Annotated in this window: 39 protein-coding genes (1 of these 39 only partly in view); 20 read left to right on the top strand and 19 right to left on the bottom strand. The window is 69.4% G+C overall.

What is annotated here, in order from left to right; translation table 11 throughout:
- Positions 1-927, bottom strand: the 5' portion of a protein-coding gene (locus tag A9Z05_RS17225) for an aldose epimerase family protein (RefSeq protein WP_069619214.1). 237 nt of this gene lie to the left of the window's left edge; only the first 927 of its 1164 coding nucleotides appear in the window; the start codon lies at positions 925-927; its stop codon lies off the left edge, out of view.
- A 106-nt stretch (positions 928-1033) separates the two neighbouring features.
- Between A9Z05_RS17225 and A9Z05_RS17230 the strand changes: the two genes are divergently transcribed.
- Positions 1034-1711, top strand: coding sequence for a hypothetical protein (locus A9Z05_RS17230; protein WP_069619174.1), 678 nt, complete (start codon positions 1034-1036; stop codon positions 1709-1711).
- Positions 1712-1763: 52 nt separating this feature from the next.
- On the opposite strand, the gene A9Z05_RS17235 is transcribed toward A9Z05_RS17230, so the two are convergent.
- Positions 1764-2669, bottom strand: a complete 906-nt coding sequence (locus tag A9Z05_RS17235; protein ID WP_069619175.1) for an AraC family transcriptional regulator — start codon at positions 2667-2669, stop codon at positions 1764-1766.
- Between the two features lie 119 nt (positions 2670-2788).
- Between A9Z05_RS17235 and A9Z05_RS17240 the strand changes: the two genes are divergently transcribed.
- Positions 2789-3697 (top strand): LysR family transcriptional regulator, encoded by a 909-nt coding sequence (locus tag A9Z05_RS17240; RefSeq protein WP_069619176.1) that lies wholly within the window; start codon positions 2789-2791, stop codon positions 3695-3697.
- A gap of 42 nt (positions 3698-3739) precedes the next feature.
- On the opposite strand, the gene A9Z05_RS17245 is transcribed toward A9Z05_RS17240, so the two are convergent.
- The 6 genes from A9Z05_RS17245 to A9Z05_RS37835 all read right to left on the bottom strand — a co-directional run bounded on the left by A9Z05_RS17245 (position 3740) and on the right by A9Z05_RS37835 (position 10059).
- The gene (locus A9Z05_RS17245; protein WP_069619177.1) at positions 3740-5227 is read right to left on the bottom strand and encodes a mechanosensitive ion channel family protein; all 1488 of its coding nucleotides are present in this window, start codon (positions 5225-5227) and stop codon (positions 3740-3742) included.
- A gap of 111 nt (positions 5228-5338) precedes the next feature.
- On the bottom strand, positions 5339-5758 hold the full coding sequence (locus tag A9Z05_RS17250) for a DoxX family protein (RefSeq protein WP_069619215.1): 420 nt from the start codon (positions 5756-5758) through the stop codon (positions 5339-5341).
- Between the two features lie 232 nt (positions 5759-5990).
- Positions 5991-7796, bottom strand: a complete 1806-nt coding sequence (locus tag A9Z05_RS17255; protein ID WP_069619178.1) for a winged helix-turn-helix domain-containing protein — start codon at positions 7794-7796, stop codon at positions 5991-5993.
- Positions 7797-8196: 400 nt separating this feature from the next.
- A complete protein-coding gene (locus A9Z05_RS17260) occupies positions 8197-9018 on the bottom strand; it encodes an alpha/beta fold hydrolase (protein ID WP_069619179.1) in 822 nt (273 codons plus the stop codon).
- A 64-nt stretch (positions 9019-9082) separates the two neighbouring features.
- A complete protein-coding gene (locus A9Z05_RS17265) occupies positions 9083-9514 on the bottom strand; it encodes a DUF3331 domain-containing protein (RefSeq protein WP_069619180.1) in 432 nt (143 codons plus the stop codon).
- 125 nt (positions 9515-9639) lie between these two features.
- Positions 9640-10059, bottom strand: coding sequence for a hypothetical protein (locus A9Z05_RS37835; protein WP_256122015.1), 420 nt, complete (start codon positions 10057-10059; stop codon positions 9640-9642).
- Here A9Z05_RS37835 and A9Z05_RS17270 point away from each other — a divergent pair.
- The gene (locus A9Z05_RS17270) at positions 10040-10861 is read left to right on the top strand and encodes an alpha/beta fold hydrolase (protein ID WP_256122016.1); all 822 of its coding nucleotides are present in this window, start codon (positions 10040-10042) and stop codon (positions 10859-10861) included. The genes A9Z05_RS37835 and A9Z05_RS17270 overlap by 20 nt on opposite strands.
- A gap of 100 nt (positions 10862-10961) precedes the next feature.
- Here A9Z05_RS17270 and A9Z05_RS17275 read toward each other — a convergent pair whose 3' ends face one another.
- The gene (locus A9Z05_RS17275; protein WP_069619182.1) at positions 10962-12542 is read right to left on the bottom strand and encodes an MFS transporter; all 1581 of its coding nucleotides are present in this window, start codon (positions 12540-12542) and stop codon (positions 10962-10964) included.
- Between the two features lie 83 nt (positions 12543-12625).
- Here A9Z05_RS17275 and A9Z05_RS17280 point away from each other — a divergent pair, with 83 nt between their 5' ends.
- Positions 12626-13654 carry an HlyD family secretion protein gene (locus A9Z05_RS17280; protein ID WP_069619183.1) on the top strand — a complete coding sequence of 343 codons (1029 nt, stop codon included), beginning with the start codon at positions 12626-12628 and terminating at the stop codon, positions 13652-13654.
- A complete protein-coding gene (locus A9Z05_RS17285) occupies positions 13651-15087 on the top strand; it encodes an efflux transporter outer membrane subunit (protein ID WP_069619184.1) in 1437 nt (478 codons plus the stop codon). Before A9Z05_RS17280 ends, A9Z05_RS17285 begins: the two co-directional genes overlap by 4 nt.
- 25 nt (positions 15088-15112) lie before the next feature.
- Here the strand turns inward: A9Z05_RS17285 and A9Z05_RS17290 are convergent, their stop codons facing one another.
- Entirely contained in the window at positions 15113-16384 is a 1272-nt protein-coding gene (locus A9Z05_RS17290; protein ID WP_069619185.1) for an NAD(P)/FAD-dependent oxidoreductase, read from the bottom strand.
- A gap of 220 nt (positions 16385-16604) precedes the next feature.
- Here A9Z05_RS17290 and A9Z05_RS17295 point away from each other — a divergent pair, with 220 nt between their 5' ends.
- The 12 genes from A9Z05_RS17295 (at position 16605) to A9Z05_RS17350 (ending at position 29904) form a co-directional block, all read left to right on the top strand.
- The gene (locus A9Z05_RS17295) at positions 16605-16877 is read left to right on the top strand and encodes a UBP-type zinc finger domain-containing protein (protein WP_069619186.1); all 273 of its coding nucleotides are present in this window, start codon (positions 16605-16607) and stop codon (positions 16875-16877) included.
- Between the two features lie 156 nt (positions 16878-17033).
- Entirely contained in the window at positions 17034-17513 is a 480-nt protein-coding gene (locus tag A9Z05_RS17300; RefSeq protein ID WP_069619187.1) for a VOC family protein, read from the top strand.
- Position 17514: 1 nt separating this feature from the next.
- A complete protein-coding gene (locus A9Z05_RS17305) occupies positions 17515-18738 on the top strand; it encodes an FAD binding domain-containing protein (protein WP_069619188.1) in 1224 nt (407 codons plus the stop codon).
- 73 nt (positions 18739-18811) lie between these two features.
- Positions 18812-19171 carry a DUF485 domain-containing protein gene (locus A9Z05_RS17310; protein ID WP_069619189.1) on the top strand — a complete coding sequence of 120 codons (360 nt, stop codon included), beginning with the start codon at positions 18812-18814 and terminating at the stop codon, positions 19169-19171.
- Positions 19168-20853, top strand: coding sequence for a cation/acetate symporter ActP (actP, locus tag A9Z05_RS17315; protein ID WP_069619190.1), 1686 nt, complete (start codon positions 19168-19170; stop codon positions 20851-20853). The genes A9Z05_RS17310 and actP overlap by 4 nt, the downstream gene beginning before the upstream one ends.
- A complete protein-coding gene (locus A9Z05_RS17320; RefSeq protein ID WP_069619191.1) occupies positions 20850-21980 on the top strand; it encodes an amidohydrolase family protein in 1131 nt (376 codons plus the stop codon). Before actP ends, A9Z05_RS17320 begins: the two co-directional genes overlap by 4 nt.
- Positions 21981-22254: 274 nt before the next feature.
- Positions 22255-23535 (top strand): cytochrome c, encoded by a 1281-nt coding sequence (locus A9Z05_RS17325; protein ID WP_069619192.1) that lies wholly within the window; start codon positions 22255-22257, stop codon positions 23533-23535.
- Entirely contained in the window at positions 23532-24032 is a 501-nt protein-coding gene (locus tag A9Z05_RS17330; protein ID WP_069619193.1) for a (2Fe-2S)-binding protein, read from the top strand. Before A9Z05_RS17325 ends, A9Z05_RS17330 begins: the two co-directional genes overlap by 4 nt.
- Positions 24032-26293: a molybdopterin cofactor-binding domain-containing protein gene (locus A9Z05_RS17335; protein WP_069619194.1), complete on the top strand. Its 2262-nt coding sequence runs from the start codon at positions 24032-24034 to the stop codon at positions 26291-26293. The genes A9Z05_RS17330 and A9Z05_RS17335 overlap by 1 nt, the downstream gene beginning before the upstream one ends.
- Positions 26294-26396: 103 nt before the next feature.
- On the top strand, positions 26397-27314 hold the full coding sequence (locus A9Z05_RS17340; protein WP_069619195.1) for a LysR family transcriptional regulator: 918 nt from the start codon (positions 26397-26399) through the stop codon (positions 27312-27314).
- 181 nt (positions 27315-27495) lie between these two features.
- On the top strand, positions 27496-28713 hold the full coding sequence (locus A9Z05_RS17345) for an MFS transporter (RefSeq protein ID WP_069619196.1): 1218 nt from the start codon (positions 27496-27498) through the stop codon (positions 28711-28713).
- Positions 28714-28791: 78 nt separating this feature from the next.
- Positions 28792-29904, top strand: coding sequence for an alkene reductase (locus A9Z05_RS17350; protein ID WP_069619197.1), 1113 nt, complete (start codon positions 28792-28794; stop codon positions 29902-29904).
- Between the two features lie 94 nt (positions 29905-29998).
- On the opposite strand, the gene A9Z05_RS17355 is transcribed toward A9Z05_RS17350, so the two are convergent.
- The 3 genes from A9Z05_RS17355 to A9Z05_RS17365 all read right to left on the bottom strand — a co-directional run bounded on the left by A9Z05_RS17355 (position 29999) and on the right by A9Z05_RS17365 (position 35653).
- Positions 29999-30673 carry a phosphohydrolase gene (locus A9Z05_RS17355; protein ID WP_069619198.1) on the bottom strand — a complete coding sequence of 225 codons (675 nt, stop codon included), beginning with the start codon at positions 30671-30673 and terminating at the stop codon, positions 29999-30001.
- Between the two features lie 81 nt (positions 30674-30754).
- Positions 30755-32653: an amidohydrolase gene (locus A9Z05_RS17360; protein WP_069619216.1), complete on the bottom strand. Its 1899-nt coding sequence runs from the start codon at positions 32651-32653 to the stop codon at positions 30755-30757.
- A gap of 87 nt (positions 32654-32740) precedes the next feature.
- Complete coding sequence (locus A9Z05_RS17365) at positions 32741-35653, bottom strand: winged helix-turn-helix domain-containing protein (RefSeq protein ID WP_069619199.1); 2913 nt, start codon at positions 35651-35653, stop codon at positions 32741-32743.
- Between the two features lie 401 nt (positions 35654-36054).
- Here A9Z05_RS17365 and A9Z05_RS17370 point away from each other — a divergent pair, with 401 nt between their 5' ends.
- Positions 36055-36975, top strand: coding sequence for an AraC family transcriptional regulator (locus A9Z05_RS17370; RefSeq protein ID WP_069619200.1), 921 nt, complete (start codon positions 36055-36057; stop codon positions 36973-36975).
- A gap of 65 nt (positions 36976-37040) precedes the next feature.
- Here the strand turns inward: A9Z05_RS17370 and A9Z05_RS17375 are convergent, their stop codons facing one another.
- Positions 37041-38030 carry an alpha/beta hydrolase fold domain-containing protein gene (locus A9Z05_RS17375; protein WP_256122018.1) on the bottom strand — a complete coding sequence of 330 codons (990 nt, stop codon included), beginning with the start codon at positions 38028-38030 and terminating at the stop codon, positions 37041-37043.
- A gap of 178 nt (positions 38031-38208) precedes the next feature.
- Entirely contained in the window at positions 38209-40767 is a 2559-nt protein-coding gene (locus A9Z05_RS17380; protein WP_069619217.1) for a winged helix-turn-helix domain-containing protein, read from the bottom strand.
- Between the two features lie 261 nt (positions 40768-41028).
- On the opposite strand from A9Z05_RS17380, the gene A9Z05_RS17385 reads away from it, so the two are divergent.
- Positions 41029-42000, top strand: a complete 972-nt coding sequence (locus A9Z05_RS17385; protein WP_069619202.1) for a LysR family transcriptional regulator — start codon at positions 41029-41031, stop codon at positions 41998-42000.
- 248 nt (positions 42001-42248) lie between these two features.
- Here the strand turns inward: A9Z05_RS17385 and A9Z05_RS17390 are convergent, their stop codons facing one another.
- Positions 42249-43295 (bottom strand): MBL fold metallo-hydrolase, encoded by a 1047-nt coding sequence (locus tag A9Z05_RS17390; protein ID WP_069619203.1) that lies wholly within the window; start codon positions 43293-43295, stop codon positions 42249-42251.
- Between the two features lie 216 nt (positions 43296-43511).
- Between A9Z05_RS17390 and A9Z05_RS17395 the strand changes: the two genes are divergently transcribed.
- Positions 43512-44417, top strand: coding sequence for a LysR family transcriptional regulator (locus A9Z05_RS17395; RefSeq protein ID WP_069619204.1), 906 nt, complete (start codon positions 43512-43514; stop codon positions 44415-44417).
- Positions 44418-44440: 23 nt separating this feature from the next.
- Here the strand turns inward: A9Z05_RS17395 and A9Z05_RS17400 are convergent, their stop codons facing one another.
- From A9Z05_RS17400 to A9Z05_RS17410, 3 genes are all read right to left on the bottom strand, one after another.
- Positions 44441-45892: an alginate export family protein gene (locus A9Z05_RS17400; RefSeq protein WP_069619218.1), complete on the bottom strand. Its 1452-nt coding sequence runs from the start codon at positions 45890-45892 to the stop codon at positions 44441-44443.
- A 14-nt stretch (positions 45893-45906) separates the two neighbouring features.
- Positions 45907-46860: a VOC family protein gene (locus A9Z05_RS17405; RefSeq protein ID WP_069619205.1), complete on the bottom strand. Its 954-nt coding sequence runs from the start codon at positions 46858-46860 to the stop codon at positions 45907-45909.
- Between the two features lie 171 nt (positions 46861-47031).
- Positions 47032-47448 (bottom strand): amidohydrolase family protein (locus A9Z05_RS17410; RefSeq protein ID WP_141723426.1); only part of this gene is annotated, 417 nt, incomplete at its 5' end.

Genomic DNA, 47448 nt, shown 5'->3' on the forward strand with positions numbered 1-47448 from the left:
CGCCGGGTCGTAAGCGCGCGCGGCAAACGCGGGCGCCGACTGGCCGCCCTGGTCCAGCACCCAGTTCTGGTCGTAGCCGTGCGCGATCGCGAGCTGCGGATACGCGTCGCGCAAATGCGCGCCGATCGGCGTCAACTGGCGCAGATCCATCGGCGTGCCCGCGACGCTCGCCAGTTGCCCGGTCGGAATCGACGTATTGTCGGTCGGCGTGAAACGCGATGCGGCGATCTCGATCAGTTGCCGTTCGACGCTGCCGCCGGCCTGCCCCGCCAGATTGAAGTAGCTGTGATTGGTCAGGTTCACGACCGTGTTCTTGTCGGTCGTCGCGCGGTAGTCGATGCGGATCTCGTCGTCGCGGGTCAGCGTGTAGGTCACGTCCGTCGTCAACGTGCCGGGGAAGCCGTTCTCGCCGTCGGGGCTCACGTAGCGCAGCGTGACGCTCGAACCGGTCGCATCGCTGTGCGTGCCGGTGACCTTCCATACCTTCGCGTCGAAACTGTCGGGGCCGCCGTGCAGCGTGTTCGGCCCGTCGTTGACCGGCAGCGTCCACGTCCTGCCGTCGAGCGCGAAACGCCCGCCCGCGATGCGGTTCGCATACCGGCCGATCAGCGCGCCGAAATGGATGTTGCCGTTGTGCGCTTCGTAGTCGCGCAGCGAATCGAAGCCGAGCACGATGTCGGCAACGTGGCCGGTGCGGTCCGGCACGTCGAGCGCCGTCACGATGCCGCCGTACGTGATCACTTTCAGCGTCACGCCGTGCCGGTTCGCGAGCGTGTACTGGCTCACCGCCTGCCCGCTCGCGGTCGTCCCGTAATCCGAGCGGCTGATCGACACGTCGGCCGCCGCCGATGCGATGGCGGCATGAAAGCCGAACGTTGCGAACACACCTATCGCGAGCATCGATTGTCGCGGCCAGCGTCGTTTCATGAAAACCTCCAAAGTGATGCGGCCCGTGCCGGCGTGCAAGTTGCATGCCTGCACGTCGCCGCGTTTGCTATGCTGCGCGCATCGTCCACCCGAGCCGATCGCCGCCATGAACGCCGTCACCCCCGATATCGAGCGCACGCTGCGCGCCGCCTGTGATGTGTGCTTCGGCACGGCGGCCGTGTGGCCGCTCATCGAGCGCGCATACAGCGAGCCGCAGCGCTTCTATCACACGCTCGCCCATCTGGCGGAACTGTTCGCGCACCTCGCGCCGTATCGCGCGGAACCGCTATGGCCGGCCATCGAACTCGCGGCATGGGCCCACGATGCCGTCTATGCGACGACGCTGCCGGACTACGCGGACAACGAACCGCGCAGTGCGCAATGGCTCGTGCAGGTCACGAACGCGCACTGTACCGCGTCATGGTTGCACGCGCACGCATCGCATGTGTCCGTTGCGTCCGATCTCGTCCTCGCGACGCAGTCGCACCGGCTGCCTGAAACGTTCGCCGCCGATCCGACATTGCAGCGCGCGGGGCAGATTTTTCTCGACGCCGATCTCGCGATCCTCGCGGCCGCGCCGGACCGGCTTCGCGAATACGACCGCGCAATTGCACGCGAGTGGGCGCAGGATCCCGATGCGCCGTCGACAAGCTTCCGCATCGGCCGCAAGCAGGCGCTCGAACATCTGCGCGAGCAGGTTCCCCTGTTTCGCTCGGCGGAATTCGCGCCGCTCGAGCCGCGCGCGCAACGCAATCTCGACACGCTGATCGACTTCTACGCGTAGGCGCCGCGCACGTCGCGACGGACCGGCGCGCCCCGCCTCCGCGTCGCGACGATCACGTATGGTCCGCGCGCCACCGGCGTGGCGTGACACCGGTCAACCGCATGAAGGTTCGCGAGAAATGGCTCTGATCGGCGAAGCCGCACGCAACGGCGATCATGCTCAACGGCACGTTCGGATTGCGCATCCATTCCTTCGCCCGTTCGACGCGCTGCACGATGAGCCAGCGATGCGGCGGCAGCCCGGTCGTTCGATGAAACGCCTTGACGAAATGGCTGCGGGACAGCCCGCACGCGCTCGCGACGTCGGCCAGCCCGATGTTGCCGTCGAGGTGCTCGAGCAACAGCTCCTGCGCACGGCGCGCCTGCGACGGCGTGAGCTTGCCGTCCGACCTTTCCCGCCGTTCGCCGACGCCGCCGTAACGGTGAGCGACGTGTGCCTGAAACGCCAGCCCCACATGATCGATGAAGATCTGCGATGCCTCGCCCGGCCGAGCCAGCGCCGGCAGTAGCGACTGGCCGAGCGCATGGACGATCGAGTCGTGGGTGCTCAGATGCGGCGGCAGGTAAAGCTGCGGCCGCCGCCGGCCGCCGAGGTCGTCGACCGTTTCCTCGAGCGTGTGGCGCGGCAGATGGAAATGCAGGCAATCGAACGCGCCCTGGAGGTCGGCCACCCAGCGACGATCGAGATCGTAGATCGACACGGTTCCCGCGTCATACGGAACGAACGGTGCGGGGCGGCCATCGAGCCACAGATCCTGTTCGCCGAACGGACGCAGCTGCAATACGATGAGATCCGTATTCTCGAGTTCGTAGGGTGCGGTCAGCCCCGAGTTCCTGCGCAAGCTCTGGAGTCGGACGATACCGATTTGCCCGTGCGGCAACGCTTGCGTGACGACGGTCTGCCTGACGTCGGCCGGGATGAAATCGGACGATGCGGTATCCGGCTGAGGGGCGCTCATGGGGCGATGCGGGGTGGCGAATGACGATACCCGCCACTCTAGCAAATCGCGGCGACGCACGCTGCTCGCGCCGTAGCGGCACTGGTATGATGCGCCAGCCACCTCTACGGGAATTCGCAATGAAGCTGTCATTCGAAGCGCTCGAAGCCCTGGACGCGATCGACCGCACCGGAACCTTTGCCGAAGCAGCGGAACTGCTGCATCGCGTGCCGTCGGCGCTGACCTACCTGGTGCAGAAACTCGAAAGCGATCTCGGCGTGGCGCTGTTCGACCGCAGCGGACGGCGCGCGAAGCTCACGCATGCGGGACGCATCGTCGTCGAGGAAGGCCGGCGCCTGCTGCGCGCGGCCGAACAACTCGAAATGAAGGCACTGCGGGCGCAACAAGGCTGGGAAACGGAAGTCCGCGTCTGTATCGATGAAATTCTGCCGTTCGACGCGCTGTGGCCGTACGTGCACCGGTTCTACGCGCTCGGGATGGACACGCGGCTGCGTTTGTCGACCGAAGTGCTCGGCGGTGCGTGGGATGCGCTGATTTCGCGCCGGGCCGATCTCGTCGTCGGCGCGGCGGGCGAACCGCCGGAATTGCCGGGCATCGTCGCGCGGCCGATCGGCTCGCTGAAACACGTGTTCGCGGTCGCGCCGTCCCATCCGCTCGCGTCGATGCCCGAACCGCTGGCGATGGCGTCGGTCGTCCAGTATCGCGGCGCGGTGATCAGCGATACGTCGCGCGAATTGCAGCCGCAGTCGGTCGCGATCGATGCGGGCCAGCCGACCCTCGCGGTACCGACGCTGGCCGCGAAGCTCGAAGCGCAATGCGAAGGGCTCGCGGTCGGCACCCTGCCGGAATGCATCGCGGCGCGTGCGATCGCCGACGGCAAGCTGGTCGCGCGCCAGGTGACGGGCATGCGCGACACCACGCACTGCTATCTCGCGTGGCGCGGCGACGAGGCGGGCCGCGCGCTGCACTGGTGGGTCGAGCAACTCGACCAGCCCGATCTCGTCGAGCGTTTCACGACGCCGGACTGACGCGCCCGTTCACGGGCGCCGGCCGCCGGAGCCGCACGCGCGTCAGCCGAGCGAATCGTGCAGCCGCTTCATTTCCTTCTCGAGCCAGCCGATCAGGCTGAACCCCGCGTGCGCCTTCTCGACCGGCGGAATCATCATCCTCTCCTCCGTCGCGATATGGTCGGTGAGCGACTCGCACATCAGCCTGCCGAGCGCCGGCTTCCTGCCGATCAGCGCCGACAGATCCTCGCTGCGAAGCTGATGCACGGTCATCGCGGTCACTGCATGGACGGTCGCGTGAAGCCGCGTGCCGGCGAGCACGACCGACTGCCCGATCGCATCGCCCGGCGCCATCCGCCGGACTTCGACGTCGCCGGACGCGCCCGGCACGAACACCGCCGCGACGCCCGATTCGACGATCGTCAGCACGCGCGACTCCGAATTCGACGCATAGATCACGTCGCCCTTGCCGAACGAACGCGATATCAGCGCATCGGCCAGCACGGCCAGATCGTCGTCGTCGACGCACGCGAACAATTCGACCGCACGCAACAGCAGCAGCCGACGCGATACCGGATGCCCTTGCGATGGCGATGGCGATGCGAACGCCGGCGCCGGCCCGCCAAGCGGCCGCCACGCAACGCCCGCCGCGGCCAGATGCCGATGCGCGAGATCGTAGAGCGCGTTGCGCACGGTCGTCTTCTTCTGTAGCGCATCGACGTAGCAGACGAGTTCGTACTGGATCGCGTTCGCGCGGAACGCCTTCACGACCGCGATCGGCGCCGGGCGCGCGAGCACGTCGAGCGAACTCGCCGCGGCCCGTTCCAGCGCGCCGACGGCGACGGCCGGCCGCACCGCGGGATCGAGGTCGAGCGCGAGCGTGACGCCGTGCAGGCCGGCCGGCTCGCTGAGGTTCACGATGGTGGCGCGCGCCGCCGCGCTGTTCGGCACGACGACCAGGTTGCCGAGGCTGTCGATCAGCTTCGTCGAACGCCAGTTGCTCTCGACGATCCGCCCTTCGAGCTCGCCGATCGACACCGTGTCGTCGAGCCGGAACGGTTGCGTGGTGTTCAGCACGAGCCCCGAGAACACGTCATTCAGCGTGTTCTGGAGCGCGAGACCGAGAATCACCGCGACGGCGCCGGAGGTCGCGACCAGGCCGCTCAACGGCAGGCCGAGCACATAGCCGAGCGCGGCTACCGCGGCCGCGCCGAACACGATGCCCGCGGCGATATCGTGAAAGAGCCGCTGGCTGTGCCACGCACGCGGCAGCAGCAGATGATTGAGCAGCAGGCTGAACACGATCGCGCACTGGAGCCACCACGCGATGCAGACGGCCTGGACCACGATCCGGTCGAACCCGCCGAGCGACGCGGGAACGGCGAGCGGGCTGACGCCGGTCGCGAACAGCACGGCGCTCAACGCGGCGAACGCCGCGCAGCGCCGGATGGCGCGAACCACGGGGCGATCGCGCGCGAACAGCCGCCACGCGGCGAGATCGGCGAGCACGATCGGCGCGCCGTAGATCGCCGTATCGGAGAAATTCAACATGTCGGATCGCAAGCGCGGCGCGCGAAAAGGGGGAAGCGGCAGCACGTCGGTCGCCGCGGGAACGGAATCGTCAGGCACATCGCGTGCTGCCCGCCGACGCGCGGGCTGCGGCTAGTCACGCCGACGCACGACGCCCGGCAACGGCAACACATAGCGGCCGGCGCCCGCGATCGCGATCGTGCCGAACAGGATCAGCAGCATCCACGCGAACTGCGCATCGCGCAGCGGCCAGTCCGGGTGGACGAACACCAGCGCGACGAGCGTGACGATCATCACCGGCAGCGCCGCCAGCCTCGGGTACAGACCGACGATCATGAAGATCGGGCACACGACCTCCGCGAAGATCGCGAACAGGATCGACAGCGTGCGGCCGAGATGGAACGGATCTTCGATGGCCGCGGCTTCGGCCGTGTAATGGACGATCTTCGGCAAGCCGTGCACCACGAGCAGCAGCACGCTGGCGGCGACACGCAGGAACAGCAGGCCGAGGTCGGTCGCGCGACGGGAAAGGTCCGGTTGGTCAGGTTTCATGCGGCGGTTCGTCGATTGAGCGGGATGCGCGGCCGCGCGCACGCCGGGCGTTTCGCCCGCGCCGGCGTTCATTGGGGTCGCGCGATGTCGGCGAGCGCACGGGGTCGGCGCGCACGCGTGCCGACGAAGTGCGGGGCGCCCTCCGTTCAGGCAATCTACGCGTGCCGCCCGCCGCCGTCCTGTAACCGGGCTGAATCGTTCTGAAACACGGCAGACACGCGCGAACCCGGCGTCACGACTCGCGCGACGGCAGCTCGGCCTCGGCCGCATCGAGTCCGAGCGCATGCACCTCCGACCACGCATCGTGCGCAACCTGTGTCGACCCCGCGGTATGCGCGAGCGCGGCCGCATACGCGGCCAGCAACCGCACGCGCGCATCGTCGGACACCGGGGTCGCGTCCGCGTCGCGCATCGCATCGAGCGCGACGCGCGCCCGCTCGCGGCATTCGTCGACGAGCGACAGGTCGAACAGGCAAGGCACCGCGACGGCCGCGAGCGCGATGCCGAGCGCCGCGTCGCCCTGCGCCGAAAACGCCCAGTCGAGCGCGGCCCGCAGATTGCCGAGTTCGCGCCGCACCGCATCGAGCCGGGTCGTGCCGTTCGCGTCGCTGCGCGGCTCGTCGCCACCGTGGGCCGCGCGCCGGAACAACGCGAGGAAGTAGGTCGCATGCGCGCGCGCGGCAGCCGCCCCCTCGCCGTGACTGTCGAGCTGCTGTTGCGCGTAGGCCCGCGTGGTCGTCAGCAGCCGGTAGCGCGGCGCGCCGTGTGCGGTCTCGAGGATCAGCAGCGACTTCGACACGAGGCCGGCGATCGTATCGAGCAGGTCGGCGCCGGCCAGCCCGTTGGCGCCGACGACCTCGCGCACGGCCTCGATCGAGAAGCCGTCGCGAAACACGCCGAGCCATCGGAGCAGCAGGCGCTCGGCCTCCCCGAGCAGCCGGTAGCTCCAGTCGTACATCGCCTGCAGCGTCTGATGACGCGGCAACGCGGTGCGAAAACCGCCGGTCAGCAGCCGAAAGTGATCGTCGAGATGGGCGGCCAGCACGTCGATGCCCAGCACGGCGGCGCGTGCCGCGGCCAGCTCGATCGCGAGCGGCAGGCCGTCGAGGCGGCGGCAGACCGACGCCATCAACGACAGGCTGCGCGCATCGAGCGGAAAACGCGGATCGGCCGCGCGCGCACGCGCCGCGAACAACTGCACCGCGCTCGCGCGCATCGCCTCGTGATCGCCGGCCCCTTCGTCGGGCACGTCGAGCGGCGGCACCGGGCACACGCGCTCGCCGTGGATGCGCAGCGATTCCCGGCTCGTCGCGAGCACGCACAGCCCGTCGTCGGCATCGGTGAGCGCGCTCGCGATCTGTGCGGCGGCGTCGAGCAGATGCTCGCAATTGTCGAGCACGAGCAGCATCCGCCGACGCGCGACGCTGGCGAGCACCGCTTCGAGGGTCAGCGACCCGATCGGCTGCGTGATGCCGAATGCGCCGGCGAGCGCATCCGGCACGAAGCGCGGACACGCGACGGTGGCGAGCGAAACGAACACGGTGCCTTCCGGAAAGCGCGCGTCGGCGCGCGCCGCCGCTTCGATCGCGACCCGTGTCTTGCCGATGCCGCCCGCGCCGACCAGCGTCACGACGCGCGCGCCCTGCAGGGCGGCCAGCACGTCGGCGACCGTCTGTTCGCGGCCGAACAACGCGCTCGGCGCAGCGGACGGCCGCCACATCGCGGGACGCACGGGCGCGTCGCCGTCGTCCTGCCCGACGACCAGACGATAGCCGCGGCCGGGCACCGTCACGATCAGGTTCCGGTCGCCGGCCAGCGCCTTGCGCAGCGAGGCGATGTGCACCTGCAGGTTGTTTTCCTCCACCACGGTGTGCGGCCATACGCGCTGCATGATGTCGTCTTTCGATACCAGCGCGCCGTTCGCCCGAATCAACAGCTCGAGAATTTCGAATGCGCGGCTGCCGATGCGCAGCAGCTTGCCGTTCGAACGAATTTCACGTCTGTCGAGAAAAACGTGAAGTGTTCCAATCCGGATCATGAGAATTTCTTGAGGGTGACATTCAACGGCGCCCCGCTGAAATCGGGGGCCGGTTCGGTATCAATGCTACGGTATTTGCATGGTCGAATGATTCAAATTATCAGAATGAACGGCACGATTTTTTTGAAATGACGAAAAATGCCGGCCCGAAGCGCTGCCTTGCGCCCCCGCACCGAAATGCGGCAGGGCCGCGCACGTTTCATGTGCAAATCGTGGATGCGCCGATAAATACGATTTCGTTATATCAGACGAAATGTTTTTTGATCGGAGCAATGCGCCGCATTGTTCGTTTTGATTGACCGGCCGGTTTATTTTCAGGCGCCTTTATTGTGCCGGCCGACTATCTGTCCGTCGGCGCGTTTGCCCGCGTTTGCGGCGCGATTCGCCGCGCGGCGCGGGCTCAGGCCCGCGCGAACGCCAGCAGTTCGTCGTTCAGCCTGGCCGCGTGCGTCAGGTAGAGCGCGTGCGGGCCGCCTTCGTAGACGCTCAGCGTCGCATGCGGGACCCGTTTCGCGGTGGCGGCGCCGGTCAATGCGAGCGGCGCCGTCTGGTCGTCGTCGCCATGAATCACCCGCGTCGGCACGTCGAATCGTTGCAGGTCGGCACGGAAATCGGTCTCGGAAAACGCGCGTACGCAATCGAGCGTGCCCTTCAGTCCGCCCTGCAGCGCCATGACCGACGTCCAGCCGAGCGCCGCGCGCGACACCGTCGAGCCGTCGCGGTTCGAACCGGTAAAGAGCGGCCAGAAACCGTCGAAAAACGCCGCGCGATCGGCCACGATGCCCGCGCGAATGCCGTCGAATACCGCGACGTCCACACCTTCCGGATGATCGTCGCGGCGGACGACGAGCGGCGTCACCGAGCCGATCAGCACCGCCTTCGCGATGCGGCGCGTGCCGTGCCGGCCGATGTAGCGGGCCACCTCGCCGCCGCCCATCGAAAAGCCGACGAGCGTCACGTCGTGCAGGTCGAGCGTCTCGAGCAGCGTCGCGAGATCGTCGGCCAGCGTGTCGTAGTCGTATCCGCTCCACGGTTGGCCGGACCGCCCGAAGCCGCGCCGGTCGTATGCGATGCAGCGCAGGCCGTGCGACGCGAGATGATGCATCTGCACGTCCCACATGTCGGCGTTCAGCGGCCAGCCGTGAATGAACACGACCGGGCGGCCGCTGCCCCAGTCCTTGTAGTGAATCGACACGCCGTCGCGGGTGGTGAACGTGCTCATGAGGGTTCCTTTCAGGTAGGAAAGTCGCGGCCGCGCACGCGGCCGAAGCGTGCGGCGCGGTGCGTCATGCCCGGGACTGCCGGGCGACGAACTGCTCGAGCGCCGTCGCGAGGACCATCTCGCGGCAGTTCGCGGGGCGTTTCTCGCCGCGCCACTGGGGTTTGTAGATCGCGTCGCCGATCCGGATCGGCTGCCCGGTGAGCGCGCAGCGCGCCAGCCTGCGCGCCTTCGCGCAGATCCAGCGTTGTTCGTCGTAGCGGCAGCGCGTCGGATCGCTCCACGACACCAGCATCGACGAATCGGTCTGCCGCTCGACGGCGACGATCGCGCTGCGGCGGCGCACGTCGCCGCTCGACGGCACCGGCGCATCGTCCCGATGCGGGCGACGCGAGCCGTCCGTCTCCCGCGCGCGCGGCATCGGCAGCATCCGGACGCCCGCGACGGGCAGCGGTCCGAGCGACGTGATCATGTGCTCCCAGCGATTGAAGGCGTCCATGGCGGCATATCCAGGCAGGTGACGGGCGGAGCGGGCCCGCCGGCCCGTTCGCGTGGCGCGCAACGTGTGCCGGTGACCCGATGCTGACGATAGTCGCCGTGCGCTGAAGAGTCCCTGTCCCGCGCTTAATTTTTCTGCAGCGCGGCAAATCCGCGCGCGGCGCCGCGGCGTTCAAGAAAATTCAGCCGGATTTCAGTACGGCGCGCATCGCGCCGGGATACGCTCCCGACGGCATTCGTTCGTCCGCGCGCGCCAGTCGACGCGCGGCAGCGCACGCCGGACGGCTGCCGGGCGGGATGGCCGCGGCCGGCCGCCACCGATCCACCATCCCGTGCGGCCTCGCCGCCGCCTACCTCAGGAGTCCAGATGCATCCCGAACAGACCGATGCCGTTGCGTCGGCCCGCCGCCGCGACATGCTGCTCGCCGGCGCGACGGCCGTTGCCGCGGCCGCGCTGCCCGCGATGGCGGCCGCCGCCGGCACGCCGTCCCCAAGCCCCTCTTCAGTCCATGCAGGAGCGCAGACGATGAACACGATCACGACCAAGGACGGCACGCAGATCTACTTCAAGGACTGGGGTAGCGGCCGCCCGGTCGTGTTCTCGCACGGCTGGCCGCTGTGCGCGGACGCGTGGGATGCGCAGATGCTGTTCCTCGTCCAGCGCGGCTATCGCGTGATCGCGCACGACCGCCGCGGTCACGGCCGCTCCAGCCAGCCGTCGCGCGGCAACGACATGAACACGTACGCGGACGATCTCGCCGCGCTGCTCGACGCGCTCGACGTGCGCGAAGCCATGCTCGTCGGCCACTCCACCGGCGGCGGCGAAGTCGCGCGCTATATCGGCCGCCACGGCACGAAGCGCGTGGCGAAGGCCGTGCTGATCGGCGCGGTGCCGCCGCAGATGGTGAAGTCGCCGACCAATCCGGGCGGCCTGCCGATGGAAGTGTTCGACGGCATCCGCAAGAACGTCGCGGAGAACCGTTCGCAGTTCTACAAGGATCTCGCCGTGCCGTTCTTCGGCTTCAATCGCCCGAACGCGAAGGTCTCGCAGGGCACGATCGACGCGTTCTGGTCGCAGGGGATGATGGGTGGCATCCACGGCCAGTACCTGTGCGTGAAGGAGTTCTCGGAAGTCGACTACACCGACGACCTGAAGAAATTCGACGTGCCGACGCTCGTGCTGCACGGCGACGACGACCAGATCGTGCCGATCGACGATTCGGCCCGGCTGTCGTCGAAGATCGTCAAGCACGCGGTGTTGAAGGTGATCGAGGGCGGCTCGCACGGCATGTGCGTCGTGAGCGCCGACCGCATCAACGCCGAGTTGCTCGCGTTCCTGCAGGCGTAAGCACGCCGTCTGCCGCGGCGGCGCACATGTCGCCGCGACGGACGCTGCACACACGCCGTTCAGGAATTTTCAGGAAATTTCAGATCGCCCGGTGCGACGCTCACGGCGCCCGCACCGGGCGCAGCAGGATGCCGAGCAGCGCGCCGGCGAGCGCGAACGCCATCGCCACGCGGAAATTGTCGGCCAGCGCGAGCGTGGTAGCCTGCACGCGCACCGCGCGGTCGACGAGCGCATAGGTCGCCTGGTTGCCCGTCGCGAACGTGGCGCCGTGCGCGACCAGCGACGCCGCGCCGGCCCGCAGCCGTTCGAGCGTTTCCGGATCCGACAGCGACACATGCAGACCGACCAGATTCGAATGGGTAGCCTCCCTGATCCGCTGAATCACCGCGATCGACGTCGTGCCGAGCTGTCCGCTCAGCAGGCGCGTCGCCTGCACGACCGCGCCGAACGTCAACGCATGCTCGGCCGTCACGTGCTTGCCGAAGAAGAAGATGACCGACGTGAGCGCCATCGTCTGGCCGAGCGCCTGCAGCAGTTGCGACGGAATGAAGTCGGGCTCGGCCCAGACCGGCGTGAGCCGCGACCCGAGCGCGAACGCGATCGCCACCATCGCGAAGCCGGCGACGATCAGCCGGCGGGGGTCGACACGCTGCAGCAACAGCGCGACGCACGGCGCGAACAGCAGCTGCGGCATCGCGATCCAGCGCAGCGTATCGCCGATCTGCAGCGGGCGCAGCCCGTACGTGCTGGCGAGGAACAGCGACGGGATGAAGCTCGTGTTGAGCACGGTGAAGCGCACGAGGCCGACGAGCAGGATCAACAGCGCGATGTTGGGCCGCGCCAGATAGCCGAGATCGATGCCCGCGCGCGGCGACGCGAGTTCGTGGATCAGGAATGCGGCGATCATCAGGATGCCGACGGCCAGCAGCGCGACGATCAGCGGCGACTGCAGCCAGAACAGCCGCTCGCCCTGGTCGAGCGCGATGCACAGGCACGCGAACCCGCCCGCGCCGAGCAGCATCCCGCGCGCGTCGATGCCGGACGCGAAGCGCTTGATCGGCTCGTCGGCGAGCGACAGCATCAGGCACGCGATGAACGGCACGGTCAGCGCCGCGTTCTGCCAGAACAGCCAGCGCCAGCTCAGGTGTTCGCTGTACCAGCCTTCGAGCGTGGCAGACAGGTTCAGCGACATCTCCAGATTCATCGCATACGCGGCGATGCCGAATGGAATCAGGCGCGGCGGCAGCGTGCGCACGACGAAGCCGACCGTCAGCGGCACGAACACGCCGGACGCGAGCCCCGCGATCGCCTGGCACACGATGAACGCGCCGAATTGCGTGCAGAGGGGCAGCACGGTTTCCGCGCCGAGAAACACCACGGCGCCCGCGACCAGCACGCGGCGCGTGCCGAACATGAAGGCCGCCGCGATCGCGAGCGGCCCGACGAACATCTGCGATGCGGTGAACGCGGTGTTGATCCACGCGCCTTCGTCGAAGCCGATGCCCAGCGCGCCGCGCACGTCGGCCAACCCGAGCGACGTGATGCGCGACGTCAGCGTCGCGATGATCGCGCCGAGCAGCACGGCCGCGATCGCGGCGATCGACCGAAACGTCGGAATGTCGGAGGCCGGCCCTGCGGCCGGCGCCGGCACGGCACTGCCGGTGGCGAACGTCGTGTTCATCGTCGAGCGGCTCCCGCCTGTCAAGCTGGCGCAAGCATAACGCGGTGCGTCGAATCCTGCCCGTACGTTGGAGTTTGCCGATCATGACCCCACCCTCCTCCGCGCCGTCGCCCGCCGTGCCCCCGCGTTCCCGCAAGCCGGCCATCGTCGCGATCGCCGCGATCGCGCTGCTGCTCGTCGCATTGCTCGTGTACGAGTTCGACGCACGCGATCGCGGCACCGACGACGCGTACGTGACCGGCCACCTGCACGTGATCTCGCCGCGCGTCGCCGGCACGGTCGAACGTGTGCTCGTCGACGACAACCAGTTCGTGCACGCGGGCGACGCGCTCGTGCAGATCGATCGGCGCGACTTCGACGTGCGCGTCGCGGCGCAGCGCGCACGCGTCGCCCAGGCGCATGCCGATGCGAGCCGCGCCCGCGCGCTGATCGAGCAGGCGGACGCGGCGCTCGTGTCGGCGCACGCCGATGCCGAAAAGGCCGAACTCGATTACACGCGTGCACGCGAACTGACCCGCGAGACGCCGCGCGGCTTGTCGAAGCAGGAGTTCGATGCGGCCGATGCCGCACGCAAGTCCGCCCGCGCGCGCGTCGCGGCGGCCGATGCGCAACGGCGCAGCGCCATCGCCGCCGCTCAGGCCGCCGACGCCGCGTCGAGCCAGAACGATGCCGAGTTGCGCGACGCACTGCTGCAGCTCGGCTACACGGCGGTCGTCGCGCCGTCGGACGGCTATGTCGGCAAGAAGACCGTCGAGACCGGCGAGCATGTCGCGCCCGGCCAGGCGCTGCTCACGCTGGTCGAGCCGCATCCGTGGATCGTCGCCAATTTCCGCGAGACGCAGCTGCGTCACGTGCGCGCCGGCGACGCCGTGCAACTGCGCTTCGATGCGTTGCCGGAGCGCGCGTTCAGCGGCCGCATCGACAGCCTGTCGCCCGCGACCGGCGCGCAGTTCGCGCTGCTGCCGCCCGACAACGCGACCGGCAATTTCACGAAGGTCACGCAGCGCGTACCCGTGAAGATCCTGCTCGACGGTCCGGCCGCGACGGAGCCGCGCATCCGGCCCGGGCTGTCGGTCGTCGTCACGCTGCAGCACAGCGGCGCAGCGCAATGAAGCGCGCCTTCGCCGTGCTCGCCGCGAGCCTGCTGGCCGCATGCTCGATCGCGCCGCAGCCGCTCGCGCCCGTTCCGGTCGGACACGACGGGTTCCGCCATGCCGATCCGTCGACCGATGCGCGCGCGCCGTCGCTCGCCGCGTGGCCCGCCGGGTTCGGCGACCCGCAGCTCGGCCGCCTCGTCGACGCCGCGCTCGCGCACAACCTCGATATCCGCGCGGCGGCCGCGCGCGTCGACCAGGCGCAGGCGCTGCTCGGCGTGCGCGAGGCCGCGCTGGCGCCGACCGTGCGCGTCGACCCGTCGTTCAGCCGTACGCGCGTATCCGGCACGGTCGACAACGCGCTGCCGAAGCGCACGATGCACAACTGGTCGGTTCCCGTCGCCGCGAGCTACGAAGTCGATCTATGGGGGCGCTTGCGCGGCGATGCCGACGTCGGCGAACAGAACGTGCTGCAGGCGGCGGCCGACCGCGATGCGGTGCGTCTGCGGGTGGCGACCGAAGTCGCGATCGACTACCTGACGCTGCGCTACGTCGACGACGATCTCGTGACGCTCACGCGCGCGATCGGGCTGCGGCGCACCGCGCTCGACGTGATCGCCGCGCGCGTGCGGGCCGGCGCGGCGAGCGATCTCGACGGGCTGCGCGCGTCGGCCGATCTCGATACCGCGCAGGCCGATCTCGCGGAGAGCCGCCGGCTGCGCGAGAACCTCGTCGACGCGATCGCGGTGCTGACCGGCGTGTCGCCGACCGCGTTCGACGTCGACACGGGCGCCGTGCCCGTGCAGGTGCCGGATGTGCCGGCCGGGCTGCCGTCCGCGCTGCTCGCCCGACGCCCGGACGTATTCGCGGCGGCACGGCGCGCCGACGCGGCGTCGCTCGAGCTCGGCATCGCGCGCACCGCGTGGCTGCCGACGCTGACGCTGACCGCCGACGGCGGTTTCGCCACCCGCGACCTGCGGTCGTTTCTCGACCGCAACAGCTCGCTATGGAGTCTCGGCGCGAACGTCGCGCTGACGCTGTTCGACGGCGGCAAGCGCGACGCGGCGGTGGCCGCCGCGCGGGCCGGCACGGACGTCGCCGACGCCAACTATCGCGCGACCGCGATCGGCGCATTGCGCGACGTGCAGGATGCGCTCAACGACATCGCCGCGCAAAAGGAGCGGATCGTGCGCTACGACCATGCGGCGCGCGCGACGGACGCGGCGGCGCGGCTGTCGCTGAGCCGCTACGCGCACGGTTACGTCAGCTACCTGGAAGTGATCGACGCCGATCGCGATGCGCTGAATGCGCGGCGCCAGCTGATTCACAGCCGGCAGGCGCTGGCCGTCGCGACGGTGAGCCTCGTGCGCGCGTTGGGCGGCGGATGGACGCCGCCGGCGCGCGCCGGCCGGGACGGGTTACGCGGCGCGACGCAGGCCGACGCGCGATGAATGGATCGAACGGCCCGCGAGCGCGTCACGCGCCCGCGAGCCGATGGGCATCCTCGCCGAGAAACCGGTGCACGAAGGTCACGGCCATCGCGCCTTCGCCGACCGCCGACGCGACGCGCTTGACCGATCCCGATCGCACGTCGCCGGCCGCGAACGATCCCGGCACGCTGGTTTCCAGATGGTACGGCCGGCGTTCGAGCGGCCATACGCGCTCGAACGCCGGACAGTCGTACAGGTCGCCGCCGGTCACGAGATAACCGCCCGGATTGCGGATGATGTCGGTGTCCTTCGCCCAGTCGGTATTCGGCGCGCCGCCGATGCACACGAACAGGCGCGTGGCCGGCAGCCGTTCGAGCGTGCCGTCCGCCGAGCGAAGCTCGATCGCGTCGAGCCAGCCGTCGCCGTGCAGCGCGGCGACGCTCGACCGGTAGCGCACCTCGATGTTCGGCGTCCGCTCGATCCGGTCGATCAGGTAGCGCGACAGCGTGTCGGCAAGCGACGCACCGCGCACGAGCATCGTCACCTGACGCGCATGCCGCGCGAAATTCATCGCGGCCTGGCCGGCCGAATTGCCGCCGCCGACGATGAACACCTGCTCGCCCGCGCACATCGGCGCTTCGCTCGACCCGGCGCCGTAGAACAGCCCCGCATTGAGAAACGCCGGCTCCTCCGGCAGCCCGAGGCTGCGATATTCGATGCCGGTCGCGCAGATGTTCGCGCGCGCGACCAGGATCGACCCGTCGGCGAGCTCGACGCGGATCTTGCCGTCGACGAACGTCGCATGCACGCCCTCGCGCATCGTCAGCAGCTCGACGCCGAACTTCACCGCCTGCTCGCGCGCGCGTTCCGCGAGCTCCGCACCCGGGATGCCGTCGGGAAAGCCCATGTAGTTCTCGATCAGCGAACTCGTGCCGGCCTGCCCGCCTATCGCGCCGCGCTCGATCACGACCGCACGCAGCCCCTCGGACGCCGCGTAGACCGCCGCCGACAGCCCGGCCGGCCCCGCGCCGTAGATCGACACGTCGTATTCGACGAAGCGCGGGCGCGCGATCCAGCCGAGCCGCGCGGCGATCTCGGCCAGGGTCGGCTGGTACAGGCGCGAGCCGTCCGGAAAGATCACGACCGGCAGCCGGATGTCGCGCAGCGGCGCGATGCCGAGCACCTGCGCGCAGTCCGCGTCGGATGTCAGCTCGCACCAGTCGTACGCAATCATGCGCCGCTGCAGGAAATCGCGAATCGCGTACGCATCCCTGCTGTGCGGCAGGCCGACGATCCGCAGGTGTTGCGGTTGATCCATGAGCGCCTCCCGATGATGTCGATGTCGAATGCGGTCCGACCAGTGCCCCGCCGGACGCATCCGCGACTGTACGCCGCCGCCGCGCGCCGCGCGGGCCGCTTCATGACAATTAAGGTGCGGCCGCGACGCGACGCTGCACAATGCCGCGTACCCCTCCCGCTTGCGGCTTCGCGCCGGCCGTGCCGCAAGCGTCGCTCCCGCGCCGGCACCGGAGCGCAAGATGGCCAACGCCTGTACGCATCTCGACGAAGCACGCGTGTTCGACACCGACAAGGACTACTGTGAGGCATGCATCCGATCGGGCAGCCGCTGGGTGCATTTGCGGATGTGCCTGATCTGCGGGCACGTCGGCTGCTGCGACTCGTCGCCGAATCGCCACGCGAGCCGGCATTTCCACGAAACCGGCCACCGGCTCGTCCGCTCGATCGAGCCCGGCGAGCGCTGGATCTGGTGCTACGCGGACGAAGTCGTCGCCGGCGAAGTTCCGTCGTAACGCGACACGCGGCGCCATCGGCGCCCGTTCATCCCCGATTCGCCCCCGATTCCGGGCCAAGGGTTAACACGACTCGATCACGGCTTTGCGCTACGCCGTTTTCGGCCTAGAATTTATCGAACGATAACTTATCCTTCGATAAACAAGAGGTTCGTCATGCCCGTATCCCGACTCGCGCATTACTCGATCCGCACGCCCGATCTCGACGCATCGTGCCGCTTCTACGAACGCGTGCTCGGCTTCAGACGCGGCTACCGCCCGCCGTTCGACTTTCCGGGCGCGTGGCTCTACCTCGGTGACGACGAAGCCGATTACGGGACGGTCCACCTGATCGGCATCGATCCGGCCAACCCGAACGGGCTCGCCGCGTATCTCGGCGACAAGCCCGTGCCGGCCGCGGGCACCGGCACCGTCGACCACATCGCGTTCGTCGCGACCGGCGTCGAGGCGATGTGGCGCACGCTGCGTGCCGAGCACGTCGCATGGCGCGACCGCACCGTGCCGAGCCTCGGATTGCATCAGGTCTTCATCGAGGATCCGTCCGGTGTGACGATCGAACTGAACTACCCGGCCGCCGAAGTCGCCGGCCTCGACATGCGCGGCGCAGCAGCGGCCGCCGCTACCCGTGGAGACTGACATGCGCACCCATTCGACGCATCGCAAGGCCGCCATCGTCGGCGGCTCGCTGGGCGGGCTGTTCGCCGCGAACCTGTTGCTGCGCAACGGCTGGGACGTGGACGTGTTCGAACGCGTGCCCGACGCGCTGTCCGGCCGCGGCGCCGGCATCGTCACGCATCCGGAGCTGTTCGACGTGCTGCGCGCGGCCGGCGTGCGCATCGACGCATCGATCGGCGTGAACGTCGAATCGCGCGTCACGCTCGCGCGGGACGGCTCGCTCGCATCCGAGCGGCAACTGCCGCAGACGCTGACCGCATGGAGCAAGATGTACCACGTCCTGCGCGCCGCGCTGCCCGACCAGCACCATCACGCGGGGGCCGTCGTCGCCGACGTCGCGGACGGGCCCGAGCACGCCACCCTCACGCTGGCCGACGGGTCGGTCGTGCATGCCGACCTCGTCGTCGCGGCCGACGGCTTCCGTTCGGCGATCCGTGAACGATTCCTGCCGGACGCGCGCCTGCAGTACGCGGGCTACGTCGCGTGGCGCGGCCTCGTCGACGAGCGCGAACTGTCCGGGCGCACGCACGCGGCGCTGTTCGACAAGTTCGCGTTCGGCCTGCCGCCGCGCGAGCAGATCCTCGGCTACCCGGTCGCCGGCCAGCACAACAGCACGCGGCCCGGCGAGCGCCGCTACAACTTCGTGTGGTATCGCGCGACCCGCGAGGACACCGACCTGCCGAACCTGCTCACCGACGCGACGGGCAAGCTGTGGGCGACCGGCATTCCGCCGACGCTGATCCGCCGCGACGTGCTCGCCGACATGGAAGACGCCGCGCATGCATTGCTCGCGCCGCAGTTCGCGGAAGTCGTGTCGCGTGCCGCACAGCCGCTGTTCCAGCCGATCTACGACCTCGAGGTGCGGCGCATGGCGTTCGGCCGCATCGCGCTGCTCGGCGATGCGGCATTCGTCGCGCGGCCGCACTGCGGGATGGGCGTCACGAAGGCCGCGGGCGATGCGCTTGCGCTGGTCGGCGCGCTGGCCGCGCATGCCGATCCGCTGGACGCACTGCACGCGTACAGCGAAACGCGCACGGCGTTCGGCGCCGCGATCGTGGAACACGCGCGCCATCTCGGCGCATACATGCAGGCGCAACTGAAGAACGACACCGAACGCGAGATGGCCGAGCGCTACCGCACCGCGGAAGTCGTGATGCGCGAAACGGCCGTGCCGCCGCGGTTCTGACCACCGGCGGGCGCATGCACGACATCTCGCGTCCGCCGCATCGCGCCCCGCCCCATACCGACAAGGAGACACCGTGAACCGCTCGATTCCGGCTGCCGCCGGCCCCGCACCCGATCAGGACGTGCCCGCCGCGGCCACGCATCCGCTGCTGCGCGATGCCCGCTTCCGCCATCTCGTCACGCGAAGGAGGCGCTTCGCGTGGTCGCTGACCGCCGTCATGCTCGCGCTTTACTTCGCGTTCATCCTGTCGCTGGCGTTCTCGCCGGCATGGCTCGGCCGGCCGATCGTGCCGGGCCGCCCGACCACGTGGGGCATCCCGGTCGGCTTCGGCATGTTCGTCGCGACGTTCGCGCTCGTCGCGCTGTACGTGCGGCGTGCGAATGCGGTGCACGACGCGCTCGTCGCGTCGATCCGCGACGGAGGCGCCCAATGAAACGCACCTTCGCCATCCTCCTCGCTGCAACTGCGAGCGCAGCCGCGGCGCCGGCGTTCGCGGCGGGCTCCGCCCCGCTCGCGCACCCGCACAATCCGGTCGCCATCGGCATGTTCGTGCTGTTCGTCGCGTCGACGCTCGTCATCACGCGCTGGGCCGCCCGCCAGAACCGCAGCGTCGCCGATCATTACGCGGCCGGCGGCCGCATCACCGCGCTGCAGAACGGCTGGGCGATCGCCGGCGACTACATGTCGGCCGCATCGCTGCTCGGCATCTCCGCGCTCGTGTTCACGAGCGGTTACGACGGGCTGATCTATTCGGTCGGCTTTCTCGCGAGCTGGCCGATCATCCTGTTCCTGATCGCGGAGCCGTTGCGCAACCTCGGCAAGTACACGCTCGCCGACGTCGTGTCGTACCGGCTGCAGCCACGGCCGATCCGCGCGTTCGCCGCGTCGAGCTCGATCGTCATCGTCCTGCTGTATCTCGTGTCCCAGATGGTCGGCGCCGGCAAGCTCGTCGAGCTGCTGTTCGGGCTCGACTACACGGCCGCGGTGGTGATCGTCGGCGTGCTGATGGTCGTCTACGTGTTCTTCGGCGGCATGCTCGCCACCACGTGGATCCAGATCGTCAAGGCCGTGCTGCTGCTCGCCGGCGCGGCCTTCATGGCGTTCATGGTGCTGAGCCGCTTCGGCTTCAGCCTCGACGCGCTGTTCGCGCAGGCGCTGCGCGTCCATCCGAAGCACGCGGCCATCATGCGGCCGGGCGGCCTCGTGTCCGACCCGGTGTCCGCGGTGTCGCTTGGCCTCGCGCTCATCTTCGGCACGGCCGGCCTGCCGCACATCCTGATGCGCTTCTTCACGGTCGGCGACGTCGGCGCGGCGCGCAAGAGCATCCTCCATGCAACCGGCATCGTCGGGGCCGGCTATGCATTGATCATCGTGATCGGCTTCGGCACGATCGCGCTCGTCGCGGCGGACCCGCGGTATCACGATGCGTCCGGCGCGGTGGCCGGCGGCGCGAACATGGTGGCGATCCATCTCGCGCATGCGGTCGGCGGCAACTTTTTCCTCGGTTTCATCTGCGCGGTCGCGTTCTCGACGATTCTCGCCGTGGTCGCCGGGCTGACGCTCGCCGGCTCGTCGGCGATCTCGCACGACCTCTATGCGAACGTGCTGCGCCGCGGCCAGGCGACCGACCGCGAAGAAATGCGCGTCGCACGCGCGACGACGCTGGTGCTCGGCGTGCTCGCGATCGTGCTGGGCATCGCATTCGAGAAGCAGAACATCGCGTTCATCGTCAGCCTCACGTTCTCGATCGCCGCCAGCTCGAATTTTCCGGTGCTGCTGCTCTCGATCTACTGGCGCGGCCTGACCACGCGCGGCGCGGTGATCGGCGGCACGATCGGGCTCGTCACGGCGGTCACGCTCACCGTGCTGAGCCCGACCGTCTGGGTCCAGGTGCTCGGCCACGCGCACGCGCCCTACCCGTACGAATATCCGGCGCTGTTCTCGATGGCCGCCGCGTTCGTCGCGATCGTCGCGGTGTCGGCCACCGACGGCTCGGCCCGCGCGCGACGCGAACGCGCGCGGTTCGACGCGCAGCTCGTCGCATGCGAACTCGGCGCCCAGCCGCGCCGCGGCGCGCCACAACACGACAATCACGACCTGGAGACGATCCGATGACCTGCCCCTGCTGTCTGCCCACCGGCCGGCGCCGCATGCTCGGCACATTCGCCGCGCTTGCCGTCGCGGCCCTTGCCGGACGCCCGGCCGCGGCCGCGCAACCGGCGCCCGCGTCGTCCGCGGCAGCCACGCTGCCGGCCCGGCGGCCGCGCGCGATCGACATCCACGCGCACTATTACCCGGAAAGCTTCTGCGACCTCGTCGGCGGCGAAGGCAAGCGGTTCGGCGGCGCATTCGCGTGCGACGACACGACGTTCACGTTCCGCACGCCAGCCGGCGGCCTCGGGCCGCTGCCGATGAAATTCATCGACGTCGACGCGCGGCTCAAGGACATGGACGCGTCGGGCGTCGACGTGCAGGCGCTGTCGCTGAGCGTGCCGATGGCGTACTGGGGCGACCGGCCGTTCAACGCGAAACTGGCGCGCACATGGAACACCGCCGCGTCGCGCGTGCACCAGCGGCATCCGGCGCGCTTCGTCGTCCTCGCGACGCTGCCGATGCTCGACGCGACCGATGCGATCGACGAGCTCGAGCGCGCGTCGTCGCTGCCTGGCGTGCGCGGCGTGTACATGGGCACGAACATCGACAACCGCGACCTCGACGATCCGCGGTTCGCGCCGGTGTTCGCGCGCATCGAGCAGCTCGGGCTGCCGGTGTTCCTGCACCCGCAGCAAACCGTCGGCGGCGCGCGCCTCGGCGATTTCTACCTGAGCAACCTGCTCGGCAATCCGTTCGATACGGCAATCGCCGCTTCGCACCTGATACTCGGCGGCGTGCTCGACCGCCATCCGGCGCTGCACGTCACGCTGCCGCATGCGGGCGGCGCGCTGCCGATCCTCGTCGGCCGGCTCGACGCCGGGTGGAGCGTCCGGCCGGAAACGCGCCGGCTCGCGCAACAGCCGAGCCGCTATCTGCGGCGCTTCAGCTACGACACGGTGTCCCACTCGGGGCCGGTGCTGAACTTTCTGATCGAGAACGTCGGCATCGACCGGCTGGTGCTCGGCAGCGACTATTGCTTCGACATGGGCTACGCGCAACCGGTGCGTTTTCTCGACCGGCTGGACCTGCCCGACGACCAGCGCGCGCTGGTGCTCGGCGGCAATGCGGGCCGGCTGCTGCGGATCTAGCGCGGGCGTGCCGGGCGCCGCCGAACCGGGCCGGACCCCGTTCAGAACGTTTCAGCCCGGCTTCAGGAAATGACGCGGGCGTCTGCGTAGACTGGGTGCAAGAGCGACCGCGCAGGCCAGCGCCTGCGCGCCTTTTCGATTGATGGAGTGACAACGTGAATCCAGTTGCCAATCACCGCCGCGCTGCCACGCGTTCGCGGCCCGGCCGGCCGACGCACGACGCCGCGGGCGCGCCGCGCACGACGTGCGGCGCACCGCTTCGCGCGGAGCGCGCATGAAGCACAAACGACTCTGGTTCGGCGCGGCCGGCATCGCGGTCGCGGGCATCGCGGTCGCGATCGGCATCATGGTGCGGCCGTCGATCGCGCCGATCGATCCGCCCGCCCCTGCTTCGTTCGATCCGCAACTGGTGCGCGCCGGCGCGCGCGTCGTCGCGCTCGGCGACTGCATCGTGTGCCACACCGCGAAGGACGGCAAGCCGTTCGCGGGCGGCTTGCCGCTCGCGACGCCGTTCGGCACGATCTACGCGACCAACATCACGCCGGACGCCGAAACGGGGATCGGCCGCTGGTCGCGCGACGCATTCGCCCGTGCATTGCGCACCGGCATCGGACGCAACGGCCAGCCGCTCTACCCGGCGTTTCCGTACATTCATTTCACGCGGATGTCGGACGACGACATCGCCGCCGCTTACGCGTACCTGATGACGCGTGAGCCGGTACATGCGACGGCGCCCGCCAACGACCTGATCTTTCCGCTGAACTTCCGGCCGCTGGTCGCGTTCTGGAACGTGCTGTTCCTGCGCGAAGGCGCGTATCAGCCCGACCCCTCGCAGTCCGCGCAATGGAACCGCGGCAGGATGCTCGTCGACGGGCTCGGCCACTGCGCGTCGTGCCATTCGCCGCTGAACGCGATCGGCGGCGAGCAGCGCGGCCGCGCGTTCGACGGCGGCATCGTCGACGGCTGGGAAGCGCCGCCGCTCAATGCGCTCGGCCAGGCCGCTCGGCCGTGGACGCAGGCGCAACTCGTCACCTACCTGCGCACCGGCCGCGCGAGCGAGCACGGCGCGGCGGCCGGGCCGATGCTGCCGGTCACGCGCGACCTTGCGACGGTGCCGGTGGAGGACGTCGAGGCGATCGCCGCGTACATCCTGTCGATCCAGAAGCCGGCGACCGCGCGTGCGGCCGCGAATCCGCTCCAACGCGCCGCGACGACGCCGGCCGCGCAGCGCGGCGCGACGCTGTTCCAGGCGTCGTGCGCGCAGTGCCACGGGCCGGCCGCGCCGATGCAGTCGATCGGCGAGCGGCCGACGCTGTCGTTCAGCACGGCAGTCAACGCCGATACGCCGCGCAACGCGATCCAGATGATGTTCAACGGGATCGGCTGGCACGGCGAGGACACGCTGAACTACATGCCGTCGTTCATCGACCAGTACGACGACGCGCAGATCGCCGATCTCGCCGCGTACGTGCGCGAGACCTATACCGATCGTCCCGCGTGGGCGGGCGTCGACGCGATGGCCGCGAAGCTCAGAAAAGAGGACACCGCACGATGATTACCCTCACCGTCAACGGCGTGCGGCACACGCTGGACATCGATCCGTCCACGCCGCTGCTGTACGCGCTGCGCAACGACCTGCACCTGCACGGCGCGAAGTTCGGCTGCGGCCTCGGCCAATGCGGCGCCTGCACCGTGATCGTCGACGGCAAGCCGACCTTCTCGTGCCTGATGCCGGTGGCCGCGGTCGGCTCGCGCAGCGTGCGCACCATCGAAAGCCTCGGCACCGCCGAGCATCCGGGCCCGCTGCAGCGCGCGTTCGTCGAGCATCAGGCCGCGCAGTGCGGCTACTGCATCGCCGGGATGATCATGCGCGCGCAGGCGCTGCTCGAACGCAATCCGAAGCCGACCGAACAGGAACTGCGCACGCACATGGAACCGAATCTGTGCCGCTGCGGCACGCACATGCGGATTCTCGCGGCGGTGCGCTCGGTCGCGGGGCTGCCGGCCCCCGAACCGGCTTCCGCTCCCGTCACGATCAGCAAGGGGCTGTAATGAATTCCCACGACGACATCGACGAAGGCCGCCGGCACTTCATCGTCTCCGGCGCGCTGTTCGTCGCGTTCAGTCTCGCGCCCGCGTCGCGCGCGGCCGCGCAGATGGTGATCGCCGACGAAGGCGCGGCCGTGCACGTGGCGAAGGCCACGCAGGCGCTCGCCGGCAGCCTGAAGACCAATCCGCTGCTCGATGCATGGGTCAAGATCGCGCCCGACGGCAAGGTCACCGTATTTACCGGCAAGGTCGAGCTCGGCACCGGCGTGCGCACCGCGCTGCTGCAGGTGGCCGCCGAGGAACTCGACATGAAGCCGTCGCTGATCACGTTCCTGACCGCCGACACCGGCGCGTCGCCGGACGAAGGGCTGACCGCCGGCAGTCACACGATGGCCGACAGCGGCTCCGCGCTGCTGAACGCGACCGCGCAGGTGCGCGCGCTGCTGGTGGAAGGCGCGGCGAAACGCTTCGGCGTCGATCCGCGCGTGCTGACGACCGCCGACGCGGTGATCACGGCGCCCGACGGCCGCACGATGACCTACGGCGATGCGATCCGCACGGTCGACCTGCACCGCAACGCGACGCCCACGTCACCGCTGAAAAACCCGGCGACGTTCGCGGTGATCGGCACGTCGCTGCCGCGCGTCGACATCCCGAACAAGGTCACGGGCGGCGTCAGCTACGTGCAGGACATGCAGCTGCCCGGCATGCTGCATGCGCGCGTCGTGATGCCGCCGGTATACGACGCGAAGCTGCTGTCGTTCGACGAAGCCGCGATCCTGAAGCTGCCCGGCGTCGTGCGGATCGTGCGCAACGGCAGCATGCTCGCGGTGGTCGCGCAGGGCGAATGGCAGGCGGTGGTCGCGCAGCGCGCGCTCGCCGCCGGCTGCCAGTGGTCGCCGGGCCGCAAGCTGCCCGAGCGCAGCACCGTGCATGCGGACCTGAAGCGGATCTCGACGCAGCGCATCGAGATCGCGAACACGCACGCGGCCACCGCGCCGGCCGTGAAGACGCTGAACGCGACGTTCCTGAAGAACTACCTGCTGCACGGGTCGATCGGGCCGTCGTGTTCGGTCGCGCATCTCGAGAACGGGATGATGACGGTGTGGACCCACTCGCAGGGCGTCTATCCGCTGCGCGACGCGCTCGCGGAGATGCTGTCGATGCCGAAGGCGAACGTGCGCTGCATTCACACCGAAGGGTCCGGCTGCTACGGGCACAACGGTGCGGACGACGTGGCCGCGCATGCGGCGCTGATCGCCGCCGCGATGCCGGGCAAGCCGATTCGCGTGCAATGGATGCGCGAACAGGAACACACGTGGGATCACTTCACGCCCGCGATGGTGACGGAGGTCAGCGCATCGCTCGACGCGAGCGGCCGCATCGTCGACTGGAACTACGCGCTGTGGAGCAGCTCGCACAACGAGCGGATCGTCAACGCCGGCCGGCTGCTGCCCGCGCGGATGCTGGAGCCGCCGTTCGTGCCCGCGCCGTCGACGCCGATGCTGCAACCGGAGGGCGGTGGCGACCGCAACGCGATTCCGCTGTACGCGCTGCCGAACCAGCACATCGTCAACAACTTCTCGCCGACGATGCCGCTGCAGACCTCCGCGATGCGCTCGCTCGGCGCGCACACGAACGTCTGGGCGATCGAAAGCTTCATGGACGAGCTCGCGCACGCGGCCGGCGTCGATCCGGTCGAATTCCGGCTGCGTCACATGGAAGACCATCGCGCGCGGCAGGTGATCCAGCTCGCCGCGAAGCACTTCGGCTGGCCGCGGCCGCCGCGCGCGCGCAACCGCGGCGTCGGCTTCGCGTTCGGCAAGTACAAGAACCTGATGGCCTACGTCGCGATCGCGGTCGAGGTGTCGGTCGTGCCGGAAACCGGCCAGGTGACGCTCGAACACGCGGAAGCCGCCGTCGACGCGGGGCAGATCGTGTCGCCGGACGGCATCCGCAACCAGATCGAGGGCGGCATCGTGCAGGCCGCGAGCTGGACGCTGTACGAGGCGCTGAAGTACGACACGGAACGGATTCGCAGCTTCGACTGGAGCAGCTACCCGATCCTGCGCTTCTCGGCCGCGCCGCAGAACGTGAAGGTCCATCTGGTCAACCGCCCCGGCGCGCCGTTTCTCGGCGCGGCCGAGGCGTCGATGGGGCCGACCGCCGGCGCGCTGGCCAACGCGATCTTCGACGCGACCGGCCAGCGCATGCGCGAAATGCCGTTTGCCGGTGATTCGCTGAGAAAGCGCATCGACGCCTAGCGGTCGGTCGCACCCGCTACGCGACACGCCCTATCCGATACCCGACAAGACGGCGCCGGCACGCACCGGCGCCGCATGCCGACAGGCTGGAGAGCTTCCGACGATGGATACCTTGCTTTCGATGCGCGTGTTCACGCGCATCGTCGAAACCGGCAGCTTCACGCGCGCGTCCGACACGACCGGCCTCACCACGCCGCGCGTGTCCGCGCTGCTGAGCGCCCTCGAGCAGCATCTCGGCTGCCGGCTGCTGAACCGCACCACGCGCCGCATCTCGCTGACCGAGGACGGCCAGGCGTATTACGAACGCGCCGTCGCCGTGCTGCGCGAGATCGACGACATGGAGGCGTCGGTGTCGCAGGCCCGCAACGTGCCGCGCGGCCGGCTGAAGGTGAACCTGCCGCCCGCGATGGCGAAGCAGGTCGTCGTGCCCGCGCTGCCGGCGTTTCTCGACGCCCATCCGGACATCATGATCGAACTCGGCGTGACCGACCGGCAGATCGACCTCGTCGGCGAAGGGGTCGACTGCGTGGTGCGCATCGGCGCGCTCGACGATTCGGGGATGATCGCGCGGCGGATCGGCAGCCTGACTACCTGCACGTGCGGCTCGCCCGCGTATTTCGCGCGGTGCGGCGAGCCGGAGACCGTCGACGATCTCACGCAGCACGTGGCGGTCAGTCACATCTCGGCCGACACCGGGCGACCGCGCCCGTGGGACTACGTCGTCGACGGCGAGCCGCGCATCGTGCAGATGTGCGGCACGGTGGCCGTCAACGACGCGGACAACTACATCGAATGCGGCGTCGCCGGCATCGGCCTGATCAAGACGTCGCTGTACCTCGTCGAGCCTTACCTGAAATCGGGCCGGCTGCGCGAGGTCCTGACCGATTTCAACGCGCCGCCCAAGCCGATTTCGGTGCTGTATCCGCCCAATCGCCACATCCCGGTCAAGCTGAAGGTGTTCGTCGACTGGCTCGCGGGCCTGTTCGAGCAGATTCCGACGCTGCAGGGCAAACGCGGCTGAACCGGCGCCGCGCGGCACCTTTGCGTGCCGCGCAACACTCGATTGCGCGGCGCCTCGCTTCCGGTTTTATCGATTGATCAATAGTATGAACGGCAATGCGGTACACCGTAGCGCGGCCGAGCGACTTCGATGCCGGCGCGACGCTTCGGTGTCCGGCCCTTCTCTTTTCCAGGAGTCGATCATGTCAACGAATTCAACACCGCTCGCGCCCCCCGCGCACGGCGCCAAACTCACGCAGGGGCTGATTCTCCTGTTCGCCTTCAGCTGCGGCGCGATCGTCGCGAACCTGTACTACGCGCAGCCGATCACCGAGCTCATCGCGCCGGGCCTGCACATGTCCGGCAACACGGCGAGCCTGATCGTGTCGCTGACGCAGATCGGCTACGCGCTCGGGCTGTTCTTCATCGTGCCGCTCGGCGACCTGCTCGAAAACCGCAAGCTGATGATCGTGACGGCCGTCGTGTCGATCGCGAGCCTCGCGGCGGCGGCGTTCGTGCGCACGCCCGGCCTCTTTCTCGCGATTTCACTGCTGATCGGGTTCAGCTCGGTGGCCGTGCAGATCCTCGTGCCGCTCGCCGCGCACCTCGCGCCCGACCATTCGCGCGGACGCGTCGTCGGCACGATCATGAGCGGGTTGCTGCTCGGCATCCTGCTCGCGCGGCCGCTGTCGAGCGTCGTGGCCGACGCGTTCGGCTGGCGCTTCGTGTTCGCGGCCGCCGCCGTGCTGATGACGCTCGTCACGGCCGTGCTCGCGCTGACGATTCCGTCGCGCCAGCCCGATCACCGCGCGACCTATTTCGAACTGATCGGCTCGCTGCTGCACCTCGTTCGCACGATGCCGGTCCTGCGCCATCGCGCGTTCTACCAGGGCCTGATGTTCGCGTCGTTCAGCCTGTTCTGGACCGCCGTGCCCGTCGAACTGACGCGTCACTACGGGTTGTCGCAATCGGCGATCGGCCTGTTCGCGCTGGTCGGCGCGATCGGCGCGACGTCGGCGCCGGTGGCCGGGCGCCTCGCGGATGCCGGCCATACGGTGCGCGCGACGCTGATCGCGCTCGTCGCCGGCGCCCTCGCGTATGCGGTCGGGTTCGTGCACGGCGCCGGCCTGTACGGGCTCGTCGTCACCGGCATCGTGCTCGACTTCGCGGTGCAGATGAACATGGTGCTCGGCCAGCGCGAAATCTACGCGCTGCATGCGGCGAGCCGCAACCGGCTCAATGCGCTCTACATGACGAGCATCTTCGTCGGCGGCGCCGTCGGCTCCGCGCTCGCGAGCCCGCTGTACGAACACGGCGGCTGGCCGCTCGTCGCCGCGGTGGCCGGCGCGTTCCCGATCGTCGCGCTCGCCCACTACCTGCTCGTCGGCCGGCCGCACGCGCAACGTCACGCCGCAGGTTGAACCCTCGTCACACGTCGAATCGATCCGTTCGCGGGGCGCGAAGCCGCCCCGCTCCCCGTCGAACCACAGGAGTCCATCATGTCTTCCCTGCTCAGTACCTACGATCTGCGCGGCCTCGCGCTGCCGAACCGCGTCGTGATGGGGCCGATGACGCGCTCGCGCGCGCCGTCGCGCGGCCTGCCCACCGAACTGATGGCCGAGTACTACGCGCAGCGCGCGTCAGCCGGCCTGATCGTGACCGAGGCCACCAACGTCAGTCGGGCGTCCGCCGCATTCGAGCTGACGCCCGGTCTCGTCGACGATGCGCAGGCCGCCGCGTGGAAAATCATCACCGATGCCGTCCATGCGAACGGCGGGCGCATCTTCGCGCAGCTGTGGCACGGCGGCCGCGTCAGCTCGCTGACGCTGCTCGGCGGCGCCGCGCCGCTGTCGCCGTCCGGCGTGAACGACGACCTCGAACAGTTGCAGGTCTGGGCGCAGTTGCAGAACGGCTACTACACGAAGATTCATGCGACGCCGTCGCGCGCGATGACGACCGATGAAGTCGTCGCGGCCGTCGACGAATTCCGGCAGGCCGCCGCGCGCGCGATGGCCGCGGGCTTCGACGGCGTCGAGATCCATGCGGCCAACGGCTACCTGCCGCACCAGTTCCTGTCGTCGACGCTGAATCGCCGCGACGATCGCTACGGCGGATCGGTCGCGAACCGCGCGCGCTTTCTCGAGGAGATCGTCGACGCGGTCGGCGGCGTGATGCCATTGAGCCGCGTCGGCGTGCGCATCTCGCCGTATGCGAAATACAACAACGTGCGCGACGCCGATCCGGACGCGACGCTCGCGTACGTCGGCCGGATGCTGGACACGGCAGGCGTCGCGTATCTGCACGCGGCCGACACCAACGGCTGGAGCGGCGAGCCGGATCTGCCGCGCATCGTCGAGCACGCGCGCCGGTCGTTCCACGGCACGCTGATCGTCAACGGCGGCATTTCGCCGGACGCGGCGAACGCGCTGATCGACGCGGGCGACGCCGATCTCGTCGCGTTTGCGCGTGCGTATATCGCGAACCCGGATCTCGTGGAGCGCATCGCGGCCCGCGCACCGCTCGCGGAACCGAAGGCCGCCGGCTGGTACGGCGGCGACCGCGCCGGCTATGTCGACTATGCGCGGTACGACGCGGCGCCCTCGCACGCGTGATCCGCACGGGCGGCGCGCCAGGTGCGGCATCCCGGGCGCGGCCGCGCGCCGCAGCCGGTCGAGCGTGCGACTGCCGCACGCCGGACCGGCGCCGTCACGTGTCGTTCCACCGTGCGCCCAGCACGCGCCCGCAGAAATTCGGCCGATGAAAATCCGGATCGACGCGTTCGAGCACGTCGGCGCTCCACGTGCCGAACGTCGACTGCGGCCGGTGCGCGACGCCGCGCGCGACCAGGTCGAGAAACGCTTCGGGAAAACCGCTGCCGCGCGGGTAAGCCGCGAGGAGCGCCGTGCGCTCGTCGGCGGTATAGGCGTCGAAGTCGGTCGCCATCAGGTCCGTCGACATCGCGCACGCCAACGCGCGCGCAAGCGGCGACGCGCGGACGGCCACACCCGGCGTCGTATGCAGCGCGATCGCATGCCATACGTCGTCGCGCATGCGCTGCGACCGGCGGTGCCGCAACAGCAACGCACGCGCGGCATCCGCGCCGTCGAGCTCGTAGCGTTCGGTCGAACGGCCGTACGCCGGGCTCAGCCCCATGTTCGCGTACATCGCGGCGACGTACAGCGCATCGGCGTCGCACGCGTCGCCCGCACGCCGCGCGGCGAGCGACGCGAACACGAACACGCGCGACGCGTGATCGACGAGCGCGGCGGGCAACGACGCGCGGGCCGCGTCGGCTGCCTCGGCCGCAACGGGCGTGCGCGGAATGCGAACGCCGGCCACTTCGTCGCCGGTGGCCGATGCGCGCGGGTGCGCAGCATTCATCCTGTCTCCTTCATGCCCCGTGCCCGGGGCGGAAAATCGTTCCATGCACGGCGACGTGCGGCGCGCGCCGGCACGCGCCGCTCAAAACGCGACGCAGCAGCCGCCGAAGGCTTCGCAGCGTTCGGCGGCCGCACTTGCCGTCGGATAGCGCGACCGCGCGAAGCGGCGCCCGTGACTGTGCGCCCGGCACGCGTCGATGCCGGAAGCCGCGCAAGCGTCGCCTGCCGCCGACGCGTGCGGCGCGGCGCGCCCGCCGCCGTCCACCGCATCGGCGACGCCGCCTGCGGCGACCGGCGACCATGCGGGGCTGACGGGCGGCGGCGGCGGCGCCAGCGGCGAGAATTCCTGTTCCGCGTGCACGACCTTGCCGTCGACGACCGTCAGCACCGACGACAACGCCGGGATACGCCGCGCGTCGACCGTGAAGTAGTCGTCGCTCAGCACCGCGAAGTCGGCGTACCGGCCGGGCACCAGCGCGCCCTTGCGATGCTCGTCCGCGGAGAACCACGCGCTGCCGACCGTGTAGCGGCGCAGCGCCTCCATCCGGCCGAGCCGGTTGCGCGCGGGATACAGCGCGGTGCCGCCGACGCTGCGCCCCGACACCATCCAGTACAGCGCGACGAACGGGTTGTAGCTCGCCGCGCCCGTCGCGCCGGAGCCCGCACCGACCGGCAGCCCGGCCGCGAGCATCGCGCGGATCGGCGGCGCGCGCGTGGCCGCCGCCGCGCCATGGCGCGCGATGAACGCTTCGCCCTGGAACGCCATGCGCGGCTGCACGGTGATGCCGCCGCCCAGCGCCGCAACACGCGCGATATTGGCATCCGAGATCGTCTCGCAGCGATCGAAGCTCCAGCGCAGCCCGTCGAACGGCGTGTCGCGATCGACCGCTTCGAACACGTCGAGGAAGCGGCCGATCGATTCGTCGTAGGTCGCATGCAGCCGGAACGGCCAGCGGTGACGCACGAGCAGCCGGACGATGGCCGCCAGCTCCGCGTCGACCGACGCGGGCAGGTCGACGCGCGGTTCGAGAAAATTCCCGAGATCGACGGCCGAGAACAGCAGCCGCTCGCCCGCGCCGCTCGCGCGCAGGAACGCGTCGCCGCGGCCGGGCGCCGTCAGCGCGATCCATTTCGCGAAGTCGTCGAGTTCCCGGCCGGCGTGCCGCGCGCCCAGCGCATAGGCGATGCGCGTCGTCAATTCGCCGCGCCGCGCGAGCGTCGCGACCGCCGCATAGTCGTCCGGATACGCGAGGCCGTCGCCACCGGCGTCGATCGCGCTCGTCACGCCGACGCGGTTCAGCGCGCGCATGAACTGCCGCGTCGAGTTGACGCGGTCGTCCGCATCGAGCACGGGCGCGCGGGCCAGCGCCGCGCCGAGCACCGCCGGGTCCGGGCGCGCGAGCAGCAGCCCGGTCGGCCGCCCGTGGCGGTCGCGCCGCAGTTCGCCGCCGGGCGGATCGGGCGTGTCGCGCCCGTAGCCGAGCGCGCGCAGCGCGGCTGCATTCAGCCACGCACTGTCGGCCAGATGCTGGATGAACACCGGCGTGTCGGGGGCAATCGCGTTGAGCTCGGCCGCCGTCGGGCCGCGCTTTTCCGCGAACTGCAGCGCGGTCCAGCCGCCCGCCACGCGCGCCCATTGCGGCGCGGGGGTGCGGCGTACCTGCCGGCCCAGCAGCTCGAGCGCGTCGGCCAGCGACGGCACGCCGTCCCAGCGCACCTCGAGGTTGAAGTTCATGCCGCCGCGGATCGCCTGCAGGTGCGCGTCGATCAGGCCCGGAATCACGGTACGGCCGTTCAGATCGATTCGGGTCGTGTCGTCGTGCGCATGGCGCAGCACGTCGCGATCGTCGCCGGTCGCGACGATGGTCCCGTCCTTCACGGCGAGCGCGCGGACGAACGAGCGCTGTTCGTCCTGGGTCGCGATCTTGCCGTTGAACACGACGAGGTCCGCCGAACGCGCGGGTTCCGTCGCTCTAAGCACCGTCGGGCCTCCCGTGCGCGCCCGCGCGCGCGTCGGCACGCATGCTGCAATCACGCGACCGCACTGCCGTACCGGTTTCGCGCATCGTTATGCCGCCTGTTGGGCCGCGTCGGCGGCATCGCGTCGCGCGCGCGTCAGGGACGGCGCGAGCGGCGCATCCGGACGAACGAAGTTCTGCACGCGCAGCAAGCGGCGCACGTCGTGAGCGCGCGAATGCGGATCGAAATGCCGCGCGACCCCGGCGACGAGCGCCGATGCCTGCGCGGTGTGCCCGCGCTCGATCAGGTGATCGGCGAGATCGAGCGAGCCGCGCAGCGCCCACATCGCGGCGCCCTGCGCGTTCGCGGTCTGGATCGCCATCTGCAGATGACGATGCCCGTCCGCCTCGTACGCGACGGCGAGATCCGCGCCGACGGTGCGCGCCTGCTCGAGCATCGCGACGCCTCTCACGCGCAGCAGTTCGGGGACGAACAGGTGCTCGCCGTGCGCGCGGCACCGCGCGAGCGTCGCATCGAGCCGGGTGCACGCTTCATCCGCGCGGCCGGTCCGCACGAGGCCCTCCGCATATGCGACGGTCAACGGCGCGAGCACGCGCCGGAATCCGCTCGCCTCGACGCGTCGCAGCGCGGGTTCGAGCCGGGCGAGGCCGGCGCCGGGATGGCCGGACTGGATGTCGAACTGACCGGTCAGGCATTCGGCGTGACTGCGCCAGATGTCGAACCCGTGCGCGTCCGCGGTCCCGCGCAGCGTCGCGAGATAGTCGGAGGTGATGTCGTGATCGCCGTAGCGCAGCGCGATCGGCACGGCGGCCGCGCCGAGCACGATGCACAGCGCGAGTGGCGACGGGCCGCGGCGCGCGCACTCGACCGCCTGCGCGGCGACGCGCATCGCATGCTCGGGCTCGCCTTGCATCCACAGAAGACGGATCAGCATCGTGCGGCCCAGCGTCGCCATGTCGACGCCCAGCGCGGCCTGCGCGCACGGCGATTCGCCCGCGTCGGCGAGCTCGGCCGTCGCCGCTTCCAGCCGCTCGCGCGCCTGCGCATGCTCGCCGAAGTAATGCAGCGACGTCGCGACCATCGTGTTCGCCAGCAACCGCTGCGACCGGTCGCCGCGCCGCTCGGCCGCCCGCTCGAAGCGCGTCGCGTAGCGCAGCGATTCGTGAATGTCCGACAGCGTCAGCATCGTGTTCCACAGCCCGACCAGCGCGCGCGCGTCGAACGCATCGTCGCCGACGTGCGCGGCGAGACCGAGCGTGCGGTCCCACATCGCGGCGGCGGCCAGCGCGTCGCCGTCGGTATGCAGCAGCGCCGACGCGCAGGCCGCACGCAGCCGCATCTCGCGCGCGGCGTCGACCGGGTCTGCCGCGCCCGTGTCGAGTTCGTCGAGCACCTCTCTCGCGCGCGCCGTGCACGCGCGCATCCGCGACGGCTCCAGCAGCGCGCGCGCCAGCCGGTCGGGCTCGGGCACGCCGGCGGCGTCGGCGGCGTCCGCCGGTTCGTCCACGGCCGGCGCGGGCGCATCGGCAAGCGGCACGTCGGCGGGCGCCACGAGCCGCACGGGCGCGCGCGCGCGCTCGTACTCCGCATGGCGCGCGACGATGCGCTCGAACTCGCCTTCGTTGTGCAGTTTTTCGACCGCATACGCGCGCGTCGATTCGGTCAGCCGATAGCGCGCATACGCGCCATGGAACTCGACGGTCACCAGCGATTTCGCCACCAGCTCGCCGAGCACCGCGATCATGTCCGCGGCCGACGTGCCGGGCTCGGTGGCGACCGCGTACGCGGCATCGAACGAAAACGGCCCGATGAAGCACCCCATCCGGCGAAACAGCGCGCGCGCGGCCCGATCGAGCAGCACGTAGCTCCAGTCGAACGTCGCGCGCAGCGTCTGATGACGCGGCAGCGCCGAACGCAGCCCGCCCGTCAGCAGGTTCAGCCGGTCGTCGAGACGCGACGCGACCACCGCGAGCCCGAGCGTCGCCACGCGCGCCGCGGCCAGTTCGATCGCGAGCGGCAGCCCATCGAGGCGCCGGCAGATGTCGCCGATCAGCCGCACGCCGGCTTCGTCGACCGCGCAATCCGGCGCGGCCGCGCGCACGCGTTCCAGGAACAGCGCGACGGCCGAACAGCGGACGATTTCGTCGGCGGACGCGTCGCCGTCCGGCACCGCGAGCGGACTCATGCGCAGCACCGCTTCGGCCGAGATGTGCAGCGGCTCGCGGCTCGTCACGAGCACGCGCAGCAAGCCGGCGCTCGACGTCAGCGTTTCGACGAGGCTCGCCACCAGATCGACGATGTGCTCCGCGTTGTCGAGCACCAGCAGGCAGGGCGACGTCGCGAACGCGTCGCCGATGCGGTCGAGCGCGGGCACGCCGTGCGTGTCGAGACCGAGCTCGGCGGCAAGCGCGATCAGCATGTCGTCGCGCGTCGACGCACGCGCCAGTTCCACGAACAGCACGCGCTCGCGCGAGCGGCTGCGCACGCCGTGCGCGACGCGCACGGCAAGACTCGTCTTGCCGATGCCGCCCGCGCCGACGAGCGTGACGACCGGCGTGCGTTCGAGCATGTCGACGATCTGCGCGAGTTCGGCGTCGCGCCCGACCAGCGGCGCGAGCAGCGGCGACGCGGGCGCATCGGGCAACGCGACGACGGCCGGCGGCGTCGCGACGGCCGGCGCGTCGACCACGGGCACGAGGTCCGGTCCGGACGACGCGCTCGCCACCAGCAGGTAGCCGCGCCCGGGCACCGTCTTGATCAGATCGCGGCTCGCGCCGAGCGCCTTGCGCAGCGTCGCCACATGCACCTGAAGCCGGTTCTCCTCGACGATCAGGCCCGGCCAGACCGCGTCCATGATGTCGTCCTTCGACACGACCGAACCGCTCGCGCGGTGCAGGACTTCGAGAATGTCGAGCGCGCGCGCGCCGATGCGCAGCGACGCGCCGTGCCGGCGAATGTCGCGTTGCTCGAAATCCACAGACAAAGTTCCGATCTGGATCATGGCCGCCTCCGGGTCCCTCGGGATGGCTGCCCGATGAACGCGGCAGTTCACCCGGCAGGAAGTCCGCGTCCGGCGCGCCGTTGCACCGGACGGAAAGTGTCGAATTCCGGACCGAGTGTAGACGGGTGGTCGCCGGAAATCTTGAATGAAAATGCGCTCTGGCCGCGGATTTCGGTGGAGCGCGGCCGGCACGATCACTTGCGTGTAAAAGTCGGGCGCTATACTCTGCCGGGCCGCTCGCGCAGGCGTCGAGCCGGGTGGCGCACTCGCCGCGCACACGCATTGAAAGCAATTTGTCAGGATGGCCGGCGGACGTTTATGCAAATTCATTTTGAACGTTCGCGTGCGCATCTAAACTGGACTCGTCATTTCACGCTCCGAGTCCCTCGTTGGGGAATTCCATGTCAGACTCCGTCATCGCCGCGCCGGTGGCATCGGCTCCGCGGCGGCCGAAAGACACGCTCGGTTGCGTGTCGAGCCTGCTGGCAAAGGATGTCGAGACGACATCCGGCGGCCTGAGGCTGCACCGCAAATGCATGCGCGAGGCGCACGTCGAACGCATCGAGATGCCGCCGTGCGACCGCGGCTTCCTGGTCGGCGTGTCGCTGAGCGGCGGCCACCGCCGCACGCTTTATGGGCGCGCCGGCGCGAGCGAGCGCCGGTTCCAGCATCACTCGATCTACATTCGCGACTTCTCGCGCCATTTCCACGCGGATCTGTACGGCCACTTCGACTTCGTGCTGGTCGAGCTGCCGCATGCGTATCTCGAACGCGTCGGCCCCGAGCACGGCGGCCAATCGATCGGCGGCCTCACGTGCCGCCCCGACGTGCGCGATCCGGTGCTCGGCCATCTCGCGCACGCGGTGGCCGACAGCCTCGACGCAGGCGGCCCGCTGAACGCGCTGTTCATCGAACAGATCGGGCTCGCGATGGGCACGCACCTGGTGCGCCGCTACGGCAACGCACGCACGCGCGAGCTCGAACGCAAGGGCATGCTGTCGCCCGCGAAGGTGGCGCTCGCCCAGGAGCTGTTGATGGAAAAGGCGGACCTCGGCGTATCGATCGAGGAAGTGGCGAACGAATGCGACCTGTCGCGCGGCTATTTCATCCGCGCGTTCTCGCGCACGACCGGCCGCACGCCGCACCAGTGGCTGCTCGAACAGCGCGTGACGCGCGCGCGCGAGCTGATCGAGACGTCCGACATGACGCTGGCCGACATCGCGGTCGCGTGCGGCTTCGCCGACCAGAGCCATCTGAACCGCGTATTCGCACGGATCGTCGGCCATCCACCCGGCGCGTGGCGGCGTGCGCGGTCGCGCTGATCCGCCGCCCGGGCGCGTCAACGCGCTACTGCCCGCTTTCCTGACGCGATCGATCTGTCCCATATTCAATGTCCGCGCAGCGTCGCGCGGATCGTGCCGCATGCCAATCGCAACGCAGCCTCGGTGGGCGGCGTGTCGGCAAGGCCGTCGAGCACCGTGAAATCGCGAATCGTGCCGAGGCAGCGAACCGCGCTGACGCGAACCCCGGCGAGCATCAGCTTGCGAGCGTAGGCTTCGCCGTCGTCACGTGCGACATCGTTTTCAGCCGTGACGATCAGCGCGGGAGGCAGGTCTTCGAGATCCGTGTAACTCGCGTTTAGCGGCATTGCGATTGTTTCGCCGAGGTTTTCTGACGGAAAGCGCGCCCATGCGTGCATGCGCCCCGTGTGTGCGGTAAAGCTCGGACCGTCGGCGCATCTCGCTGCCGAGGCGCCCGCCGTGCTTGTCGAAAGCGTCGGACACAGCATGATCTGAAGCGCGATACGGGGGCCGCGACGCGCCTTGACCAGCAGCGCGAGGGTCGCGGCGAGATGACCGCCCGTGCCTTCGCCGGCGACGATAAGGGTGCCGCCGTCGAGATTCAATGCGCGTGCGTGCTCGTGCAGATGGACGAGCGCGGTGAACGCCTGCTCGTTTTGGGTCTGAAAGCACGCAGCGGGTGCCGAGGTGTAATCGACGAGTACGACGGCCGCCTCGGCGTCGGTGGCGATCCTGCGCGCAAGCCGGTTGTCGCTTTGGCAACCCGCGAAGCTCGCGCCGTCCGGCAGGAAGAGCACGGCGGGCAGCGGAGTGGGCGCCGCCTGCGGCGGCCGTACGATCCGGATCGTGAAATCCGAGGCCGCCGCGCCAGCTTTCAGCGCGATTTCTTCGGCGTGTATCGCGTCCGTCGCATCGCCGTTTGCCCATTCGCGCAAACGCTCTGCCGGAACCCCTGCCTCAGTGGCATGGTCGACGAACGATTGCGTTTGCGCATCGAGGATCGGATACGAGTCTGCGGATCTAATCAGGCCCGGTGCGGCGTCTTCGGGCAGACGGGCAGACGTGAAATCGTTCATGGGGCAGTTTCCGATGAGTGAGCTTGCTTGTCGATCCGGCACCGTTGGCCGTCGACAGAAGAAATTCTCATCGGATTCCCGCACGAGCGACAGTTAAGCGTTGCTAAGAGGCGTTAAGCCCGTGTCCAGCAAAGCGTTCGCGCTCGTGACGCACGCTTCGAGCCGATTTACCGTCGCTTCATGTCCGCACACCGCGCGTTGCCGCGACTTCCAGCAAATGCGCCTGTAACCACGATGGCGTGTTCGCCCGTCCAGCTTCGATCAATGCGTTTGCGCTCCCTGCGTCGCCAGCGCACGCGAACACTTCGAGTTGCATCGGGGTGGCGCCTGCCGGCGTGACAGGTCTGCCTTCGTGAATGGCCTCGAAGCCCTCGCCCCATTTGTCCCAATACGCGAGACCGCGCCGGCGCGTGCGCTCGCGAAGCCGCACGGTCCATTCGCGCGCGAGCGCCACTTCGCCTTCCCATGTCGCGACGGCGATCGAGCCGATCGCGAGCCCGTAACAGACAGTCAGATCGTGATCGATCGCGAGCGCCTCCGTCGCGCAGTCGCGCGCGAGCGCCATCGCCGCGTCCGTCTCGCCCTGCAGCCACAGAATGCGCATCAGAATGGAAATCGCCGCGATATGCGCGTCGACCTGCGCGTGGTTCGCGTGCGTCGCGCGCACCGGGTCCTTGTCGCGAGCCATCACCGCTTCGATCAATGCGCGCGCGATATCGTGGTCCCCGAGGAAGTGATGTGACAGCGCACACATCCGTTCGCCGGTTTGCGTCGTCGAAAAATCGCCCGTGCGTGCGGCGGCAGCGCGAAACGCACGCGCATGTTCGAGGCTTTCCGCGTACGCGCCCGCGAGCGTCCGATGCGCCCACACGCCCCACAGCATGCGCAATGCGAGCCGGTCGTCGCCGAGGCGCTGCGCGGCGGCCTGTGCGGCGTCGAACGCGTTCGCCATCGCCGCCGTCGGCCCGCGCGTGTGCCAGAGCGCGTGACCGTACGCGGCGAGCAGTTCGATATGCTGCTCCTTGCCCGCCAGATCCGAGTTTTCCGCCGCGGCGATTGCGCGCTCGGCCATCCCGAGGAACTCGTGAGGTAGCGAAAGATGAAACCACAGCGGCGCCGTCGCGATCAGCAGGTCGATCGCGAGCTTCGGCTCGCCATCCTGGCCCGCCGCCCAATCGAACGCGGCTCGCACATCGTCGATTCGCTGGCTGTGAATCGCGAGCCACTGACGCGGCGCCTTGCCTTCCCACGCCGCCACGGGGTCGGCAAAAATCGCACAGCAGTACAACGCATGGCGGCGGCGCGCGTCATCGAGTTCGTCCGCCTCTTCAAGTCGCATATACGCGTAATGGCGCGTCGTGTCGAGCAGTCGATAGGGATGATCCGAATCGTCGATTGCGCAGGCGATCAGCGACTTGGCGATCAGGCCGGTGACGGCGTCGAAGGCTGCGAGGTCATCGACGTCGCCACCGGCTGCGACAGCCGCGGCGGCATCCATGCCGAAGGCGGCCCGCATGACCGAGAGGCGGCGCAGCACCTGGCGCTCCTCCGGCCGGAGCAATTCATAGCTCCAGTCGAGCGTTGCGCGCAGCGTCTGCTGGCGCGCAAGCGCCGTGCGGCGGCCCTGCGTGAGCAGCGCGAAGCGGTCGTCGAGCCGCGCTGCAATCGAATGCACGTCCATCAAGCCGACGCGCGCCGCCGCAAATTCGATCGCGAGCGGGATACCGTCGAGCCGTCGGCAAATATCGATGACGGGGCCCAGATTCGCGTCGCTCAACGCAAACCGGTCATTGGCGGCGCGCGCGCGGTCGTGAAACAGCGCGATCGCCGGGAACTGCATGGCGTCGTGGAGGCTCACGCCTGCGTCAGTCTCGGGCGACGGCAACGCGGCGAGGCGATGGACGGATTCGCCTTCCGCGCGCAGCGGCTCGCGGCTCGTGACCAGCAGATGCACGCCCGACGCGCCTTGCAGCAGTTGCTCGGCGAGCACGGCAACGGCATCGATCAGATGCTCGCAGTTATCCAGCACCAGCAGCACCGGCGACGCGCCAAGCGCCTGGATGAGGTCGGGTACCGGATCGCCGCTGGAGACGGCAACGCCGAGCGCCGACGCGATCGTACTGGCCGCGCTCGCGGCCGCGGAAACCGGCGCGAAATTGACGAACACGGCGCGCACGCCGGTGCGCTGGGCGAAGCGATGCGCGACGGCGACGGCGACGGTCGTCTTGCCCATGCCTCCCGGGCCGGCGATGGTGAGCAAGCGTCGCTCGGGCAAGTGGTCGGTCAGACCTGCGATGACATCCTCGCGGCCTATCACGCGAGCGAGCGTGACCGGCATGCGTGAACCGCTGTCGGACCCGGTGGAAGGCCGGGTTGCGTGCGTATGAGGCCGTGGTGCGGCCGGGTCCACTGCTTCGGCCCGGGTAACGGGCGCGGCGAAACGATAGCCGCGTCCGGTCTCGTTGACGATGTAACGCGCACCGTCCGGTCCGTCACCGAGCACCTTGCGCAGCGCCGACAGATGCACGCGCAGCGCGCCTTCCTCGACGACGTTGTCCACCCAGACGCTGTCGCACAGATTGCGCGTCGAGACCAGCGCGCCCGCCTGCTCGACAAGTACGACGAGAATGTCGAGCGCGCGGCTGCCGATTTTCAGCGGCGTCCCGTCCTTGAGCAGGACGCGTTGCGGGAATTGCAGCGTAAAAGGGCCGAACGCGAGGCTGTAAGGAGCGGTCATCGAGAGCGTCATCGCGCGGGTTGAGTGTCGGCCAATACGGTGCGCCGGGCGCGCACATTGACGCAAAAACGGCCAATCATTACTCAAAAGCGCAGTACGCGCCCTTAAAAGATCTTAAAAAAACCTGTTTTGCTGCAGCCGACGAGGATCGGCACGGATCCGGGCGCCGACTTAGCAACGCTTAACAAGTCGTAACTGGCCCGACGCGCGTCTCCCCGCCAACATGGCTCCATGCAAGCCAATCAATGATCGGAGGTCGATATGGAGCGTCTGAAAGCGCTGGAGGTATTCAAGGCAGTGGCGGACCACGGCAGTTTCACGCGGGCAGCCGACGCCACCAATGTTGGCGTACCGTCGGTAAGCCGCGCGGTGCAGGATCTTGAAACGATGCTCGGCGTGCAGCTCTTCAACCGGACCACGCGCCGCGTCGCGTTGACCACGGCCGGCCATGCGGTGCTCGAGCGCGTCACGGGCGTCCTGTCCTCCTATGAAGACCTCGCGCGTACCGGCAGCGACGAAGCCGGCGATTGCGCGGGTAACGTCCGCATCGAGGTGCCGGCAATCTTCGATACCGCCCGCCTCACTTCCGTCCTGGTCCGCTTCATGCGCGCGTGGCCGAAAGTACGGGTCGACGTGCGGCGCGTCGATCACCTGGCCGATACGCTCGGCGATCTTGCAGACCTCGCAATCGTCGTCGGTCGCTCGGCGCCGTCGTCGTGCATCGCGCGATCACTCGCGGCCGTGCATCTCGGGCTCTATGCGAGTCCTGCCTGGCTCGAACGGACCAGCGCTCTCGCTCACCCGCTCGATGTGCCGGCCGAGGCTTGCCTCGCGACGGGCGCACAGCATTCGGTATGGACGGTCAGCCATGCAGCATCCGGGGAGTGTGTGTCGCTTGCCTCGCGCGCGGCGCTGCGCACGAATTGTCCTCATGCGCTTCTCGCGGCGGCCGTCGACGGCGAGGGGGTAGCAATCCTGCCCGACCCGCTCGCACAAGCGGCGCTCAATCGCGGCGAACTCGTGCGTGTGCTCGATGCGTGGCAGGTCGCGCCGCTGGAAGCCTGCCTCGTCTACCGGTCCAGACGCAATCTCCCCGCGCGGGTGCGGAGATTGACCGAGTATTTGCTCGACGCCTTCGGCGAGCAACGCGACGAGATTGACGCAATGGCGGCTGTACCGAACATTGCCCGGCTTGCAGCGACGCAGGCGACGCTCGCGCCGTGCGCAGCGTGATGAAGATTTTGCTTATACGAATGCAGGGGAAACAACGAAATGATGGTTGATTTTGCCGGATGTCTGCTGGACGTGTCGTCGCGGTATCTCGGACTCGCGATCACGCACCGGACGGCCGTGGCTCACGACGGCGCCGGATCAGGACACGCGACGCGCGTGAGCGATTCACATCGTGGCGCGTCGTCCTCCCGAATGCCGCAGCATGCGCATGCTGCCACGGATGTGGCCTCGCCGATGTGGCCGGCTCGTCACCGCACCGGCGTCGCGTCGTAGTTGACCGGCACCCAGTCGTATTGCGCACCGTCCCGGCGCAGGTGGCCAAGCCCGGGAAACGCGATATGCGCGGCACCGACGAGATAGCGTCGATCGGCGACGCGCTTCAGCGTGTCCCGCCGCGTACGGCGGGCGGCGCCGGCATCGCTGTCGTACTGGACCGTCGCGTCGACGTCGCGCAACTGGATCGCCGCCACGTGCACGATGTCGCCCCACGCGAGCAGGCCCGCATTGCCGCTCTCGATCAGATAGGCCGTATGCCCCGGCGTATGGCCGGGCATCGGCACCGCGCGAATGCCGGGCGCGAGCGCCGCTTCGCCCCGAAACGTCTTGAAGCGGCCGGCCGCCACGTAAGGCGCGACCGCCGCCGCGGCCGCGTCGAAGAACGACGCGAGGAACGCCGGCGCCTGCGCCTTGTTGGCGGGATCGAGCCAGTACGCGGCCTCGACGGCGTTCACGCGCACGACGGCATTCGGAAACGTCATCGCGCCATTCGACGCAATGCCGCCGACATGGTCCTTGTGCAGATGCGTGAGCAGCACTTCGTCGATCTGCGCGGGCGCGTAGCCGGCCGCGCGCAGGTCGTCGATCAGCTTGCCGCAGCAGTCGCCGTAGAGCGTGCCGGCGCCCGCGTCGACGAGGATGCGCTTCGATCCGGTATCGACCAGGAACGCGTTGATCGACCCTTGCACGGGCGGCTCCAGGAACGCGCGGTCGAGATCGCGCCGGATCTCGTCCTTCGAGATGTCGCGAAACACCGTGTCGACCGGAAACGGATGGGTGCCGTCGGACAGCGCGATCACCGTGAAATCGCCGATCTTCTGCCGATAGAAGCCGGGAGGCTGCAGGCCCGCGGCGGCGGCTGGCGCCCGGGATTGCGCGACGGGTTGCGCATCGGCGCGGGCGTCGGGCGACGTTGCGGCCTGCGCGAACGCCGCGGACGCGAGCAGGCCCGCCCATCCGGCCACGACGAGCAAGCGGGCCGCATGCACGACGCACGCGTGCCGGAACGGGTTCTTCATGTGTTCTCCGGGACGAACCGTGCGCGCGCCCGGTCACGAACGACCGACCCGTGCAACACGCAATGTCGCGCAGCTTATCGGGCGCCACGGCGAAAATCCTGAGCGTGGCCTGAATTGTCCTGAAGACGCGGCACGTGCGCGCGGCCGCCGCGCCGGCCGGCGCTAGAATGCGAACCGCATGCAATGCGCCGTTACAACCCGCACCGAGGCGACCCCATGGACAAATTCTCCGCGCTGCGCGCGTTCGTCGAAGTCGCGGAAGCCGGCGGCTTCTCGAGCGCGGGGCGCCGGCTCGATCTCGCCGCTTCGTCGGTCGTGCGCGCGGTGGACGCGCTCGAGGCGTCGCTCGGCACCGTGCTGCTGAACCGCACGACGCGGCAGGTCACGCTGTCCGACGCGGGCGCCGTCTACTATGCGCGCGCGAAACGCGTGCTCGGCGAACTCGCCGATGCCGACGCGCTGGTGGCCGATCGCGGCGACGAGCCGTCCGGGCCGCTGCGGGTGTCGGTCCCCGTCGCGTACGGGCTGCGCCGCATCGCGCCGCACGTCGCCGCGTTCGTCGCGCGCCATCCGAAGCTCGACCTCGACCTGCAACTCACCGACGAACGCGTCGATCTCGTGTCCGCCCGGATCGACGTCGCGATCCGGCTCGGCGACGCGGCCCCGACCGCGGAAGTCGTCGCGCGGCCGCTCGGCACGTTCCGGCGCTACGTGGTCGCGAGCCGCGCGTACCTCGACGCGCACGGCACGCCCGCGACCCCGGGCGAACTGGTCGATCATGCGTGCCTGCGCTTTCATTTCGGCGTCGACCAGCAGACGTGGACGTTCGCCGGCGCGCAACGCACGACGCAGGTCGTCGTCACCGGCCGGCTGAAATCGAATCACAGCGAGGTGCTGCGCGAGGCCGCGCTCGACGGCGCCGGCATCGCGCTGCTGCCCGACTGGCTGGTCGACGCGGACATCGAAGCCGGCCGCCTGCAGCGGCTGTTCGATCGATACGACGTGACGCCGGGCTCGGCGCGCGCGGTGATCACCGCGCTGTACCTGCCGAACCAGCGCGGCTCGAAGCGCGTGACCGCGTTCATCGATTTCGTCGAATCGCTCGCCCGCGCGCAGCCCTGACACGCGCGGCACGGCGCGACGCGTCACCAGCCGAACTTCGCTTCCATCCCGAGATAGTCGGCATTGCGCGCGCCGAGCGCGCGAATCGACGAGCCGAGCTGGAAGTGCACGGCCTCGAGCGCGAGCGCGACGTTCGCGTTCACGAGCCAGTCGACGCGCGCCTGCGCGTACATCCCCGTCCACGCGCCGCCCTTGCCGGCCGTGCCCGGCACCGCCGACATCCCCTGCCCGTAGATCGCGTCGGCGGTCGTCTGCCGCCACTGGAAGCCGACGGCGGTGAGCACCGTCACCGAGCTGGCCGGCTTGAACGTCAGCGACGGCTTCACGTGGATCAGGTTGCTGTATCCGGTGTAGCCGGCGAGCGTGAAGTAATAGCCGTTCGGAAACATCGGGTTGAACGTGCCGACGCGCCGGTCGCCCGGATGCGCGTCGCCCGATGCGCCGTCGACCTGGATGCCGATGCGCGGCGTGCCGGCCGTCTTCGCGAACGTGTAGCCGCCCAGCGCGCCGAACGCCCACGCGCCTACCGTGTCCTGCCCGACGTGGCCGGTCTGCAGCATCGCCTCGACGTCCCAGTCGAACCCGTCGGTCTTGCCCGCGTAGCGCATGTCGAACACGTCGCGCCGCTCGGTGCCGGAGGCATCCGGATAGCGCGCGTTGTCGCGCGTATAGCGCGACCAGTACGCGGACAGATCGCCGGGCCCCGTGCCGGTGCGCTCGACGCGCACGCCGTCGAATCGCAGGTGCCGGTTCGACACGTCATCGAACACGGCCGCATTGCGATACTGCACCGGGCGCGTCACATAGCCGATCAGCCGCCATTTGCCGATTTCGTAATCGGTCCACAGTCCATCGTATGCCTGCCGCACGTTCGGGCCGTCGCGCACCGACACGAAACGCTGCAAGTCGAACGCCATCTCCTGGCGTCCGATCCGCGTCTTGAACGTGCCGGGCCCCAGTTGATCGACGTACGCGACGAACGCCTGCTCGAGGTCGAGCTGATCCTTGTCGACCGGGCCGACCGTGTCCTTGCCGAACGGCCGCGCATCGACGAACTGCACGAATGCCTGGAAGTGTCCGCGATAGCGCAGGTCCGCATGCACGTTCGCGCGCTGGATCACGTAGTTGTCGTCGTGCGCGGCGCCGAGGCCGAACAGCGGCGCGTTGTTCAGTTCGAAGCGCTCGCGCAGGTTCGCGCCGAGCGACAGGTAGGTCGACGGGTCGTCGCCGAGCCGTATGTATTTCAGCGCGTCGAACGGCTTGCGCGGCACGCACGGATTCGCGAACGCCGACCAGTCTTCCTGCCAGCGGTTGAACGACACCGTCGGGCGCTTCGCGGTGCACGCCGCGGCGGCGGCGGCCGGCGACACATTGGCATCGGCGGCGGCATCGGCGCCGACGGCCGACCCCGCGTGCAACGCGGCGCCGCCCGCCAGCACGACGCACGGCAGCGCACCGCGCCACGATCGCTTCATCGGCCGGCGCCCCGTCATTTCGACCGCGCGTGGATTTCGGCGACGTAGCCGCCCGGGAACTGCACGAGCGCCGCGTCGCGGCCGTCCGACTTGAACGGCGGCACGAGCACGGTCACGCCCGCGGCTTCGGCCTGCTTCAGCGTCGCGGCGAGATCGGCCACTTCGTAGCCCGTCATTTCGCGCCCGAACGGGTAAGGCAGGTGGCCATCGGTCGCGAGCACGGTCATCTTGCCGAAGCCCGACTCGATGCGAATGCGGCGGTACGTGTCGTTCGGCCGGCCGATTTCGATGCCCGGTGCATGGCGCACGTCGGACACGATCTTGCCGTGCGAGAACGCGGCGAAGTCGCGTGCGAGCTTGCTCGCGCTTTCCGGCGATACGTACACGCGGTTCTCCGGCACCGTCTGCAGCGGGTCGTAGTTCGGCGCCTGCGTGTGCCAGTACAGCTGCATGTTCACGCCGCCCGGCCAGCGGACGATCGCGTCGCGGCCGATCGGGTCGGGGAACGTCGTCACGACGATGTCCGCGCCATGCGCGCGCGCCGACTTCACCGCGACGTCCATGTCGGTGACGAGATAGCCGGTGCGTTCCTCGCAGAACGGATACGGGATCGGCGTCTTGAAACCGAATACCGAGATCGTGCCGACCGGCGTGAGCACGAGCTGCGACATCGTCTGGCTCGGCGTCGGCGTGACCTGGAACACGCCCTGTTTCGACTTCTTGCCGCCGAACGTCGCGACGAAGCTGTCGGTGAAGCGGTCGAAGTCTTCGGGTGCGACGCACACGTGGGTCGTGTCGTACTGCGGGCCGACCGCAATGGCGGGAGCGCGCGCGGCGGCGGCCGGCGACGCGATGTCGTCGAGGTGGGTTTCGTCGGCGAATGCCGGCGCGCCGGCCAGCAGCGCGGCGAGCACGGCCGACGACGCGGCGGTCATGCGCAGCAGGTTGCGCAGGTTGAATGAACTCATTGGTTTTCTCCGTGATGTTGACGCGCGCGGCCTGGCGCCGCGCGCGGATGCTGATTCAGCGGGATGCAGGCGACTCATCCGGGCGGCCCGGACGACCGACGAGAAACACGCGCACCGCGAGCGGCAGCGTGCGGAACCATGCCGGGGAGTCGCAGCGGTAGGCACGCGATGTCAGATCGCCCAGCAAGAGCACCCGAATGCGCCCCAGAAGCCCTTCGCATCCGACGTCGGCAACGTGCTTGCCCATGCGCTCGCGTGCGCATGCTGGTGAAGGTTGCATTCATTCGCGCAGCCGCACATCGCGGCGGCCGCCGCGCGTTGCAGCGGCGCGCCGTTGCGCTGCGTCGCGCCCCAGCCGCCATAACCGCCAAACTCGCGCACCGGCGACCAGTCCGGCATCGCCGGCGGGATCGGCGCGTCGTGCGACGCGAACGGCCCCGCGCCCCACACGATCTTCCCGTCGACCACCGTCAGCAACGCGGTCGTGGCGGCGATGTCGTCCTCCGCGCATGCGAAGAAATCGCGATCCGGGACCACCAGGTCGGCAAGCTGCCCCACTGCGATGCGCCCCTTCTTGCCCTCCTCGTT

Origin of the sequence: Burkholderia sp. A2, assembly GCF_001729305.1 — a bacterium.
In the GTDB taxonomy this organism is placed as follows: Bacteria; Pseudomonadota; Gammaproteobacteria; order Burkholderiales; family Burkholderiaceae; genus Burkholderia; species Burkholderia sola.

Bases quoted from the DNA above. Each gene is read 5' to 3' on its own strand.
- A9Z05_RS17230 (WP_069619174.1), top strand. From the start codon at position 1,034: ATGAACGCCGTCACCCCCGATATCGAGCGCACGCTGCGCGCCGCCTGT.
- A9Z05_RS17235 (WP_069619175.1), bottom strand. From the start codon at position 2,669: ATGAGCGCCCCTCAGCCGGATACCGCATCGTCCGATTTCATCCCGGCC.
- A9Z05_RS17240 (WP_069619176.1), top strand. From the start codon at position 2,789: ATGAAGCTGTCATTCGAAGCGCTCGAAGCCCTGGACGCGATCGACCGC.
- A9Z05_RS17245 (WP_069619177.1), bottom strand. From the start codon at position 5,227: ATGTTGAATTTCTCCGATACGGCGATCTACGGCGCGCCGATCGTGCTC.
- A9Z05_RS17250 (WP_069619215.1), bottom strand. From the start codon at position 5,758: ATGAAACCTGACCAACCGGACCTTTCCCGTCGCGCGACCGACCTCGGC.
- A9Z05_RS17255 (WP_069619178.1), bottom strand. From the start codon at position 7,796: ATGATCCGGATTGGAACACTTCACGTTTTTCTCGACAGACGTGAAATT.
- A9Z05_RS17260 (WP_069619179.1), bottom strand. From the start codon at position 9,018: ATGAGCACGTTCACCACCCGCGACGGCGTGTCGATTCACTACAAGGAC.
- A9Z05_RS17265 (WP_069619180.1), bottom strand. From the start codon at position 9,514: ATGGACGCCTTCAATCGCTGGGAGCACATGATCACGTCGCTCGGACCG.
- A9Z05_RS17270 (WP_256122016.1), top strand. From the start codon at position 10,040: ATGAACACGATCACGACCAAGGACGGCACGCAGATCTACTTCAAGGAC.
- A9Z05_RS17275 (WP_069619182.1), bottom strand. From the start codon at position 12,542: ATGAACACGACGTTCGCCACCGGCAGTGCCGTGCCGGCGCCGGCCGCA.
- A9Z05_RS17280 (WP_069619183.1), top strand. From the start codon at position 12,626: ATGACCCCACCCTCCTCCGCGCCGTCGCCCGCCGTGCCCCCGCGTTCC.
- A9Z05_RS17285 (WP_069619184.1), top strand. From the start codon at position 13,651: ATGAAGCGCGCCTTCGCCGTGCTCGCCGCGAGCCTGCTGGCCGCATGC.
- A9Z05_RS17290 (WP_069619185.1), bottom strand. From the start codon at position 16,384: ATGGATCAACCGCAACACCTGCGGATCGTCGGCCTGCCGCACAGCAGG.
- A9Z05_RS17295 (WP_069619186.1), top strand. From the start codon at position 16,605: ATGGCCAACGCCTGTACGCATCTCGACGAAGCACGCGTGTTCGACACC.
- A9Z05_RS17300 (WP_069619187.1), top strand. From the start codon at position 17,034: ATGCCCGTATCCCGACTCGCGCATTACTCGATCCGCACGCCCGATCTC.
- A9Z05_RS17305 (WP_069619188.1), top strand. From the start codon at position 17,515: ATGCGCACCCATTCGACGCATCGCAAGGCCGCCATCGTCGGCGGCTCG.
- actP (WP_069619190.1), top strand. From the start codon at position 19,168: ATGAAACGCACCTTCGCCATCCTCCTCGCTGCAACTGCGAGCGCAGCC.
- A9Z05_RS17320 (WP_069619191.1), top strand. From the start codon at position 20,850: ATGACCTGCCCCTGCTGTCTGCCCACCGGCCGGCGCCGCATGCTCGGC.
- A9Z05_RS17325 (WP_069619192.1), top strand. From the start codon at position 22,255: ATGAAGCACAAACGACTCTGGTTCGGCGCGGCCGGCATCGCGGTCGCG.
- A9Z05_RS17330 (WP_069619193.1), top strand. From the start codon at position 23,532: ATGATTACCCTCACCGTCAACGGCGTGCGGCACACGCTGGACATCGAT.
- A9Z05_RS17335 (WP_069619194.1), top strand. From the start codon at position 24,032: ATGAATTCCCACGACGACATCGACGAAGGCCGCCGGCACTTCATCGTC.
- A9Z05_RS17340 (WP_069619195.1), top strand. From the start codon at position 26,397: ATGGATACCTTGCTTTCGATGCGCGTGTTCACGCGCATCGTCGAAACC.
- A9Z05_RS17345 (WP_069619196.1), top strand. From the start codon at position 27,496: ATGTCAACGAATTCAACACCGCTCGCGCCCCCCGCGCACGGCGCCAAA.
- A9Z05_RS17350 (WP_069619197.1), top strand. From the start codon at position 28,792: ATGTCTTCCCTGCTCAGTACCTACGATCTGCGCGGCCTCGCGCTGCCG.
- A9Z05_RS17355 (WP_069619198.1), bottom strand. From the start codon at position 30,673: ATGAATGCTGCGCACCCGCGCGCATCGGCCACCGGCGACGAAGTGGCC.
- A9Z05_RS17365 (WP_069619199.1), bottom strand. From the start codon at position 35,653: ATGATCCAGATCGGAACTTTGTCTGTGGATTTCGAGCAACGCGACATT.
- A9Z05_RS17370 (WP_069619200.1), top strand. From the start codon at position 36,055: ATGTCAGACTCCGTCATCGCCGCGCCGGTGGCATCGGCTCCGCGGCGG.
- A9Z05_RS17375 (WP_256122018.1), bottom strand. From the start codon at position 38,030: ATGAACGATTTCACGTCTGCCCGTCTGCCCGAAGACGCCGCACCGGGC.
- A9Z05_RS17380 (WP_069619217.1), bottom strand. From the start codon at position 40,767: ATGACCGCTCCTTACAGCCTCGCGTTCGGCCCTTTTACGCTGCAATTC.
- A9Z05_RS17385 (WP_069619202.1), top strand. From the start codon at position 41,029: ATGGAGCGTCTGAAAGCGCTGGAGGTATTCAAGGCAGTGGCGGACCAC.
- A9Z05_RS17390 (WP_069619203.1), bottom strand. From the start codon at position 43,295: ATGAAGAACCCGTTCCGGCACGCGTGCGTCGTGCATGCGGCCCGCTTG.
- A9Z05_RS17395 (WP_069619204.1), top strand. From the start codon at position 43,512: ATGGACAAATTCTCCGCGCTGCGCGCGTTCGTCGAAGTCGCGGAAGCC.
- A9Z05_RS17400 (WP_069619218.1), bottom strand. From the start codon at position 45,892: ATGAAGCGATCGTGGCGCGGTGCGCTGCCGTGCGTCGTGCTGGCGGGC.
- A9Z05_RS17405 (WP_069619205.1), bottom strand. From the start codon at position 46,860: ATGAGTTCATTCAACCTGCGCAACCTGCTGCGCATGACCGCCGCGTCG.